A 57671-nucleotide genomic window follows, 5' to 3' on the forward strand; every position below is an offset into this window, starting at 1 on the left:
TGAGCAACGTCAACTTGCTCGATCAGCTCACCTGCCCGATTGGGAATCCAGACATCACGGGCAAATTACCAATGGAAGTGGCGGTCTCAGTATCTGCCCAATTGATGGAACGGTTTAAGCAACATCAAGCTAACAAACAACATAATGAAATGCAGCCCGATGTACAACAACAGAACGAAGAACAATGGCAACAAGCCAATCTCGCACGCAAAAATATCAGGGAAAATCATCAATGAGTACAGTAAACCTTGCCTTGAGCCTAAGTGATGAACAGCTGGAAAGAATTTGCACCAGCCAACGTTGGCAGCAAGAAATGAAAATCCGCATGCCGTTTGACTCAATAGATTCTTTACTTCGTAGCGCAGAGATTGCCTTTACCAAGTTAAAAGAAAACGACTGGCTGGAAGCATTTGCAGGTCACCCGATGATTGGTGATCTCAATAGCCTGAAAAAGAAGTACTCACAAGGCAAAGACCTCAGCGAAAAAGAGCAAAAGAACGTTAAACAGGCTTCTACCGATGTGTTGCAAGAACTGCTTACGCTCAATCGAAAATACCACGACAAATTTGGATTCATTTTTATCGTGTGTGCCACCAACAAGACTGCAGAAGAAATGCTCAACCTACTCAAAGGCCGAATCAATCGTTCGAGGGATGAAGAGCTACATCAAGCAGCACTAGAACAACAGAAAATCAGCAAAATCAGAATGGAAGCCTTGTTATGAAACAACTCAGTTGCCACGTGTTAGATACCGCAAACGGAAAGCCCGCAGCTGGTATTCAAGTTCAGTTATTTAGCCTCAACGACCAAATGTGTCTCGCGGAGGCCACCACCAATCAAGATGGTCGCGCCAAGTTCCCAGAGCTAATCCTGGAAAAACAGGGTTATACGCTGCGCTTTCTTGTCGCACCTTATTGTGATGCACAGTTTGGCAGCGCTTTCTTTCCTCTTATAGACGTAAATTTCAACGTCTATGACGAGGGTAACTACCACATTCCTCTTCTCCTATCCCCATTCTCTTATTCGAGCTACCGAGGAAGTTAGAGGGCAATGCCCCAAAGAGAAGAGATGATTGTTCTTCAGTGAGGCAGTTGGGCAAATCCCCCTCTCAAAGAACAATCTTTAACGAACGCATGTTCAAGGAATCAAAATTTAAAAAGGAATATTACGATGTGGCCGCAACTGTATGAATGGCTGGCGCTGTTTATCAAATGGTTTCATGTGATCTGTGGCGTCGCATGGATTGGAGCAAGCTTTTACTTCACATGGCTGGATAATAACTTAGAGACACCGCCAAAATGGAAAAAAGATAAAGGCATCAAAGGCGACCTATGGGCAGTACATGGTGGTGGATTTTACGAAGTCGCCAAGTATCAGGTAGGTCCGGAAAAAATCCCGGAAAAGCTGCACTGGTTTAAATGGGAAGCCTACGCCACATGGTTAACTGGCTCTGCGTTGATGATTTGGATGTACTACTTCAACGCCCAAGCATATCTGATTGACCCTCGTGTCATGGAGCTAACTTCTCTGCAAGCAGTCGGGGTTGGCGTTGGTGGCATTCTACTGGGCGTGGTGGTTTATGAAGCATTAATGCGTTCACCTTTGAGCCGAAATACAGCCCTGTTCAGTGCAGCACTACTTGCGTTTGGAGCACTGTTTTTCTACGGATTTACCCAACTGTTCAGCGGACGAGGTGCGTTTATTCATATGGGTGCGCTCATTGGCTCGATTATGGTCAATAACGTCTTCCACAAAATCATTCCTGGCCAACGTAAAATGGTGGCGCAAGTTACCGCAGGTGAAACCGTGGACCCCGCTCCAGGCTTAGAAGGAAAGCGCCGCTCTATTCACAACAACTACTTCACTCTGCCAGTAATCTTCTTGATGATCAGCAATCACTATCCAATGATCTATCAACATCCACTGAACTGGCTGATTGGCTTTTTCGTTATGATCATCAGCGCGTATATTCGCCATTACTTTAACCTCAAACATATCGGGCAAAATAGACCAAGCGTTCTGTTAAGTGGAGCCTGTGCCATGATGGTTCTGGCGGTATTGGTAAGTTGGCAGTCTTCTTCTCGCAGCGCATCACAACCTACCGTCGCCAATGCAGACAGCCCGCATGCAGCAATAGCGACTGAAGTTTCATTAACGGAAGAACAGAAGATCGCAAAACAGATCATCAGTGAGCGCTGTAGTCAGTGTCATAGCTCTACACCAACGGATGATGTATTCAAGGTCGCGCCAAGCGGTGCCGTTTTTGATAGCTGGCAAGATATCGAACGCTGGAAAGCAAGAATTCTGGTTCGCTCGGTTGAAAGTGCTGATATGCCATTTTTGAATAAAACCAAGATGACTGACGAAGAGCGACAACGCCTGAAAGAAGTGTTGAATTAACCTCTCTGCTCACTAGTCATTTGAAGCCACCTGAAATCTAGGTGGCTTTTTTTATGGTAAATTTTTTATGGTAATTTCAATCGATTAAGTGTGTGTAAAACAAAAAAGTGACGGGTTGTACATGCACTAAATTGAGCATTATTGCACCAATACGAAACAATATTTTCCGTCAACTCAACACGGTTTTCTCCTAACCCACTGGAATAACTTGACTAACCAGTCAGGAAGTTTGTGGCACAAAGATTGCTCAGATGTATTCATAAAATAGTACACAATAATGAATACAAGGAAGTCAGTATGTCTCAACAGGAAACCCACGACCTCATATATGGGTTAGAAGACAAGCCCAAAGCCGGCGCAGCACTTTACGCAGGGCTACAACATGTACTTGCGAGTTTTGTCGGAATCATTACTCCAACCCTCATCATCGGCGGCGTGCTTGGACTCGGCGAGCACGTTCCTTATCTCATCAGTATGGCGTTAATCGTGTCAGGGATTGGCACCTTTATACAGGCGCGCCGTATCGGCCCAATAGGCGCGGGGTTAGTCTGCGTTCAGGGCACCAGTTTTGCGTTTCTGAGTTCTGTTTTGGCGGCAGGCTTCATCGTTAAATCACAAGGTGGTGGTCCAGAAGATATTCTGGCAATGATCTTCGGGGTGTGTTTTGTCGGTGCCTTCGTCGAAATCATCCTTTCTCAGTTTATCAGCAAACTTAAACGTATTATCACACCTGTCGTGGCGGGTATCGTGGTAACAACGATAGGGATATCTTTGATTAAAGTCGGAATGACCGACCTTGCGGGCGGGTTCAACGCGCCTGATTTTGGTTCGTGGAACAACCTTGTTTTGGGGACAGTGGTTTTAACCACCATCATCGTCTTAAACCGCTCTAAAAACCTAATGGTAAGATTGTCGTCCATCTTGATCGGTATGGTTATTGGCTATGTTCTGGCAGCCTTTATGGGCATGGTCAACTTAGAAGGGGCGTTTAATCAGCCTTTAGTCAGCGTCCCTGTTCCATTCAAATTCGGGTTTGATTTTGATTGGTTTGCATTTGTCCCAATCGCTGTTATTTACGCCATCACTGCCATCGAGTCAGCAGGCGATATTACGGCGAACTGCATTATCACCAAGCAACCAGTATCTGGCCCACAATACCTTAAACGAATTAAAGCTGGGATACTTGGCGATGGCGTAAACTCGCTGATTGCTGCGGTATTTAATACGTTCCCGAACACCACCTTCAGCCAGAACAACAGTGTTATTCATCTGACTGGGATTGCAAGCCGCTATGTGGGCTACTTTATCGCACTTATTTTGGTGGCTCTCGGATTGTTTCCTCTCATCGGTGCCATTCTGACTACCATCCCTAAACCGGTTATCGGCGGCGCAACTTTAGTCATGTTTGGTACCGTTGCAGCAGCAGGTATTAAGATCATTGCGAATGAAGAGTTAGATCGCCGAAACCTAATGATACTCGCCGTTTCATTTGGTATTGGTTTTGGCGTAATGCTTGTTCCTGAAATTCTGGAAGGAATGCCAAAAATCATGCAGAGCGTTTTCGGCTCTCCGGTTACTACCAGCGGTATTGCAGCGATTGTAATGACGTTAGTGTTACCAGAAACATCAAGCGAAGGTGCGCAGCAAGCAAACCAAAAAGAAACGCAAAAGACGCTTTCTAAACCAGCATTAGAAAAGTAACAAGGCTCAAGCCAACCAAAGACTAAACCACAACAGCCACTCCGATGATAACTCACGGGGTGGCTTTTTATGATCTTACTGAGCTGTTTGGCTGTTTGAAACAGAAACCATTACAACATTTCCGCATCAAAACGCGCAGTGCGAGCTTGAGCGATTGTACAATTGGTTTCTGTCATTAGTTCAGCCAGGGTGACGTTAGGGTTCTCCACCACTAAACGAATCAACTTGGCTTCCAGCGGCTCTAATTTATCCTGATGAGCCACGAGTCCGACTTCCATCTTGTTGATCACAAAACACAGCGCCTCTGACTCTTCTGCTTTGAGATGATCAAGAAAGGTTTTCAAATCCAATGCCTCACCAGAAACCTGCCAGTTTCTGGAACGTCGGACACGCTTCAACTCACACCCCTTCTCCATCGCAATCATTTTGGCCCGCTTAGCGTGCTCGCCACCAATACGGTGAATCAGCGAAGGCAATGGGATGGTGAGCTTGTTTGAATGCATAGAAGGCGTCATATCATCAGAAATAGACACACATTTTAAACTTAGCTTGCTGATTTTTCATCTTTTCGCCAGACAGAGAATGAAATGTCGTTAACGCATTGAGTTAATAAAAAGGCCTACCTTGCTAAACAAAGTAGGCCTTGTTGATTTGATGGAATGAATCTATCGGTAATTAAAGCTCTTCGCCGTAGATGTCGAAGGAGAAGTATTTCGCAGCAATCTTGTCGTAAGTACCATTTGCACGAATGGTTTTGATCGCTTGGTTAAACTTCTCAGCCAATTCTTTATCATTCTTACGCAGTGCTAGTGCCGTACCTTCACCAATGTAGGCTTTATCCGTTACAGCTTCGCCAACAAACTCATGACCTTTGCCAATGTCTTTGTCTAAAAACGCCAGCGCAAGTTGGTCTGAGTTACCAAAAGTCGCATCCAAACGGCCATTTGCCATATCCAGATACACTTCGTCCTGACCTGAATAACGTTTGATGGTCGCAACCGAGCCAAATTTATCCGTCACATACATATCGTGAATCGTACCGCTTTGAACGCCAATTACTTTATCTTTTAAACCAGCTTCACTGATCTCAATGTTGTTGTCTGCTTTAGCAACAAAGCGAGCTGGCGTTTGGTAATACTTGTCGGTAAACAGTACGCGTTTTTTACGATCGTCAGTAATACGCATTGAAGCCATGATCACGTCTGATTTTCGCGCAAGCAGGCTCGGGATCAGAGAATCCCATCCTTGTGACACCCAGGTACACTCAAGCTTCGCTTCTGCACACAAGGCGTCTGCGATTTCGATATCAAAACCAACCGGCGTACCACTAGCATCCTTGTAATTGAATGGTGGGTACGTAAAGTCAGAAGCCAGACGAACTTCCTTTGCCATCAAAGAAGTCGATAGTAGTGCGGCGGTGCAAGCTAACGCGCTCAGCATTTTTTTCATGTGTAATGTCCTTATTATATTTCGATTGATGGTGTCACTAGATTGGTGTAGTTACAAATAGTTTCCGCCACTTCCTGCATGCTCTTTTCCGAACCGATCGTGATTCGAACACAGTTTTGCAGACTAGGCTCATGAGTCTGGTTACGCGTTACGATGCCTTGCTCTCGTAAGTATTCAAAAAGATTCACATTCGGCTTAGTGCGAATTAATACAAAGTTAGTCGCTGACGGGTAAATGGTTTCAATCCAGTCAAGACCTTCAATACGTTCAATAAAACGTTGACGAGATTCAATCAGGGTATGGGTATGAGCCGCTACCTTTTCTAATCCTTCAGCACTTAACGCTTGGAGAACGATTTCTGCTGAGCTGTCCGGCATCGGGTACGGGGGAATCAGCTTGTAGACAAAATCCATAACCGACTGCTGAGCGATAATAAACCCGCATCGTACCGCGGCCAAACCGAAAGCTTTAGACAAAGTGCGAATCACAACCAGGTTTGGATAACGGTCAATTAGCTCAACGACACTTTGGTCAAGTTCAAATTCGATATAAGCCTCATCAACAACCACAATGGCGCTTTGCTGTGTCTGCTCTAACACGTCAACAATCTTTTGGGAGCTCAACAACTGACCCGTAGGGTTGTTTGGGGAGCATAAGAATACCAGATTCGCCTTCTCTGCAGCTTGAACCACACTCTCAACGTCGAGATCAAAGTTCGGCAAAAGCAGTGGAGAGTCGATAACATCAATCGCCAAGGATTCAGCACAAAACTCGTACATCGCATAAGTCGGACTGCATATCGCGATGCTGTCTTTACCTGGCTGACAGAAGGTACGAATGAGCAAATCAATTGCTTCGTCCGCACCACGCACTGCCAATGTTGGCTGTGACGTTGAGCAGTAAGCCTGGTATGCAGATGCAATATCATGAGGCAAAAAATCCGGATAGCGATGCAGTGGAGACTGGTGCTCTTTGTACAGCAGCGGCTCTTCCAACTCGTTCGCATTAAGCCACAATCTCCCAGCGCCGCCAATGCGTCTTGCAGACTGATATGGTATTAACTTTTTTATGCTCTCAGGAGCTAACTTCTCAGCTAATGACATTATATTTATTATCCCAATATGAATACATAATCAGTTTTAACCGACTAAATTAAATTTAATTTCTGTATTGGTAATAAATTAGTCAAGAAACGCTTTCGGTTAAATCGAATTAAAGGCATACTAGCCATGCAAAAAAATCATGGATAGATGACATGCAAACTAGACTCCCTTCGACAAAAAACCTGCAAGCGTTTTTAGCCACAGCGCAACATCTGAATTTCACTCACGCTGCAGAAGCGCTTAACATGACTCAAGGCGCGATCAGCCGCCAAATCCAGTCAATCGAGAGTCTGATGGGTGTTGCATTGTTTTATCGTCAGGCACGAGGACTGGCTTTGACTCCAGAAGGCGCGAAGTTTATCCCTCTCGCAGAAGAAATCATTCATCGCTTACAAATGTCGATTCGTGAAGTGGTGGATAGTGCAAACCGAATCAAGTTGAACGCACCAAGCTGTATTACCACATGGCTGTTAGGTCACATCGCCAATTTTCAGCAAGCTTATCCTGATGTGAATGTCGAACTGACCTCAACCACAAAGCATCAGGCGATACCCAACTTCGATAGTTTTGACTTAGTCATCTCGTACGGAAAACCCATCCGCAATAAGACCATTGAACAAGTACTATTGTTCGACGAGCTTCTGGCTCCAGTATGTGCGCCACAGTTGTGGGAAAAGATGGCATTGTCTGTTTCAGAAGAAACAATAGATGAGCTAAACCTGCTCAAACGTTGTACTTGGCTTCATGCGAATACGGAGCAGTCAGACTGGTCGATGTGGCTGGCGTCGCGAGGATATCGCAATGTTCAGGGCAAAGGTAACCAGACTTTTGCCACACTTGATCAGGCGGTAAATGCAGCCCAACAAGGCTTTGGCATGGCGATTGGTGACATTACTCTGGCAGAGCAAGACTTAAAATCAAAGCGCTTAATACAGCCGTTCGACAGCTATGTCGCTTCTGGAAATGGTTATCACCTGCTCAATCCAAAACACGAACGCAATTCGATGGTAGGCAAACTGGTCAGTTGGTTGGCGGAGCAAAGCGAAAGAGATCAAGACTAAACAAAATCAATGACACCAATGCATAAAAGAAGAGAACGTATCACCCGCCTAGAACTCAAATTAAGCCAAATAAGTCCTTGTAGCAATGCTGTCTCTGTAAGCTCTAACGCTGTTTGGGGGCAATTTCATGTTACCCCCATTTATGTTCCGCTGGACATTCTGGGCGGTTACAGAGTGACTTGTTTCTGAATTCCTGACTCAGTGACAAAGTCGTGATCATGGCTAACTAAAACAAAGCCACCACGATAATTGCGTAGAGCCTGAGCAAGCATAACTTTCGAATCAAGGTCGAGGTGGTTGTCAGGCTCATCGAGCAGTAACAGAGGCTGATTTGGTTGATGACTAACGATAAGCATTGCTAACTTCATCTTCTCGCCACCACTAAGCATGCAGCCAAGACGAAATACACTGTCACGACGAAAACCAATACCCGCTAGCAAGGTTCTGGCATCGCTTTCTTTAATGCCATCACACTGCCATATCAAGTTATCCAGCATCGATAACTCTGCTCGAATAACACCAAAATACTGATCAAGATAGTACAATGGCGTATTTAATTTCATCTCCCCTTGTTGAAGCGAAAGCTCACCTAAAAACGTTTTTAATAGTGTTGATTTGCCACATCCGTTTTTACCTGTCAGATGAATCTTATCATTGGCATATACTTGCAGTGAGATTGGCTTATCACTACCAAAAGGCAATACACCTTCAAGAATCGAAACCACTTTACGTAACCGGCTTGGGCTGTCTTCTAGATACAGCTTTTGCCCTTTCAACTGCTCTCTTCTCGACTTTAATGACTGCTCTTTATCTTGTAAGTAAACTTGACGAAGTTGTTCGTTTTTCTTGCGATTTGAGACTCGCGCTGTAGCTTTATCTTTTTTAGAATCGAGCAAGCTTTTTCCATGGCTACCTTCTTTACGTAATTTGTTCCCTTGAGCCGCTCTTTGCTCTGCCTTCTCTCGATTGCGCTGAGCTTGTACTTCCGCCTTTTTTATCAGCTTATCAACGCTCGTGAGTTGCCGCTCTACTGCTTGTAACTCGGTACGTTTCTGTTCAGCATAATCATCGTAGTTACCACCAAATACTTGCAACCCAAGTCCAGATAGCTCCCACATTTCGTCCATTTCACGTAGTAATACTCGATCATGACTGATGAGCAAAATTGCCCCTTTGAATGCTCGCATCGATTCCAACAACCACTGCTTTGCTTGAGTATCTAGATGGTTGGAAGGTTCATCGAGAATAAGTAACTCAACGTCGCGTTCAAACAACTGCCAAAGGTGCAACCGCGCTAATTGTCCACCACTTAGTTGAGCGCAAGGAAAATCTGCTTCTGGTGGTAAACCCAGATCATTGAGTTGCTGACCCAGTTGTACAGACAAATCCCATTGCTCCCCAATCACATCGAACCAATGTTCTGAACTGTTCCCTGATTCAACCTGCTTTAACGCTTCAAGCACGTTTTCTTTACCCAAGAACTGCGCGATGGAAAGTTCAGTAGATAACAAGTGAGATGATTGCTGATGATATACTGCGAACGACTTGGGTGACGTGACAGTGCCGCCTGATGGTTCCATTTTACCACTCAATATCGATGCTAATATCGATTTACCAACACCATTGCGACCGACTAACCCAACACGATTCTTAGTCATTGAACATGATATGTTCTGAAACAGTATCTCGCCGTTATCAAATTGATGACTTATGTCGTAAGCCTTTAATACTGGCATAGTTTGCCTCCTGTATGACAGGGACAACAGCCGTAGCTAGACAGTTATGAAGATGAAATCGATACAAATACTCGCCCTTATCCGAGCGATTAAAATGTCAAATATGTACTTGTAAAGAAATATCGGAGAGTGAGCTACGCCTACTAACCCTGTAAATCCAAAAAATAAAATGAGTTATGGATGACAGGTTCAGTTGTTCATATTGGCGTAATCTCCTAACGAAGTGATTGTTACAGCTTACTTGTTTCTTACTCTTTTAGTCAAGGTAGCCAGTCCCCAAAAAGTATGACGTCAGGCCACTCATCAACGGTTAACCTAATGAATACATAGCCTGACATTCTTGGTCAAGATGAAGTAGAAGTAGAATAAAACAACTTAAAGCAAAGCATAGATTGCTGTTACATCCCGTAGCGAAATGCCTTGCCCAAAGCGACCATATCACGATGAACTGGAGCCAATGCCCGCGCATAACTAGCGAGTAACGTCATTGTATACTGACTACGCTGATGCATAGCTTGGTCGGTACATTGGTAGTCAGTCGTGATCAATTCCTCTACATTGCGAAAGATTAAATGATCCGGTAAAAAGCACGCGTGGTTGTTCTTGTTTCCCGTCATGCGCAGTTCACTGATCGGATACACGCCATTTACACTAGCTGACACGCTGACTAAAAGTACTGGCTTGTGTGCCAATTCTTCATCGGTAGACAACAGCAAAAAATTCTTGAGCGCTGGCGTCGCCATTCCATGCCACTCTGGGGTAATAAGAATCACGGCATCCGAGTGTTTAAGTGTCTCGGAAATGGGTGTCCATTGCTGCCACTCTTCAGTTTGTTGCCAAACACCTTCGTTCCAAAATGGAAGGTTAAGTTGATGCAAATCTAAAATGTCTGCGGTATCGAAATGCTCTAAAGAAAGTGACTTTAAATAGCCTGCAACTTGCAGACTTTGCGCGTTTGCACGTTGGCTACCAGATACAATGGTAATCTTCATATTAATTCCTTTTTAAAGCTTGGAGAAAGTAAGTCATTAGATTTATTAGATGACGCAGCCACGCGAGGAGCCGCCAGAACGATAGCAATTAGGACAAACATCGCCCCTAACAGCTGAAGCCAAGTAAGGGTTTGATCGAGCACGAGATAGCCCAATACACATGCAGATACGCTGCTGAGAAAACCGAGAAAAGAAACCGTAATCGGTGGCAGCTTCTCGATTCCTCGAAACCATAGGGAGTAGCCTAAAATCGCGCCAATCACACTCAGATACAGATACCCAATGTAATTTGGCAAGCTTAAGGATTCAGGTAGCCCTTCAACCCATAAAGCCACTGGCAGCAACATGAATCCACCAAAAAGCAGTTGCCAGCCCGTAAAGCCCAATAAGGTCATGCCTTGGGGTCTTTGCCACTTTTTCGTTAATACAACGCCAGAAGCCATACTTAATGTGCCGACAGAAGCCACCGCCACCCCCGTCAAATTGATCTGTACAGCACTGTTGATGACTAATAAGACAATGCCCAATATTCCGACCGCACTCGCCAACATTTGACGCGATGATAGCTCTGATTCAAGCCACTTCCAGCTAAGTAGGATCACAACCATAGGCTGGATAGACATCACTATCGCCGCCATCCCCCCGGGTAAATAAGTAGCAGCGAAGAATAGACAGTAGAAAAACAAACCGATATTTAAAAAACCAAGTACCGCAAGACGCAGCAGCCATTTGCGATCAGGTAACGTCTTGCTAATCAAGACTAAAAACAGACCTGCCGGCAAAGCTCGAATCGTCGATGCAAGCAATGGGCTTTCCGGTGGCAATAACTCCGTTGTCACAATATAAGTACTTCCCCACACGATCGGTGCTATTGCAGTCAAACCGATTGTCTTAATCTGATGTAATCCTTGCATACTGACGCCTCCAACATTCTTTATAAAAAGTATCTTTTGCAAAAGATACTTTTTATAAAGTAATAGATGTTTAATTTACGATCAAGTATCTTTTTAAAAAGATATTTACACAGGAGATAAAAATGTCATTGGATAGTGTCGATTCTATTCTGGCTCAATGGAAAAGCGTCAGACCAGATCTGGACTGCTCTTCTATGGGGGTTATTGGACGTTTGCGCCGAACCAGTAATGCTTGGAAAAGTAAGATGGATAAGGTGTTCAAAGAACATGGCTTAAGCAGCATCGAGTTCGACATCTTAGCAACGATGCGTCGCAGCGATCCTTCTGGTATCACACCCACAGAGTTATATAAGACACTCATGCTTTCTTCAGGTGCTGTCAGTACACGATTGGAGCAGTTGGTAAAAGAAGGGTTGGTAGAACGTATTTCTAGCGAACAAGACCGACGAAGCTGCAAAGTCACCTTGACCTCAAAAGGTGTTGAGCTGATTGATACTGCATTAGCCGCGCATGTTGAAAACATGGATAACATGCTGAATGCATTAACAAAAAAAGAGCAAGATCAGCTAGCCGGCTTACTACGTAAAGTATTGATTTGTGAAGAAAACGAAAAATGATAGCGAAGTAAAAAACGCTTCGATTGAGAATCTATAAATCATTTTATAGTGACAATTTGGGCTGAATAAAGTCTATAAATGCCGAGATTCGCATAGAAACAGAAGACGACTTGTAATAAACAGCATTAACTTGCTCTCGTCCAATATCAGGAAATCGTTCAGACTCTAAAAGTGGCACGAGTCGTCCTTCTTCAATATCTTTTTTCACCATAAAACCCGATAGACACGCGATACCATTACCCGCTAAGACCAGTTGCCGAACCGTTTCACCATTGCTTGAGGTAAAAGTTGGTTTTAACACGTCAAACCCTTTTAGTGGCCAGTTGTTTAGCGTCTTTGGGATGGAAAAGCCAATAGTATCGTGTTGGGCTAAGTCAGCAGTGAGCTTTGGGATCCCGCGACGAGAAATATAGTCTGGGGAAGCAACAATATAGAGCGAACTCTTTCCCAACGGACGGGCATGTAATGTCGAATCAGTTAGTTTGCCGATACGAATAGCAAGATCAGTTCTTTTCTCGATCAAATCAACAAAACCTTCGTTTGATGTGAGCTCCAGATGGATATCGGGATAGGATTCCTTAAATGCCTGTGCAAGCGGGACCAGCTGGTGAAACACGAATGGGCTAGCTGCATCGACGCGTAAATTACCACTAGGCAATTCTCCACGTGATATGATCTCTTCCTCAGCCTTTTGGAGTTGAGCCAATCCGCCTCGAACTAAAGCCACAAACTGCCGCCCCTCATCGGTGAGTTCTACACGACGAGTGGTACGATTTAATATCGATACTCCGAGTTGCCTTTCTACCTTGCTTACTGCACGAGATACCCTGGCTAATTGGATATCTAAAACTTCTGCCGCTGCCGAAAAGCCACCACTATCAACAACCGCTAATAAAATTTCCAAGTCATCAGAACGTGTCAGCATCACCTTCCCCACACTAGTAAAACACCAAGTAAATTATTGCATATATAACAAATATAATTTGCTTTAAACAATGTTTTTAACAACAAACCATTTACGCATAATCCTGCTCTCTAAACAACAAGATATGACTCAACGAGTAGGGAGATAAATATGCCTTTAGCACTTCTTGCATTGACGCTCAGCGCCTTTGCTATTGGAACGACCGAATTTGTCATTGTTGGGCTTATCCCAACGATGGCCTCAGACTTACAAGTGTCACTGCCCTCTGCAGGACTCTTAGTGAGTTTATATGCCCTTGGTGTTGCCGTTGGCGCACCAGTGTTAACCGCTTTAACAGGTAAGTGGAACAGAAAACATGTTTTGCTCGCCGTCATGTCACTATTTGTCGCAGGCAATGTAATGGCATGGCAAGCGCCGGGTTATAACACTCTTATTTTAGCTCGTATCCTTACAGGGCTCGCTCATGGCGTATTCTTCTCAATCGGTTCTACGATTGCTACAGGACTGGTTTCAAAAGAGAAAGCAGCGAGTGCTATCGCGATCATGTTTACAGGCTTAACAGTCGCGCTGGTAACAGGGGTGCCGCTAGGTACTTACATCGGACAATCTTTTGGTTGGCAGGCGACCTTCTTGATCGTCGCTGTACTAGGTTTGGTTGCGTTAATTGGAAGCGCCCTTTTAGTACCAAGTAACCTCAAACAACCACCTGCAACTAAGCTAACTTCACAACTAAAAGTATTGACACAGCCTCGCTTGCTACTGGTCTATGCAATTACTGCTTTAGGCTATGGTGGCACATTTACCGCCTTTACGTTTTTAGCCCCGATTCTTGAACAAGTATCCGGCTTTGGTTCTAGTGCGATTGGCTTGATTATGCTGGTGTACGGTGTTTCTGTCGCGGTGGGAAACATCTGGGGTGGAAAAATGGCGGATAAAATGGGGCCAATTAAAGCACTCAAAGTCATTTTTTTCGGGCTTGCAACTGTTCTAATCGTGTTTAATTTCAGTGCGGTCAACCCTATCGCGGCCGTTGCCACAATTTTAGTTTGGGGAGCATTTGCGTTCGGTAATGTCCCTGGTTTGCAGGTCTATGTGGTGCAGCTGGCAGAAAAATACACACCTGACGCTGTCGATGTCGCTTCAGGTCTGAACATTGCGGCGTTTAACTTCGGTATCGCACTAGGCTCTTGGGGTGGCGGTTTGATCGTTTCGAACGCTGGCCTAATGCACACGCCATGGATAGGTGCAGTTATCGTGGCCATCGCTTTGGCTCTCACTTGCCTGAGCGGGAGAATCGACAATCAGGAAAAAGAAAAGCCTGATTTCGCGAGTTTAACGTCGAATGTGTAGTGACAACGCAGATACTCTGAAATAGTTTTACGTTACACGAGCAACTGAGCCACACCGACTTTTAGGATTTATTTCTTAGAGTACTTAGCCTCATGGTCATACCATGAGGCTAAAAATGCATGCGATAAAAATAACGACATCACATCGCCAGTCATTTTTTATTTGCACGTAAGTCGAGAGGATCAACCACTCCCGCCACAATCGCCATACCGACTAATTCGGGTAAGTTGTTGGCTTCAAGACGCTTCATAATTCGAGAACGGTATAAATCGACCGTTTTGATGCTAATTTCCAGCTGTTCGGCTATCTCTCGGCTTGTATAGCCTTGAATTAACGGCAAAAAAACATCCTGCTCACGAGGGGTAAGCGAAGCAAGCTTTTCCTCTATCAACTGCTGGGCATTACTTCTGATCACACTCGGCTCGCTTTGAAGTGAATCCTGAACGCTGTCTAGTAATAACTGATCGTTGTAAGGTTTTTCGATGAAATCGACAGCTCCGGATTTAAATGCACGCACAACAATGGGTACATCCGCGTGACCACTAACAAAAATGACGGGCAGTTTAATGCCTCGACGACGCATTTCTTCCTGTATGTGCAGCCCCCCCATCCCGGGCATGCGGATATCCAGTAAAACGCACGCATTGGCCTCGGGATCACATGATGACAAGAAATCTTGTCCGGAAGAAAACGGCACCGCTTTTAGCCCTACCGATTCAAACAGCCAAACCGTTGAATCGAGCATTCCCTGATCATCATCAACCACATATACAATCTGTTCACTCTGCATGTCATACTCCTAACAAGCGTTGCTGCGGGGACCCCTGTTCTCCCCTGATCTATCTTTATTGCTACGCAGTGGCAATGAGCAACAAAACGTTAATCCTCTGCGATCAGAAGGCTCAACATCAAGACTGCCGCCAAAACCTTCCACGATTGTTCGACTCATAGATAACCCAAGCCCAAGTCCATCCGGTTTGCTGGTATAAAACGGTGTAAAAAGCTTGTCACTTTCGTCCGGCTTTAGCCCTGGTCCCTGATCCTTAACACGAATAAGCAACCATTGCGCATTAGTGCTCACGTTAATATCTACCATTGAGTCTTGATTAGGATGCACACTCCAGTTGGCATCAATGGCATTTCGCAGCAGATTAATCAGTACCTGCTCCAACAAAACAGCATCGCCATATACAAGCGGTCGTTTCTCATGTTCTGCATTGCAATAATTGATGGTGACTTTATATCGACTGGCTTCACTCGCACAAAGCCCCACTGCTTCCCACACCACCATATCGATGTCTAACGGTTGAATATTTCGCGGGCTCTTGCGCAAAAAATTTCGTAGACGATTAATGACGGCTGATGCATGGCTAGCCTGACCACAAATCAATTGCAGCCCTTCTGCAACGCGCGCAGCATTTTGAGGAGTTTGAGGAAGGGTTTCTAAATAACGCTGGCTGGCGCTCGCATAGTTGATCACGGCAGCCAGAGGCTGATTCAGCTCATGAGCAATACCGGATGCCAATTCACCCATCGTAACTAAGCGAGCAGTATGCGCTAACTCATCCTGATGACGCCTCTGTTCTGCCTCTCGTAACTCTCTCTCAGTCATGTCCCGTGCAACCAGCGAGGCGTAATACTGCCCTCCTGCACCTTTGTGCGCGAGTAATACTAACGATGCGACAAAACCTGTTTTGTGCTTCAGCGGAGTTAATTTCACTTCGGTGGTCCACGCTCCCTGTCGGATGGCCTCCTCCCAACCTTCCTCTCGAAGCCTGTCAAAATCCTGAGGGCTCAGGAAATCAGCCAGATTCGGCAGTTCACCTTCTTCGCATATCCCCAACGCGGTGCGAGCAGAAGGGTTCATCTTGGTCAATTGCCAGAGCGAATCCGTAAACAGTACTAAATCGGTGTTGGCTCTGACGACTTCCGCCAGTCGTCTATTTTCCTCTTCGGCCCTTACTCTGGCAGTGATATCCCTCGATATGCCGACAATTTCCACCACATCGCCAGTATAAGTTTCCCGAATGCCACGAAACGCAGTTTCGAACCACAAGTAGTGTCCATCACAATGGCGAATACGATAAGTTAAAGTCAGGTAGCCATCTCGCTCCAAGGGTTCAACCATTTGCAAAAGAAGCAAATCTCGGTCGCTAGGGTGGACCATCTCTCTAACTTGCATGCCACGTAACTCTTCAGGCCAATATCCCAGTAGAGTCCAAGAGGCAGCCGAAGCATCCAAAAAACCACCATCGGGACGATGACGAGAGATCAAGTCAGTCGTGTTTTCTGTGATCAGGCGATACAGCCTTGAAGCGGTTTCTGCCTCTCTTTTATTCAGGATTTCTTGCGTTGCGTCTCGACAGCGAACGATGACAGACCCTATTGAAGGCTCAGGGAAAAACTGCCACAGAAAGTAGCGTTCATCTAATTTAGATTCCACTTCTGCTATGACTCTTTCCTGCTTCAGACAAGAGGCAATTAATTGAACGTAGTTAACTGGCAACAGATCTTGTAGAGACAGATCATCTCGACAAGACAGTAGGTTCTGCATGGAAATATTGATCGCCTTGGGCCTGGCTTGCTTATCAAAACGTACCGTGGGTAACGGATCACTTTGCAGTAAGCCTTCAGGTGGTTGCGCCGAGATATTTGCCAGCAGTGTTTTTAGTAAGGTTCCCATGGCGACCAAAGATGAGACATGACTAGGCTGCTCGGTTGAGATAACGAGTATCCCTTCCCCTTCAGCCGCTTCCCCTTCAGATGTTCGCCCCTTTGGCATCAGAGAAATCACCCCGCCATGAGCTAACCCCGCACGACGTAAACGTTCTGCCAGCCAAGAGTCTCCAAGGCGCATATTCTGCAAGGGAACACAAATCTGGCTTTGCAATTGTTCGCGTATTCCATCATCACTGGCATTCAGCGGATTACCGTGTCCAGACGGAAGTGCAGGGCCATCTTCATCATTGGTATAAACCTGCTCAGAGGGTTGCCAAGGGAGCCAAAAGACCTGTTGAACACCCGGCCAAGTCGAGACATAACGACGCAAAGCGGAAGCCTGCTCCGGGGCTGAACCCTGACTCAATAAACTTAGCCATAAATTGAGGTAAAGCTGTGCACGTTCGCTTTCCATGCCGTCTTCCAAAGATGTGGTTATCAAAACATTCTTCCCTTACGCCTTCCACTCTGACACTCAGCATAGATGAATATAGGATAAATACTATAAGACTATAGGCTATTACTATAACTCATACGGGTATGCTATAAATTAGCACATGTTAATAAAACATTAAATTTAAAGAACACACTTGTTAACAAAAAGTATCTGATAACGGAATCACCAATAGCTAAAAAAAGGATCTTAAATGTCAATCTATGATAACGATCTTACGCATTGCGCAGTGAATCACATTGCTCTCACTCCACTGAGTTTTTTGGAGCGCACTGCAACCGTCTACCCTGAGTACCCTGCTGTCATTCATGGCAGTATTCGTCGCAACTGGTCAGAAACCTATCAACGCTGTCGTCAGCTCGCCTCGGCTTTATCCGGCCGTGGTATTGGTAAAGGTGATACCGTATCAGTGATGCTGCCGAATATACCAGCAATGCTAGAAGCGCATTTCGGTGTCCCTATGATAGGGGCGGTTCTCAACACTCTGAACGTGAGACTTGATGCCGAAACCATCGCTTTCATGCTAAAACATAGCGAAGCCAAAGTACTCGTCTGTGACCGCGAATTTCATGCTGTGATTACAGAAGCACTGACTTTAATTGATAATCCGCCACTGATTATTGACGTCAACGATCCAGAATACGGCGGAGAAGAAGCGACCAGCGATCTCGATTATGAAGCCTTTCTGGCTGAAGGCGATCCTAACTATGATTGGCAATGGCCAGAAGACGAATGGCAGGCGATTTCTCTCAACTACACATCAGGAACCACCGGCAACCCGAAAGGCGTGGTTTACCATCATCGTGGGGCTTACCTGAATTCACTCGGCAACCAAATGACCTGGTCAATGGGCCATCACCCTGTCTACCTCTGGACCCTGCCAATGTTCCACTGTAACGGCTGGTGTTACCCATGGACCATTACGGCTTTGGCTGGGGTACATGTGTTCCTTCGCCGAGTTGACCCGCAAAAAGTCCTCACTCTGATTCGCGAGCATAAAGTTAGCCACTTATGTGGAGCTCCGATTGTTCTAAACGCTCTGGTTAATATGCCCGAAGAAGCCAAAGCCGCAATTGACCATCCAGTTAACGCGATGGTTGCTGGCGCAGCGCCACCAGCAAAAGTGATTGGCGATGTGGAAAAAATGGGCATCAACATTACCCATGTTTATGGTTTAACCGAAGTCTACGGGCCAGTCACTGTCTGCGCATGGCACGAGAGCTGGGATGAGTTCAGCCTTGAAGAGCGCGCGACACTAAAATCACGTCAGGGTGTCCGTTATCCAACCCTTGAAGGAGTAATGGTAGCCGATACGCAAACGCTCAAACCAGTCGTCAAAGACGGTAAAACAATCGGTGAGGTTTTCATGCGAGGCAACACCGTAATGAAAGGCTACCTGAAAAATCCAAGCGCTACGGCAGAAGCCTTTGAGGGTGGTTGGTTCCACACCGGCGACTTAGGTGTATGCCACCCTAACGGCTACATAGAGATCAAAGACCGCCTTAAAGACATTATCATCTCTGGTGGAGAAAACATTTCTACCATTGAGCTGGAAGACGTTCTCTACAAACATCCCGATATTCTTGAAGTTTCCGTCGTCGCCAAGCCAGATGAACGCTGGGGCGAGTCGCCATGTGCATTTATCACTCTTAAGCAAAACAGATTCACGAGTGAAAATGAAATTCTCGACTACTGCCGTGAGCACTTAGCTGGCTTTAAAATTCCAAAGACCATTGTCTTCACCAACTTACCCAAAACGTCCACAGGGAAAGTGCAAAAGTACATTCTTCGCGACTGGGCAAAAGAAATCTAAGTAAATAATAAATCTAAATAAGTAATTAGATCGGGAGGCATTGCTTCCCCATCTTTTACTGCAACACAGCAAAGTAATACTCCCCCGATAACGTCAACAAGGAAGACGCCATGCAAGTTTATAAACGACAGCAGGGAACCGAACAACCATACTGGCCACTGGGTCCTTTTAAAATTCGACTGCCTTTCATTCACTACCGCTGGGAATTTGCGGAAATGCTGCAAGCGTTAATTATGTTTGTAGTGAGCTTAGCGATGATCCCCCTTTTAGAGAAATATCTCGGACTACCTTATGACATCGCTCTGGCCTACGTAGTGGTATGCGGAATTGGCTTTATGATTCCAGCAATGTTAGGTGTGCCGTTTGTGCCAGGCTGGATCACTCCGGGTATTCCGGTGGTTTTACTCTTTCTTGGCGACTTCAAGCCGGGGCCAGAAGCGATACAAGCGCTGTTCGCTCTTCAACTACTGGTATTTATCATCTTCTTAGTCCTGGGCGTGACTCGTTTGGGCTCCGCGATGGTTAAATTGGTACCGAACTCGCTCAAAGCAGGGATCATCATCGGTGCCGGGATCGCGGCAATAATGGGCGAGATCTCCAGCGGTGGACGCCTGGCTGCCACTCCAATCTCTCTGAGCATTGGCAGTTTGGTCTGCTTGTATTTGATGTTCTCAGTTTCTTTCAAAGGATTGATAGATAGAGTGCCACTGGCGAAAAAAATCGTTAATTACGGTATGGTTCCTGGCATGCTTATCGCCATTTCAGTGGGCATTTTGGTCGGTGAATACCCAATGCCTGATATCCAATGGGGAATTACTCAACCAGACTTTGTCGGAATGTGGCAGTACTTACCATTTAATATTGGTTTCCCGGATTTAGATGTATTTCTGATGGCCATTCCAACCGCTGTTATTGCTTACATTATTGCCTTCGGGGACATCATTGTAGGTCAATCATTGATGCAACGAGCGGATGAACTGCGTACCGATGAAGTCATTGAAAACAATATCGACCGTGTTCATTTAGTCACCGCGATTCGTAACGCCTTACACGCTTTCTTCGCACCATACCCAGGCCTAGCCGGACCATTATGGACCGCAGTTGCTGCAACAATGGCAGAGCGTTACAAGCATGGGCGCGAAGCAATGGACTCTATCTACAGCGGCGCGGGTACGTTTTGGATCACCGGTTTTATTGCTCTGTTCGCGCTTCCACTGGTTAGTTTCTTCCAACCTGTGCTGCCGATAGCGCTGTCGTTAACTCTGCTATTAACGGGTTACATCTGCCTGATGGTAGGACTAGAGCAGCTAAACAATAACACTGAGCGTGGTATTGCCGGGATGATGGGCGTGGTTCTTGCTGTCTATGGCGCAAGCTGGGGGCTAGTAACTGGGGTTGTCCTTTATGTTCTGATTGAGCGTACTCACATACTGCGTTTTCAGGTCAATAAGAAAGACAGCGAAACCGTCAGCGATAGCTGATAGCTGAATTAACTCAATAAACGCAACAGGCTGTTTTCACCTGTTGCGTTCTAAATCTGCGTTTCTAACATCACCTTCACAGTCATGTTTAACGTCCCCTTCCAACCCCGTTCAACTTACCACTGACACATTCTCTCCAACCCAAGTCAGCAATTGCTTGGCCGCTTTGGATAACACCTGATTCTGGCGAACGATGTAACCAAAGTCTGTGTTGGGGAAGCTTGGCAATGGTATCACCTCTCTGGTTAACTTCAGCCTTGGGTCAATCGAAAAGTCCGGAACAATCGCGGTGCCAAAACCGGCTTCAGCCCAATCGATTTGCGCTTCCACACTGCCTACTTCCATCACTCTATGCTTTGGCAGCTTCAGCTCCGGCAAAGAAGCATCGATCAGTTCACGGGTCCGTGTATCGTGCCCAAGCAAAATCAGTGTCTGGCTTTCCTTTTTGTTTTCCTGCCACTCAAAGATATTGTCGCCAAAAGCACACCAGTGAATTTGCGTTAGAGGAGTAAAGTGAAGCGGTTGACTCTCTTTCTGAGCGATAACAAAACCGATGTCTGCTCGGGCACGTTTCACTAAGTCCACCGCTTGAGATGAAGTGGTGTTGAAGAGTGCTAAATCGATGCCCGGATACTCGTTTTTGAATTTTTGAAATGGTTTGATAAGTAACAAGCGCGAGACAATATCGCTGGCAGCAATCGAAAGCGTTCCCTGAGTAAGATCATTAATCGCATTAAGATCCGACTGACAGATCTGCAGCTCGTTCAGCATGTGCTGCGCAGTATTCAACAAGCGCTTTCCAGCCTGAGTCAGTTGCACAGGATTTCGTTCAATCAATTTCGTCCGTGTTGCTTGCTCAAGCTGCTTAATGTGCAAGCTGACATTCGGCTGAGTCATATGCAGCTCCGTAGCCGTTTTGCCGAAATGTTTCACTTCAGCCAACGTGACAAATGTCCTCAGCCAATTCAAATCCAACATTGCCCACTCCGATATGAATTTCTTATCAAGCTTATGAGTATAATTAATTTCTCTTATTAAGGCGAACAACATAAGATTTTTCGGTCTGTTATTGGAGTACAAATTATGTCGTCTATCGTTGTTGTGGGTGCAAACTGGGGTGATGAAGGCAAAGGCCGCATCGTTGACTTTTTGGCAGAGCAAGCTTCTGCGAGTATTCGTTTCCAAGGTGGTAACAACGCGGGTCACACCGTGGTTAACGACCTGGGCACGTTTAAGCTACACCAGCTTCCAAGTGGCGTATTCAACCCAGACTGTTTGGCAGTTTTAGGTCCGGGTATGGTTATCAGCCCTGCGTTGCTGTCTCAGGAGATTACGGAAGTTGAAGAAGCGGGCGTCAAAGTGAATATGCGCATTTCTGATCGCGCAACACTGTGTCTACCTCTACATGCACTTGAAGATACGCTAGAAGAACAGCGTTTAGGCGACAAAGCATATGGTTCTACTCGTCAAGGTATTGCACCTGCGTACGGTGACCGTGTGATGAAAAAAGGCATTCTTGTTGGTTGGTTAAAGCAACCTGAAGTACTAGTTGAACGTCTTCAATTTATGATGGATTGGAAACTACCTCAACTACGTGCGCTTTACCCTACATTTGAGTTTGAACAGACGGCAGAAGAGTTAGCGAACTGGTTACTAGAAGTATCGGCACCTTGGCGTGATGCTATCTGTAACGTAACGCTTCCTCTTAAAGAGCTGCAAGCAGAAGACAAGACCCTGCTATTCGAAGCGCAACTTGGTGCTGGTCGTGACCTGGTTTACGGTGAATACCCATGGACAACGTCTTCAAATGTTGTCTCTATGTATGCAGGTATCGGTAGTGGCCTACCAGCTCTTCGTCCAGAGCGTGTAATTGCTGTGGCGAAAGCATTCAGTTCATCAGTAGGTACAGGCACGCTGATCACTGCAATGGAAGAGCAAGATGCATTCCGTGAACTTGCAGGTGAGTTCGGCGCAACAACAGGCCGTCCACGCGACATGGGTTACTTTGATGCAGTAGCAACCAAAAACGGGGTTGAGCTACAAGCAGCGACAGAAATCGCACTAACCAAAGTAGACTGTCTGACGGGTCTTAACGATCTTAAAATCTGTGTTGGCTACGAAGGCGATCACAGCGAAAACCCAATCTGGCCTCAAACAGCAGCACTAGCACCAATCTACGAGAAAATGGAAAGCTGGAGCGAAGACATCACAGGATGTCGTCAGTTTGAAGAGCTACCAGTAGCGGCACAGAAATACGTACTACGTATTGAAGAACTTATGGGCGTACCAGTAAAAATGGTTTCTGTGGGTCCTGGTCGTGAACAAATGATTATGCGTTAAGGTGTGATGGATACCAACCAACGTTGGTAAACCACATCTTTTGGCAGCGGCTTCCATCTGTTCCGGGGTGAAGCCGCTTTTTTTTATTTTTGAAACCTGACTGAACGCCGTTTCGGTCTAGAACGGTTTCCCGTTAAAACAATCTACGCTTCATTCCCGCCTTTTCCAAAATTCGAGTCGAAATTTCCTCAACAGAAAGCGACGAGGTATTGATATAAGGAATCGCTTCTCTTCGGAACAGCGCTTCAACCGTATTCAACTCCAATTTACATTGTTCTTCACTGGCGTAATCACTGCCCGATAAACGATTCTCGCGAATTTCATTCAATCGTTCAGGGGTAATGGTCAATCCAAACAACTTATGACGATGTATCTCAAACTCAGGCAACAAGCGCAGCATCTTTACGTCTTCCGCAATAAACGGGTAGTTCACCACGCGCAGACCAAACTGCATTGCCATATATAAGCTGGTTGGGGTTTTTCCACTGCGCGATACACCCAGAAGAATGATATCTGCCTGCTCCAAGCCTTTTAGCGTAATGCCATCATCATGGGCGAGTGTATATTCGATTGCAGCAATGCGGTCAAAGTAAGTATCGGAGTCTTTACCCACACTTCGGGAGCGCTGCAACTTTGGCGTGGGTGCCATCTGAATGTCGTCCTGAACTTTTTGCACAATGCTTTCAAGCACATCGTAGCTGAAAGCTGGAGCCGCAAGCAGCATTTCCCGCACTTCTGGCACAACTATAGAGAAAAACACCAGAGGCTTAACACCATTTCGGCGGTAGGAAGCTTCTATTTCTTTGACGACATCCAATCCTTTGTCTGGAGTTTCCACAAAAGGAAAGGTTTTTTCATTAGGAATGAATGAAAATTGACCTAGAACAACATGGGCTAATGTCTCACATGTTATCGCCGTACCGTCAGAAACATAGAATACATCACGACTTTGGGTATTTGTTTGCATTTTTGTTTAATATTTCAAAATCTTTTGAGTAGGATGGTCAACATAATATTAATAAATCAGTTTGGCTTTCAGTTAGGTTCCCCACAGCTTTGAAAATTCGTTGAGTTTTTTTTAGCTAGAACGTAATCGATTGCCTTTGATATCAACCTGAACAAGTGAATGGTCGAAAATTGTTCAGAAAAAGTCGCTCATAGTGATTTATAAATTTCAGTAGCTTATTACTCTGGTTACACAATTTATAAAAACACCCTCTGTGATTTTAACTGACAATAACGAGTAAGCATTTGTTTAGATTGACTTAAGTCCCCCTACAAAAGCTGCAATGTTTCTGGAGAAAGACATGCAAAAGAACACCCTCTGGTTCAATGGCCTATCCATGAATGATGTCGACAAAGTCGGCGGTAAGAACGCTTCGCTTGGTGAAATGGTTTCTAACCTAGCTAACGTTGGCGTTTCTGTTCCAAATGGTTTTGCGACAACCTCATATGCGTTCAATAAATTCCTTGACCATGAAGGTTTGGATGATCGTATTCACCAACTACTCGATGAACTGGATGTTGAGGATGTAGACGCTCTGCGTAAGACAGGCGCGACCATCCGTCAATGGGTTTTAGACGCCCCTTTCCCAGCAGATCTTGAACAAGATATCCGTGAAAACTATCAAGAACTGGTTGAAGGTAACCCTGAACTTTCAGTTGCAGTTCGCTCTTCTGCAACAGCGGAAGACTTACCTGATGCATCTTTTGCTGGTCAGCAAGAGACCTTCCTAAACGTCAAAGGTATTGACGCTGTAATGGAAGCGACGAAGCACGTTTACGCTTCTCTATTTAACGACCGCGCTATCTCTTACCGTGTACACCAGGGTTTTGACCACCGTGGTATCTCACTGTCAGCAGGTATCCAGCGCATGGTGCGTTCTGACAAAGCTTCTTCAGGCGTAATGTTTACTCTGGACACAGAATCAGGCTTCGACCAAGTGGTATTCATCACTTCGTCTTGGGGTCTGGGTGAAATGGTGGTTCAGGGCGCAGTAAACCCGGATGAGTTTTACGTTCACAAGCCAATGTTGGAAGCGGGTGCTCACCCAATCGTGAAGAAAACATTCGGTTCTAAACAGATCAAAATGATCTACTCAAACAGCCAAGAAATCGGCAAACAAGTAGACATCATTGATACGTCGGATGAAGAGCGCAACACTTTCTCTCTAAACGACGACGAAATTAAAGAGCTTGCAAAACAAGCGATGATCATCGAGAAGCACTACCAGCGTCCAATGGACATTGAGTGGGCGAAAGACGGTATCGACGGTAAGCTTTACATCGTTCAGGCTCGCCCAGAGACCGTATGTTCTCAAAGCGAAAAGAACGTTATCGAGCGTTACGAGCTAAACAACAAAGCAGACGTTTTAGTTGAAGGTCGTGCAATCGGTCAACGTATCGGTAAAGGTGCGGTACGTTTAGTTGATTCACTAGACCAAATGTCACTGGTTCAAGACGGCGACGTACTGGTAACTGACATGACTGACCCAGATTGGGAACCAGTAATGAAGAAAGCGTCAGCTATCGTAACCAACCGTGGCGGCCGTACTTGTCACGCAGCGATCATCGCTCGTGAACTTGGTATCCCAGCTATCGTTGGTTGTGGTGATGCAACCAGCAAACTGTCTGACGGTATCGAAGTGACGGTATCTTGTGCAGAAGGCGAAACAGGTTACGTTTACCAAGGCGATCTTGATTTTGAAGTAAAGCGTTCTTCTGTCGATGAGCTACCATTGCTACCGACTAAAGTAATGATGAACGTGGGTAACCCGGATCGCGCATTCGACTTCGCTCAAATTCCAAACGAAGGTGTTGGTCTTGCGCGTCTTGAATTCATCATCAACAAGATGATCGGTATTCACCCGAAAGCGCTACTGAACTTTGATGCTCAAAGCGATGAGCTAAAAGCAGAAATCACGCAGCGTATCCGTGGTTACAAAGATCCTATCGACTTCTACGTAAGTAAGCTAACAGAAGGCATCGCGACTATCGCTTCTGCATTCTGGCCAAAACGCGTTATCGTTCGTATGTCTGACTTTAAGTCTAACGAATACAGCAACCTGGTAGGTGGTAAATCTTACGAGCCGCATGAAGAAAACCCAATGCTGGGCTTCCGTGGTGCATCTCGTTACATTTCACCAGTGTTTGAAGACTGTTTCGAACTAGAAACTCAAGCAATCAAACGCGTTCGTAACGAAATGGGCTTGAAGAACATCGAGATCATGATCCCGTTCGTTCGTACTCCAAGCGAAGCAGCGTCGGTTATCGACCTGTTGGCTAAGTTCGACCTACGCCGTGGTGACCAGGGTCTGAAAGTTATCATGATGTGTGAACTGCCTTCAAACGCAGTACTGGCAGATGAGTTCTTGAAGTACTTCGACGGCTTCTCTATCGGTTCAAACGATATGACTCAGCTAACACTTGGTCTGGACCGTGACTCTGGCGACGTCGCTCACCTATTTGATGAGCGTAACGCTGCGGTTAAAGTCATGCTGAAAATGGCAATCGACGCAGCAACGAAAGCTGGTAAATACGTAGGTATTTGTGGCCAAGGCCCTTCTGACCATGAAGATTTAGCGGAATGGTTGATGGAGCAAGGCATCAGCTCTGTATCACTTAACCCAGATACGGTTATCGATACTTGGTTGCAGCTAGGTAAAGTTAGCAAGTAATTCGCGTTAGAATTCTCTAATCTAAAGCCCTCAAACTTCGGTTTGGGGGCTTTTTGCATTCTGTAGCAAGACCTTATGTCAATATTGCGTGAGTTCGTGACAATATTCGCAGCCTAGCGTCATGCGTAATTTTCCCTCTGCAGATTTTCACCTAGAATGAAAGAAACCCATTTCGCAAGAGATTGAAGTCGATGAAAAAACCGATCGTTATCTTAACAACGCTAATGTTACTTGCCTCTCCGGCCCATGCAGACTGGGATAAAATTTCCGAAAAGATGTCTGAGCTGGGTGATGCGGTTGCGGAAGGTGCACAAGAGGCATGGGACAGTACGAAAACGTATTCCAAACAAGCTTGGCAAGATTTTATGAACTGGTCAGAAGAAGCGATGAACACGGCTGGTGAATGGACAGATGCGAGCATTGAAAAAAGCAAAGAGTGGATTGATATCGCGGATAAAAAGATTGATGAGCTGATGGAAGGCGATACGCCAGAAGAAGCACGACAAGCGGTCGATTTGATGGCTGATAGCACCATGTTCAAACTCTTCAATGAAAAACCGGAAGCGAAGGCACTCTACGACCAAGCATATGGCTACGCGGTATTTGACTCTCGCAAGTTATCTTTACTGTTCCACACCAACTCTGGCTCTGGCGTTGCGGTAAATAAAGAGACAGAAAAACGCACTTACATGAACATGTTCGGAATGGGCTTGGCACTCGGCGCTGGCGGCAAGTTTTATCAACAAGTGGTGCTGTTTGAAAACCAAAAAGATTTCGACACTTTCGTTAATGAAGGCTGGGAAGCGTCCAGCGAGGCAACGGCTCTTGCAGGCGATGAAGGAGAGGAACTCAGCACACACTTTAACAGTGGTGTCGCGGTGTACCAGTTGAACTCAAAAGGTCTGTTAGTCGATGTCAATGTGTCTGGTTCTAAATACTGGGTCAACGAGGAGCTAACCAACTCTCAGTAAGTGAAAGACTCAAGAACAAATAGAAGCCAAGGGGAGAACCGCCGAAGCAAAAGGTGACGCTCCCCTTTCTCGTTGAGTCGGTTTTGGTTATGCTTACATGAAACAACTTCAATTCAACTTCGCATGTCTGACACTCACTTTAATACGCTCCTCGCAGAGGCCATCTCTGCCTTAAATACGCCTAATTTCACGCCGAAATTGATGCGGGTGATCAGCGCTTTATTCGATTTTGATTGCGCGGTGATACTGGGATATCGTGAAAACAAACACCCTATTTATCTTTATGATTCGATTCAAAATGAGCGTGATTTGCTCTTTCAACGCTATCTCACCAATTCGTTTCAAAATGATCCCTTTTTCCAGCAGTTAAACGACTACAAGCAACAAGGGATTTTTACGCTAAAAGATGTGGTTCGTAAGGGAGTGGATTACCAAGCCTATTGCGACCAATTTTATCGTCAGACCGGCTGGAAAGATGAACTCAGTATGCTGATCCAAGTCGAAGCACATTCCTGGGTAATGTTCTATTTCGGCTATCTGGAAGAAGGCAAACGCTTCTCAAAGCAGCAAATAAACCGATTACAACCTTACTTTTCGATACTTCAATCGCTGTGCCAGCAACACTGGAAACAAGCTGAGTTTTCAATGTCTGAGCCCGTTTTTAATCCCGAGACATATTCTGGCAATCTGAGAGAAGTTATCGAACACGCTTTGACAACATTTGGCACCGATACATTAACCCGACGAGAGCAGGAAGTCGCCCAGCTGCTCGTACAAGGGTTTGATACCAAAGAAATTGCGACTCGACTGGAACTGGTGCAAGGCACGGTCAAAAATCATCGCAAACGGATATACTCACAGTTGAAAGTCTCTTCACTTGGCGAGCTATTTCAGCTGTTTTTAAATCATCTGATTACCCGCGTGAGATAACAAACTGTCCCTTTAGGGATATGTCGGTCAGCACTGTCGCGCTTTAGTCTGAATGAAACAATAACTCAGGCAGATAAGACAATGACATTGATTGATGATTTACAAGCGCGAGGACTCATCGCGCAAGCCAGTGATTTAGAGCTGATTCAAACGCTTTTATCGGAGCCACAAACCGTCTACTGCGGATTCGATCCAACCGCAGGCAGCCTGCATATCGGACACCTCGTGCCTTTAATTATGCTTAAGCGCTTTCAGGATGCGGGGCATCAAGCCATCGCTCTGATTGGCGGAGCAACAGGTATGATTGGCGACCCAAGTTTTAAAGCTACCGAGCGCAACCTTAATTCGCAAGAAACGGTGGCTGGCTGGGTGAATGATCTGTCCAAACAAATCCAGCAACTGATGAACCCTCAACTGGCGACGCCAATGCAGCTGGTTAACAATGCCGACTGGATGCAGAAAATCAATGTGATCGATTTTTTCCGCGATGTCGGTAAGCACTTTTCGATCAACACTATGATCAACCGCGAATCGGTGAAACAGCGCTTGCAACGACCTGATCAAGGGAGCTCCTTTACCGAATTTAGCTACGCGCTTTTACAGTCCTACGATTTTGCCGAACTCAACCGTCAGTACGGCTGTAGATTGCAGATCGGCGGGAATGATCAATGGGGTAACATTGTCAGTGGGATAGACTTAACACGCCGTCAAAATAGTGAGCAAGTGTTTGGCTTAACATTGCCGCTTATTACCAAGTCCGATGGCACCAAATTTGGTAAAACGGAAGGCGGTGCAGTTTGGCTAGATCCAACCAAAACCTCACCTTACGCGTTTTACCAGTTTTGGCTGGCAGCAGAAGACGCCGATGTATACCACTTCTTGCGGTACTACACGTTCTTGAGTTGTGAAGAGATTACAGCAATCGAAACACAAGATGTTTCAAGCAAAGGAAAGCCACAGGCGCAGCGTATTCTTGCTGAAGAAATGACACGCTTCGTTCACGGTGAAGCGGGCTTAGCGAGTGCCGAGCGCATCACTCAGGCGCTGTTCAGTGGTGATGTTCAACAATTGAGCTTAAGTGAATTAAAGCAGCTCGAATTGGATGGCTTGCCTTGCATTCACAGTACTCAACAAGACTTAGTAACGCTGCTTATTGAATCTGGTTTAGCAAGTTCAAAACGCATTGCCAGAGAGCTGATTGATAACAATGCCATTAGTGTTAATGGCGAAAAAGTCTCCAGCGAAAAGCCGAGTCTGAGCTTCCCACTTTTCGACCAATACTGGCTACTTCAGCGCGGCAAGAAGCATTTCTGTTTGGTGACGCGAGCAGTTTAGCCGATAAAAAAAGACCCCTCATCACATCAATGATGAGGGGTGTTCAGAGTCTTGAACTAAGTTATTTCAAGTTAGCGCTATCGCGCCTGTTATCGTTATTGAGTTCTTAAGTTCTGCCAATATTTCTCATAAATCGCTAAAGTTTCAGCGCCAACATCGTTAATGAACTCGCCTTTTTCCAAGTCGTCTTCCGCAGGGAAAATGGTCGCATTATTTTTCAGTTCATCCGGCAACAGATTACGTCCAGCATTCGTTGCAGAGGCGTAGCCTAGGCTATTAACGATTTCTGCTTGGTTTTGCGGCTGGTACATAAAATTAATGAATTTATGAGCCAACACTTTATTTTCGCTGCCTGATGGGATGGTGAAATTATCCATCCACAACACCGCGCCTTCTGCTGGCATCACGAACTTCAGCTCTGGCATTTCTACCTGACCCTGGTAAGCGTTACCATTCCATTGCATACCAACCGAGGTTTCTCCCGACACATACGGAACCTGTGGTGCATCTGAGTTATAAAGCAGCACATTGTTTTTCAACGCCACCAGCGATTCGTAAGCTTGTTTGATTTCCGCTTCATTTTTACTGTTCACACTGTGGCCGTTCATTTTTAAAGCCATACCGAACACGTCGCGAATGTCATCAATCAACATCACTTGTTGCTCATAATGCGCATCCCATAAGTCTGCCCATTTTGTCACAGGTTGTTCTACCATCGATTCGTTGTAACTGATCCCAGTAACGCCCCAAATATACGGCAGCGAGTAGTCATTGTTAGGATCGTGCGCTTGTCCTAGCAAACCTTGCATTGTGTCTTGCATGTTTGGTACCTGCTCATGGTCGATCTTGGCTAACAGCCCTTCTCTTCCCATTTTTTCAATGAAATACGCAGAAGCAAACACAACGTCATAACCTGTGCCTTTGAGTAATTTCAGCTTGGTATACATTGACTCATTATTCTCAAAGGTCGAATAGTTAACCGTCACACCTTCTTGTTTTTCAAATGCTTTTAGTGACGCTTCTGGCAAATAGCCGCCCCACGCATAAACGTTCAGTGTTTTCGTTTCTGCATGAGCAAACATACTGAGAACAAGTGCGCTCAGCCCCAATCCTTTGATAATAAGTTTCATGGTATGCAATCCAACCAGTCCAGCGACGCGCTGGGATTCGGGTGCATAATTAGTTAATAATTAACCAATTAAAAGAAAAATAAATTAATCTTTAAAAGCAAAAATATTTATTGATTATCCTCACTTTGGAAACGCCCAAACGACGGGCATCTTGAAGTCGTTTGGATATAAATGTTTAAATTGACGTTTAAAAAACTGGAGTACTCTGATGAGAGTTGATGATTTAAAACTGTTCACGAAAGTGGTTGAACTCGGTAGCTTTACAGCTGCTGCACATGCTCTCGATCTTCCACGCGCCAATGTCAGTCGACGCATTGGCGAACTTGAACGCCATCTTGGTACTCAACTGTTTCACCGCACCACGCGAAGCTTGTCACTCACTAACAAAGGAGATGTGTATTATCAGGATCTGCAAAAAGCACTGACATTACTCGACTCCGCCAATGAACAAGCCACTAGTGAAAGCGTAGAAGTACGAGGTAAGGTGAAACTAGGCCTGTTGCCAGAAACCTACGAGTTGATTCAACCCATATTGTTTGATTTTCAGGATCAATATCCGCAAGTCGAGTTGGATGTGCGCAACATTACTAATGGCTTTATCGATATGTTCCAACAGGGGCTGGACATTGCTGTTCATGGTGGCGCTTTGTTTGATTCTGATATCGTCGCGCGTAAAATTTTGACCTTAGATCGCTGTGTGGTTGCGTCGCCGAAATACCTCGAAAAACATGGCACGCCAACAACTCTGGAAGAGCTAAGTGAACACCAATCGATTTGTTTTCGTTGGCCAAGCGGCGCTGTAGATAATAATTGGCACTTCCAAGAACAGAATATTATGGTTAGTCCCAAGCTTATCTCCAACAATATTGGCTTCATTAAAAGCTCTACACTTCTTGATCGAGGCATCAGCTACATCGCCAAGGTATTGGTCGAAAAAGAGCTCGAATCAGGGGATTTAGTACAAGTATTGTCTCACTACTCTGTCACTAAAGAGACCGGCTGGCTTCTTTACCCTCAGCCTAAGACATTGAATCAGGCGAGCCGATTACTTATCGAGCATTTGTGCAATAAAATACCAAAACATCTGTAGCACGCTTTTATTGTCACGATTTTCGTGACATTGATTCATGCTCACACGTGATTATCTAACCACCTTTCACCGATAAGATAGCGCCGAACTTATGGAGCTATCTTATGAATCACGTAATCAAAACAGCAGCACTGAGTAGTGTTGCTCTTGCTTTGTTTGGCTGTAACCAAACTCAACAACCTCTTCAGGAATCCTTTTCATCAAGACCAATCCAGGTGATTGAGGTATCTGGCGACAATGCAACGCTGGAAAAATCATTCAGTGGGATTGTCGAAGCCAAAGAAATAGCGGCGCTTTCTTTCCGTGTGCCGGGCACGCTATCAAGCGTATTGGTAAAAAAAGGCGATCATGTCGAGAAAGGACAAGTGATCGCTCGCCTTGACCCTCATGATTACCAAGTGTCGCTGGATGAACTTGAAGCACGTATGTTAGAAGCAAAATCAGCTCATAAGTTAGCGAAAGCAGAGTTAAAGCGTGTTAGACAAGCTACATCAGAAGATGCCATTGCAAGCGTAAATCTTGACCGTGCGGTCAGCAGTTATGAACGCAGTGTGTCATCGGTGAAAGTGGTTGAGAAGAACATTCAACGTGCCAAAGACGCGCTAGATTACACCGAATTGCGCGCTCCGTTCTCTGGCATCATTGGCGAAGTCAACGTGGAGCAATTTGAGCAAACCAGCCCGGGATTATCCGTTGTGACGCTACAACAAGATGGAAACTGGGAAGTCGATATCGATGTGCCAGAGAACATGATTCAAGATTTCTCCTTGGGTCAGGATGCTGAGTTAACCTGGTATGACACAGAGCAATCCTATCGCGCCGTTGTCAGTGAAATTGCCCCTAAGAAGCACATGCTGAAACAAACTTATACTGTGACGTTAGATGTCGACTCGGCATCTAACGACTTGTTTAACGGCAAAGCGGTGACGGTAAATACTCACTTCACCCAACAGGCATCCAGCCACTGCTTCCCTTACTCTGCCGTATTGGGAGAAAAAGCCAGCCTGCACGTTAATATCGTGCGCGACCAAGTTGTACACGAAGAACCCGTAAATCTGGAATCAATCGATGCCTATCAGGCATGTGTCACTGGCAATTTTGCCCAAGGTGACTACGTCGTCATTAGCGGCAGCCACTACCTGAGCGAGGGTGACGTCACCCCAACCCTAACCATCAAGACTCTATAGGTACGAATCCATGATCAATTTAGCTGAATTCGCTATTCGTCAGCGCAAATTCGTACTCTTTTTCATCGTATTAAGTGTGATTGCGGGCATCTATTCCTATTTTGACTTAGGCAAGTTGGAAGATCCGAGCTTTACCGTAAAAACAGCCGTTGTTGTCACGCTCTATCCGGGTGCTTCAGCAGAAGAAGTTGAGCAACAAGTCACTGATACCATCGAAACCAAATTGCAGGAAATGGCTGAGCTCGATAAGTTACGTTCTCTCTCACGTCCGGGCCTTTCGATGGTATTTGTCGATCTCAACGAGAGCCTCAATTCCAAAGCACTCCCTCAGCAGTGGGATTTGCTAAGACGGAAAGTCGAGGACGTGAAACTCCAACTGCCATCTTCAGCGCAAATTAGCATTGTGCAAGATGAGTTCTCGGAAGTGTATGGCATGCTTTTCTCTATCCACAGTAAAGATGCTGCTCCAGAAGAGCTACGCCGTTACGCGGAAGAGTTACAACGTCAAATCAAAGCCGTTGACGGGATCAAGAAAATCGAACTGCATGGCGTACAGCCGCGTGTAGTTAACATTGATATGCCTGACGAACGTCTGGCGCAGTACGGCCTGTCTATTGCTCAGGTTTGGAATCAACTTAACTCGCAAAACACCACCTTTGAAGCGGGCAAATTTGATGCGGGCACTGAACGTATTCGCATCGCGCAAACCAGCGAGTTTCAGTCTCTGGAAGACATTCGCAATTTGGTGATCAATGGCGGCACCGGTGACCTTGGCTCTGGCTTAATCCGATTAGGCGATATCGCCGATGTTACCATGGGCTACCAAACTCCTGCCTTGTCAGAGAATCGCTACAACGGTGAACCAGCCGTGACACTGGCAGTTAGTCCCGTTGAGGGCATCAACGTGGTCTCTCTTGGCGATACGATTCAAAACATCATTGCGAATTACCAAGCTTCACTTCCACTGGGAGTCGATATTTCAACGGTCGCCTATCAGCCAGAAGAAGTACAAAAATCAATTGATGACTTCGTGGGTAATTTACTTGAAAGTGTACTGATTGTTTTTGTGGTACTGCTCGTCTTTATGGGCTTTAAAAGTGCAACCATTGTTGGCGCGAGCTTACTACTGACAATTTTGCTGACGTTGAGCTACATGAACATTGCAGGCATTGACTTGCACCGAGTTTCGCTGGGTACGTTTATTCTTGCGCTGGGTATGCTGGTTGATAACGCCATTGTTATCACCGATATGATGATCGTGAAACTCAACAAAGGCATTGAACGCACTCGCGCAGCCATTGACTCAGTCAAAGAAACCGCGATACCACTATTAGGCGCAACGGTGATTGCGATAATGGGCGCAAGTCCGGTTCTATTCTCAAAGACAGATTCTGCGGAATTCGCCAGCTCGGTATTTTACATCATGGCGTCTTCACTGCTGCTTTCATGGATTGTGGCGATGACCTTCACCGTGCTGATGGTTTGGATGTTCGTGAAACCAAAAGCGGCAAAAGAAGAATCGAAACCAAGCCGTTACAAGCAACTGGTCTTTTGGACAGTCGACAACCCAGTAAAAGCGTTATCAGCGTTAGTTCCACTGATCATTGCGACGGCATTAGCGGTCCCTTATGTAGCAGTGAACTTCATTCCGCAATCCGATCGCTCAATTGTATTCTTAGATTACTGGTTGCCAAATGGTGCGAAGATCGAACAAACCTCGGCAGATATGCGCAAGGTCGAGAAGTGGCTGGTCGAACAGCCAGAAGTCGAAAGTATCTCAAGCTATATCGGAACAAGTGCTCCACGTTTCTCTGTAACGGTAGAGCCAGAGCCACTTGACCCTGCATACGGTCAGGTACTGATTAACACCAAAGACTACCCAAGCATCAGCCGCTTAGTTGCTCGCGGTGATGAATGGCTTAAAAATGAGTTTCCGGATGCAGAACCTCGTTTCCGCGCCCTTAAACTCGCAACAAAAGACAAGTTTGCTGTAGAAGCCCGCTTTTCTGGCCCTGATGAGAACGTATTGCATCAATTAGCCGCAAAAGCGAAGACCATTTTTGCCTCTCACCCAGATGCAAAATACATCCGCGACGATTGGCGACAAGAGAGCAAAGTGCTCAAGCCAATCCTAAATCAGGACAAGACGCGTCATGCTGGCATCAATCGTACAGACGTAGCATTCGCATTGAAACGCGCTTCGGACGGTATGCCATTGGGTCAGATGAACCTTAACGACGAGCTTATCCCAATCCAATTGCGTGGTACTTCGCAGACGATGGCTTCGCTAGAAACGTTGCCAGTACGTTCTCTGATTGGGTTCAACAGCGTTCCACTTGGTCAGATTGTCGATGGTTTTGAGCTCGTTACCGAAGAGAGCATGATCTGGCGTCGCGATCGCGTGAAAACCATAACGGTTCAGGCCGGTGTTAGCCGAGAGTCAACACCAGCCAACGTTAGAAACTCGATTAAAGATCAAATTGAAGCAATTGAACTGCCTTCTGGCTACAGCATGGAATGGGGCGGCGAATATTATGATGAAAACAAATCCGTCACGGACATCATGAAGCAGCAACCGAAAGCCATGCTGATCATGGTGATCATTCTGGTGGCAATGTTTAACGGCTTCAAACAGCCAATCATCATCTTGGCGACTCTGCCATTAGCAGCGTCCGGGGCGGCTTTTGCTCTGCTCGGTTTTGATAAACCATTTGGTTTTATGGCGATCATCGGCGCGATTACGCTGACGGGGATGATCATTAAAAACGGCATTGTATTAATGGATCAAATTGAACTGGAACGAGCAAACGGTATGAACCTGTCAGACGCGATTAAAGAAGCGACCGTGAACCGAACCATGGCGATCTCGATGGGCGCACTAACAACGGCGCTAGGCATGATTCCGCTACTTTCGGATCTGCTGTTTGACCAAATGGCGGCAACCATCATCGGTGGTTTAGCAGCGGCAACGGTCTTGTCTTTGTTCGTAATGCCCGCTCTTTATCGCCTTGCGTACAAGGACAAAGAGCCAATAACCCAAACCAACACTAAGCCACAGGAGGCGTCATCATGAAAAAATTCATCCTTGCGCCAATTGTTCTGGCACTGAGTTTGACCGGTTGTGCGGTGGGTCCCGATTATCAGGGGCCAACCACCAGCATTGCAGAGACTTACCTTAACAGCCAAGACTCGGGGCTAAGCACCGAGTCACAAACTAATGAGTTTTGGTGGACGGAGTTTAATGACCCAATCTTAAATCAACTGGTTCAAGATATGCAGAGTCAAAGTATTCCGCTTAAAGTCGCCGCAGAGCGTGTGAAAATGGCCAACAGCTATAAGACGATGGTGGAATCGTTTAAGGTGCCAACCATCAGTCTCAGCGCGGGCTATATGAATTATCAGTTCAGTAAGAATGACTCGTCACTGGGCCCGATTTTAAACCCGTTAAGTGATTCGGTATCCGGCTTACCGCCACAAGTTGGCAATGTCACCTTGATGGATAATCAACACGATGGTGTCTTTGCCGGAGCGAATATCTCATGGGAGATGGATTTATTTGGACGAATTGACCGTCAAGCGAATGCAGCGCAAATTCGTCTGGAGCAAGCTGAAATTTATCAAAGCGGCTTAACCACGGTGATTACGGCGGATTTAATTCATAACTACCTTCAGTACCAAGGTGCGAGCGAACGCCTTGACCTGGCGAAGTCAAACCTGGACGATCAGAAACGCACCATGAACCTGGTCGAGAAAGTGGTGCAAAGCGGCTATGGCTCTGACCTTGATTTAGCACAAGCGAAAGCAACGCTCGCGGCTATGAAAGCGATTGTTCCTCAGCTAGAAATTGCTCAACAAACGCATAAACATCGGATTGCGGTGCTCCTTGGAGAACCTCTGACAAAGGTTGAAACCCGTTTAGCACAAAGCCACGGTGTGCCGAGCATGCAGAATATGATACCCGTTGGTTTACCCTCGGATTTATTGAAGCGCCGTACCGATATTCGTCTGGCTGAGCGCGAAATGGCAGCATTGAATGAAGAACTCGCGGCAAGTATTGCCGATCAATACCCTAAGTTTTTCTTAACGGGCGCTCCGGTCTTGTCCGCATCGAGCTTTGATGATCTGTTCAGTAGTGACTCTTTCGGCTGGATGGGTGCTGCAGGCGTAAGTTGGAACTTGTTTGATGGTGGGCGCGGGGAGGCAATTGAAGCCATGAACCAAGCACGATTTGATTCGGCGACATTGTCTTATCAGCATACGGTGGATGCAGCATTAGCAGAAACGGAATCGACTCTATTTGCTTATGGCAGAAGTCAGGAGAACCAGCGTCGAGTCAATGACGCCCTAAAAGCGACGGATAACGCAGTGAGCAAAGCGAAGTCACTTTACCGCGCTGGTCTGATTGACCATTTATCGGTGTTAGATGCTCAGCGTCAGCAACGAATGATGCAAGACCAACGTGTCGCGGCAAAACTGCAAACAGCGCAAGCAACGATTGCACTTTACAAATCACTTGGCGGGGACTGGACACTCAATCCGCCAAACAACTCAGGAAGTTGATTATCTACCAACCTTGATTCTTGGTATTAACTGGAATCATACTCCATTCGTTCATAAAGAGGCTGCTTCGGTGGCCTCTTTGTCTATCCCTACAAATTTATGTTCTCTCAGATAACTAGCCAAATAACCACGCATCTTGAGGTCATTTGGGTATATAATACTTTCCCTGAAATATTTTGTTACGTTACTTAGGTAACACTTGAGAATAAACATGAACAACAGCAGATGGTTCGGCTTATTGGGCGGCGTGCTCTTTTTAATCAGCACTATGCTGCTTTTTGGGTCCTCGGTCCATGGTGCTTGGTATAACTTTCCTGCGGAAGCGGTCAACGGCATAGCGTTTACCTTTGCTTTTGGCATCGGACTTAATCGAGCTCTCGCCTATAGCGCAGCGTTAATTACACTCGCGGCCCTGTTCTACATCGGTTATGTGGTAGGCTATCGCGTTCATCAAAAGCTAAGAGAATCCTGTTAACTTCAGCTTCTTCCGCTCCCAAAAATCAGTGCCTTGGCTGATGCTCCAACAATGAACTTAAATCTACGGTTAAATTCATAATCTCGACGCGCTAGTATTTGCGGCTTTTTGAAGTCCCTCACACTTTTCATCGACTGGATGTGAGGGGAAATACACGGCTTCCAAGCCCAAAAAAGCGAAGTACTTATGTCAAATATGACGAATACCGCCTCCCACGCTCCTGTTCAGGAAGCAGACTATGCCGCGATCCACCCTCCTTCCCTAGTTAAGCGACTCGAACTCACTAACCCTGTATTTTGGTTAAGTGGTAGCTTTCTTACTCTGTTCGTTCTGCTCGCTCTGACGAATACTGACTCTCTAACCGCAATGGTTAACAGTGGCTTTGGCTTTGCCACAAAATATTTCGGAGCTTACTGGCAAGTATTGCTTCTTCTCAATTTCTTAATTGGTTTGGCTCTCGCTTTTGGACGCACAGGTGATGTACGTTTAGGAAGTTTAGCGGAACCAGAAATCGATAATTTCAAATGGCTATCGATTGTACTCTGCACCCTACTCGCTGGTGGCGGTGTTTTTTGGGCAGCGGCAGAGCCTATCGCCCATTTCGTTACTGCTCCACCACTCTATGGTGATGCCTCTCCCAAAAGTGCCGCAATCAATGCGTTATCTCAGTCCTTTATGCATTGGGGTTTCTTAGCCTGGGCAATCCTTGGTGGCCTTTCCTCTATTGTTTTGATGCATCTCCACTACGACAAGGGTCTACCACTAAAACCTCGTACTCTGCTGTACCCGGTTTTAGGTGATAAAGCCATCAACGGCTGGATTGGTAACCTAGCGGATGCGTGCAGTATTATCGCGGTAGCCGCTGGCACGATTGGTCCTATTGGTTTTCTTGGCCTGCAAATCAGTTACGCACTGAATTCTCTGTTTGGATTGCCAGATACTTTTTTTACGCAAAGCATGGTGATCATTGCTGCCATTCTGATGTACACCCTTTCCGCGCTAAGTGGCGTTAGTAAAGGCATTCAAATTGTTAGTCGTTACAACATCATCTTATCCGTTATTTTAATTGGGTATATTTTGTTCGTTGGTCCAACAACGTTTATTGTCGACGGCTATGTTCAAGGTATGGGCCGTTTGGTAGATAACTTCTTTCCAATGGCACTCTACCGTGGTGACGCAGACTGGTTAAGCTGGTGGACTGTTTTCTTCTGGGGCTGGTTTATTGGTTATGGCCCAATGATGGCGATCTTTATTGCGCGTATCTCTCGCGGTCGCACAATCCGTCAGTTGATCATGGCAATTAGCATTGCTGCACCGCTCATTACCTGCTTCTGGTTCGGCATTGTTGGTGGTAGTGGTCTGGCATTTGAGCTAGACAATCCAGGTGTAATTTCATCTGCTTTCGAAGGTTTCAATCTTCCCGCAGTATTGCTGGCAATTACATCAGAACTGCCATTCCCGATGCTCATTTCGGTGCTGTTCCTAATTTTAACCACGACCTTCATTGTGACCACTGGTGACTCAATGACGTACACCATCAGCGTTGTAATGACTGGCTCAACAGAACCAAATGCCGTGATTCGTTCATTCTGGGGCTTGATCATGGGCCTGGTGGCGATTGCTCTGATCTCGATGGGGTCAGGTGGAATCTCCGCGTTGCAATCTTTCATTGTGATTACAGCGGTACCAGTCTCTTTCATTCTGTTGCCAAGCATCTGGAAATCGCCAGGTATTGCGAAGCAGATGGCGAAAGAGCAAGGTTTGGTTTAGTCGCTTTAAGTTATGATTCCCGCTAATGGTGTGAAAGTTATCGGGAATCTCTCACTTATCCCACACTATCAATGCGAATCCTGACTGCATCCGGGCGCCAGTACTCCAGTTCACAGTCCATCAACTCCCCATATTGGTTGTAGTTTACCCGACAGATCTTAAGAACAGGCTGCCCTTCAGCCAGATTCAGTGGTTTTGCAACATGAGCAGGGGCTGAAGTCGGAATCACATCAAATCGAGAGCGTTTCGTTTCGAACCCATACTTTTCTCGATAGATACCCGTCAGTGACATGGTCAGGTTTTCCGATAAGATTCCCTCAAACAATTCCGCTTTCAGGACATTTTCTACAAACAGCACCGCGCGGCCATCAATATGACGTAATCGCTCGATAATATAAGTCGGCGTGATCTGCTCGACTTCTAATACCTTGGCATACTCACCAGATGCCATCTCACTCCGGACGTTAATTAATTTAGTTTCAGCAATCCGATTCTGTTCACGAACCATTTGATGAAAGTGAGAGCGAGATAAGGGGTTATAACAGACTCTTGGTGGAGAAACATACCATCCTCTACGCTCCTCCCGGTAGATGATTCCCTCAGTTTCTAACGAAACTAAAACATCCTTAATGGTGATTCTAGTCGTCGAAAAAAGCTCACTCAACTCTCGTTCCGACGGTAACTTTTGCCCTTGTACGATAACGCCTGAATGAATTTGTTCACGAAGCGTCGCTTTGATTTTTCCCAGTTGCGTACCTGACTGTTTCCCCGAGTAAGCGGAGCCCAAAATGTTCATTCTCTGATCTAGTCCATAGATTGTTTGATGAACAAGATAGGTCAGTTGGATAACAGAAATATGACAACTAACAACTGGTTAACTTGTGTTCAGATGAAATATAACTGCCATAGAAATTCAGCATAACTGTCAAATTATCTGCGCGAAAACGTCACATTCCATCCATAGGATAACAATCGAACTTACTGACCTAGTCCAGAAGGATGGAGACAATGAAAACTTTGCTTAGCCGTTCCGCTGTAGCATCAGCCACTCTGATTGCAGCAACACTATCTACCTCTGCGTTTTCCGCAACACAAGAAAAAGACGCCAACCTAGACACATTGGTAAAAGCTGCTCAAAAAGAAGGCGCAGTTTACAGTGTGGGTATGCCTGGTAGTTGGGCAAACTGGAAAGACACATGGACGGACTTGCAATCAAACTACGGTTTGAAGCACCAGGATACGGACATGAGCTCTGCTCAGGAGATCGCTAAATTCGAAGCTGAGAAGAAAAATGCGACCGCAGACATTGGTGATGTGGGTTTTGCCTTTGCGCGAGTAGCAGTGAAAAAAGGGGTAACGCAGCCATATAAGCCAACCACTTGGAACGACATCCCTGATTGGGCAAAAGACAAAGATGGTCACTGGGCACTGGCTTACACAGGCACAATTTCTTTCATCTCAAACAATAATCTGGTGAAAAACGCGCCAAAAACTTGGGATGACCTGCTAAAAGGCGACTACAAAGTAACGGTAGGCGATGTCGGTGTGGCAGCTCAAGCTAACAATGCGATACTTGCGGCAGCCTTTGCGCATGGTGGTGACGAGTCAAACTTAACACCAGCTATCGAGTATTTTGCAAAATTAGCTAAACAAGGTCGTTTGTCGTTTACGGATCCAAGCATCGCAAACCTTGAAAAAGGTGAAGTCGAAGTGGCTATCCTGTGGGATTTCAACGCACTTAACTACCGTGACCAAATTGACCGCGAGCAATTTAGTGTCAACATTCCTCAAGACGGCTCTGTGATTTCGGGCTACACAACCATCATCAACAAATACGCGAAAAACCCAAATGCAGCGAAGCTAGCACGTGAATACATCTTTAGTGACCAAGGCCAGATCAACCTTGCAGAAGGTTATGCACGTCCGATTCGCAGCAACATCACTCTACCAAAATCCATTCAGGACAAGTTGATCTCGAACGACCAGTACACGAATGCTAAACCGGTTACGGACTTCTCTGCGTGGGAAAAATCAGCACGTAAGCTACCGCGCCAATGGCAAGAGAACGTACTGATTCATCAGCAGTAATACTAAGCAATACCCTCTCCTAAGAAGTAACGAGAAAATATCATGAGCAATAAGGTTATCCTTGTTGTTCTAGATGGACTGAACTATCAGGTAGCCCGTGATTGTATGGGCTACCTAAACGGTCTTTTAGAACAACAACGTGCAACACTGTATCCGGTTCAATGTGAACTGCCTTCGATGTCCCGCCCACTTTATGAGTGCATCCTAACCGGTGTCCGTCCGGTTGATAGCGGCATCGTCAACAACAATATCGTTCGTTTGTCGAATCAGGATTCAATCTTCAGTCTGGCAAAATCTCAGGGAAAAGTGACAGCAGCAGCGGCATATCACTGGGTGAGCGAGCTTTATAATCGCGCCCCGTATAACGCTGTGCGCGACCGCTTCACCAATGATGAAACACTGAATATCCAACATGGCTATTTTTATCACTGGGACCAGTACCCTGATGAAGCACTGTTTCTGGATGCCGAGCATTTACGCCGTGCGCATCAGCCGGATTTCTTGCTGATTCACCCAATGAACATTGATGATTTAGGCCATAAATTCGGCTTAGATTCTCGTCAATACCGCAATTGTGCGCGTGGCGCAGACATCATTCTTTCCAACTACATCGATCAGTGGCTTGCTGATGGTTACCAGATCATTGTGACCAGCGATCATGGCATGAACAACGATTTATCTCATGGCGGCATCCTGCCAGAAGAAAGAGAAGTTCCACTGTTTGTGATTGGCGATATGTTCACCCACCAAGAATGCCACGTGAAACAAACTGAGATTTGTGGCTCGGTTTGCCAGCTTCTCAACCTTGATCACTCAAAACCTTACACTCAGGAATTGTTAGCACTATGAGCAGTTCTGCCATCTCATCAACATCAAACAACGTAAGCGCGAAACAGCGTCGCATAAGTTGTTGGTTAAAAAGGAGTAAGCCTGCATTGTGGCTTGCCCCTTTCGCTCTGTTTTTCTACCTGTTTCAGCTTGCACCAATTGTTTGGGTGCTGATTAACAGCTTTATTTACGACGAAGAGTTCGCGTTCGACAACTATCTGGAAGTGTTTGGTTCAACTTTCATGATGCAAGCCTTCGGCAATAGCTTGTGGCTCTCATTTTGGTCGAGTATTGCTGGTTTACTGGTTGCAACCGTACTGGTTTCTTCGTTACGTCGTGTCGATTCAAAAATCCGCGACGGTGTGATTGCCTTCACCAACATGAGCAGCAACTTTGCAGGCGTCCCTCTGGCGTTCGCGTTCATCATCATTTTGGGCACTAACGGTGCGGTCACGTTATTGCTTAAGCAATACGGTCTGCTCGGCGATTTTGACCTTTATGGAAAATGGGGATTGATGGCAATTTACATCTACTTCCAGATCCCGTTGGCAGTACTGTTGCTCTACCCTGCATTCGATGCCTTAAGTGACGATTGGCAAGCGGCCGCCGCACTACTTGGGGCAAAGACATCACAATACTGGATACGCATCGCCTTACCCGTGCTTTCTCCTGCTCTGTTGGGCACGTTTATCATCCTGATCGCAAATGCCATTGGCGCTTATGCCAGTGTGTATGCGTTAACTTCCGGTAACTACAACCTCATCACCATTCGCATTGCGAGCTTAGTCTCGGGCGATTTGTTCCTTGAGCCCAATCTCGCCGCCGCAATCTCGGTTATTTTGATGGCGATGCTGGCCTTTATCACTGTGATTAACCAATGGCTGATTACTAAGAGCTACGCAGGTAGAAGCTAATGCAAAACATTAATACGCGCTTCCACAAAACGGTGGTGTACTCCATTGTTGGTATTATGTTGGTCCCAATCATTGCGACCTTCGTTTATTCGCTCTCGTCCCGCTGGGGAGCGACCATTCTACCGGACGGATTTACGCTGGATTGGTACATCAAACTGTTGACCGACCCGCGCTTCCTGCAAGCTTTTGGTCGTTCTCTGTTTATTTGTATTTCTGCTCTGGTATTGAGCGTTGTTCTGATTCTGCCTGCGATTTTTGTGGTGTTTTACTACTTCCCAAAACTCGACAAGCTGATGAACATTCTAATCTTGCTTCCGTTTGCTGTACCGCCGGTGGTGTCGTCGGTTGGCCTGCTGCAACTTTATGCCAACAGCGATATTTCCTTAATTGGCACTCCGTGGATTCTGATTGGCACTTATTTCACGATCGCTTTACCTTTCATGTATCGAGCGATTTCAAACAGCTTTGAGGCAATCAATTTGCATGACTTGATGGACGCAGCGCATTTACTTGGCGCAAGCACAACCAAAGCGTTTTTGCTGATCATTTTGCCAAACTTGAAGAAAGGCTTAATGGCGTCGCTGTTTCTCTCTTTCTCCTTTCTGCTCGGTGAATTTGTATTTGCCAATATTCTTGTTGGCACACGCTATGAAACCCTGCAAATCTATTTGTACAACATGCGTCAGACAAGCGGACACTTTACGTCTGCACTGGTCATGACCTATTTCCTGTTTATTTTCTTACTGACTTGGCTAGCAAGTCGTTTCAGTCGAGGCGCTAAATCATGAGCTACGTAACCGCAAAAAACCTGACCAAACGTTTTGGTGACAATACGGTCTTTGAAGACATCCAATTCAGCATTGAACAGGGCGAGTTTATTACTCTGCTTGGCCCTAGTGGTTGTGGTAAATCCACTCTTCTTCGCAGCCTGGCAGGGCTTAACCCTGTTGATGGTGGCACCATTTCGGTTAACGGAGAGGACATCACCCACCAAGTACCGCAGGAGCGTGGCATTGGCATGGTGTTTCAGTCTTATGCTCTGTTTCCCAATATGACGGTGGAGGGCAACATTGCGTTTGGCCTGAAAATGAAAAGACTAGACGCTGACTTCATTCAGCGTGAAGTGGCGAAAGTGATTGAGCTGGTTGACCTGAAAGGCAAAGAAAAACAGTACCCGCATCAACTTTCCGGCGGGCAACGTCAGCGTGTCGCATTGGCACGCGCCTTAGTGGTGAAGCCGCGAATTTTACTCCTCGACGAACCTTTGTCAGCTCTCGATGCCAAAATCCGTAAGCACCTTCGTCAGCAAATTCGCGACATCCAGAAAGAAATGAACCTGACCACGATCTTCGTTACTCATGATCAGGAAGAAGCCATGATCATGTCTGATCGTATCTTCCTGATGAATAAAGGGGAAATCGTTCAGGCTGGTACACCCGAAGAGATTTACACGCAACCAGCCAACGAGTTTGTTGCCGGTTTTATGGGACACTACAACCTGGTGGAAGCCGACCACGCCAAACAGCTTTTTAATATCGATACGCAAAGCAAAGTGGCTATTCGCCCTGAATCTATATATGTCAGAGAGCAAGGCCGTCAGTATGGTAACCACATTTCCGCACCACAAAACGGTATCATCAAAAATCACCAGTTGCTGGGTAATGTAATTCGCTATCAGGTGGAGGTTAACGAGTGCGAACTCACCGTTGATTTACTCAACCGTTCATCTGAGCGACTATTAGCAAATGGCAGACAGTTAGAACTACTCTTTAATCTAAACGAAATTCAACCAGTGAGAGCTTAATATGTCCAAACCTTTGTATGTTTTTGATATGGACGAAACCTTAATCAACGCAGACTGTGCAATGATTTGGAACGCATTTTTGGTCGAGAAAGGCATTGCGACAGAGCCTAACTTTATCGAAGAAGATCAACGCCTCATGAAGCTCTACGCTGAGGGAAAAATGGACATGGAAGACTACCTTGAGTTTTGCATGGCACCACTTTCCGACATGCCTATTGAACAAGTAAAAATGTTAGTTGCAGAGTGCGTGGACAAACAGATTCTACCCAAGCAGTTTAAGCAGTCCAAAACCTTGATCGAACAGCTTTCCCGAGATGGCATTGATATGGTGATCATTTCCGCGAGCGTGACTTTCTTAGTCGAAGCGGTAGGCCAACGTTTGGGAATCCCAACGTCATTGGGAATAGACTTGATTGAACAAAAAGGCACTTACAGCGCTGAAATTTCGGGCATACCTAGCTATCGAGAAGGTAAAGTCACCAGACTGCAGCAATGGCTAGAAGCACAGCCAGAATTGTTCTCAGAAATTCATTTTTATACGGATTCAATCAACGACTTACCGCTTTGTCAGCACGCTGACTATGCCTATTTAGTCAACCCATGCCCTCGCCTGCGAGAGCATGCGAATCAGCCAAACTGGACGGTATTAAGTTGGGATTAGTGAACGGTATTGGGATAACCTTTGACCTTTAATCCGATCAAAAAAAGAGCAGTACGGAAAGCTGCTCTTTGAGTTAAGGGGGAGTGGTGAAACTATTTAAAAATTATGAGACACATTGAACAACATGAGACAACCTGTCAGACTCAAATTTCCCTTTTTGAGCCATTGCCGAAATATCATTTGGTTCATAAACCGTGCTGTCATACACAGCGACCATACTGACGTCTCCTCGCTCAAGAAAGTGTTCTTCCCCGTATGCGGTATAACGAGTTGCGCCAATCGCGACGAGGATCTGATTTGGAAAGTTTGCTTGCCCTAACAATGCATGGATATTTTCCATTGGACCTAAATCGGTCTGGTGGTTCATTTGGTCACGAATCCAATCTAAAAGTTGGCAATAAAAATAAGTGTATTCGCTTACCGAACAATCCTCTCCATAGGCAAATACTTCCCCGTTTCTTTTGTGGAAGCTTGCAATTCTGAAACGGTCAATCTCACTTCCAGGCACCAAGCTACCCAGCGGCAGTAAATTCTCAGCGATGCCCTTTGACTCCTCTCCCCAGTTTTTCTTTTCACTGATTTTCTTTGCATTTGGTCGCCTAATTGAGCAATCATTAAAAGCACCAAAATGAGTCGGCGTGACTTTTGACACTTTACCCTCGTGATAACTCACATCACAAAGTAAAACGACCTCTGGTTCAATTTGTAAATTATTTATGTCATTAGGCAGTTTAGTCACACTATGACTAAGAGGGTACGTCGCCAGATACGAGTGGTTAATCGACGGCACATAAATCGGGAACAGAGCTTGTGGCTTGTTAATATCCCCGTCACCGTGTGCAGCAAAATCGTCTGCTTCTCCAGCTTGTTGTAAATGCCCTGCGAAGTTACCTGCGACACCTAAAACCATCACATTTTCAAAGTCTTGCATTGTTTCAATTTTTCCTATTATTTTTTGTTGTTAGAAACGCTGTATTTTGTCAGCTCATCAATCTCGGCAAGTAGCCAAGTTATCGCCAAAAGATCCGCACTGCCTCCTGGGCTTAAGTGACGAGCAATGAGATCTCGGTCAAATTGGAGTAACTTTTCTTCCAGGTAGTTATCATGCCAACCGCCTTGTTTGAGTAACTTTGACGCATAATTCTGTACATAGCGTAACCCGTGCATGCCACCGCGAGAGACGACATTAGTATCTTCGTTATTTGCCATTAAAGTGAGCAGCGATTGCCACAGTGCTTGCTCCGCGGACGCACCTTTCAGCAAAGCACTTTGATAAGCGGGTAAGCTATGGGTCAAAACAGTTTGATATCCAGATGCTGCTTCCCCCCTCGCACCAGTCAATCCGAACTCACGGTATAATCTTTCTCCGTGCGTTTCTGTTTCTGTATTCTTGGTTTTGAGTTCACGCGAAACTAACAAAGCACTACAGCGTTTAATCACTTGGCTAATATGAATTGAGTCAATGGCTATTCCTTTCCCCTTCAACCAACCTACAGCCCCGCACACCAACCCTAGCGCGAAAATCATACCTTTATGAGTGTTCACGCCATTGGTTGCTTCAAACATCGCTTTTTCTGCTGCAATACCTATTGGACGAAGTGAATCGAGGAGTGTGTCTGCTGAAAACTCGGAGTGTTTTAAACCAGCCTTAAGAAAGTCGAACAGATAAGGTCGAATTGCGCTCGCACTCCCTTCAAACAATGAAACATCCATATCAGCATGCGCTCCATTGTTAATCAGATCGACAAGTCCTGGCTTCGGCGACAGGTGCACTTCCACCAACATTGCGTGGTAAGCAAGCTCTGCAACTAAAGAGAATAGATTGATTCGAATTGCGGTTTGATTCGGATAACTAGGAATACTGCCAATTTCATTATCAAGGAGCAATTTGAGAGCAACATTAGTCATGGCGCACCATCGCCTCTATATGAGTTACTAACTGGTTAAGATCATGCTTTCGAGTTCGAGAACACACTGCTGCGTATTCATCGCAAATGAAGCACTTTCTCCAATTCATACCCTGTGATTTTCGGGATATTGACTGGCCATTAATATCAATGACATCCAAGTCCATAATTCTTCCCAGGTGATGCTGTTTTTCAATATCGATCATTACGCGTTTTAACGACATCGCACTGGGAGCTTTGACAGCAAAAATAGCTTCTGGGCCAGTCGGTTGAAGTAATACTTGTCGGCCCTCAATAGCCCAACCATTTTTAATGCAGACTTCGCTAACCGCTTGGACGCCTTGATCAAATATATTCTTCGTGCATTCCGTCATTTTATGTGGGCCGGGCATATTAACGGAGAACGACACCAGAGGAAGGGAGTGGCGTTTAAGCCACTCTCCTTGTCGTGTTACACGAGCTTCTTTGTTGGCCAAAACTTCTGAAAGACCAACGCTCAGCCCATCGCAGATGCTCATTCAGATTTAACCTTGCGAATGACATCAATGACAGACCCATCTCTATAACGAATGTAACCAACGATTTGTTCGTCATACTCAATTGGTTCAGCTTTACCCGTTAGCGATTCCGCTCTTGATACCAGCGTTTCAATATCCATTACAGGAAGACCAGCTTCCAATAAACGCTCTCGAATCTCTGGTCTGCGAGGGTTAACCGCAATGCCGTGATCTGTCACCAACACATCAATAGATTGTCCTGGAGTCACAACATTGAGCACTTGATTAACAACGGTAGGAATACGACCTCGAACCAAAGGGGCAACAATGACAGAAAGGCTAGCGCCTGCTGCGGCATCACAGTGACCACCTGACGCTCCTCGTACAACACCGTCTGAACCAGTAATGACGTTCACGTTAAAATTAACATCGATTTCTAACGCGCTAAGAATCACAACATCTAATCGGTCAACGACCGCCCCCTTAGAAGACGGGTTTGCATATTCGTTGGCTGAAATCTCAATGTGGTTCGGGTTTCGAGAGAGTGAATCAGCAGCGCCTGCATCAAAACACTGAACGTCCAGTAAGTTTCGGATTAGACCCTTCTCATGCATTGCCACCATCGTCGACGTAATGCCACCCAAACCAAACTCCGCGGTAATACCATTTTTTTCCATGCTATTTTCTAGGAAGCGAGTCACCGCTAAAGACGCACCACCAGAGCCTGTCTGCAAAGTGAAGTTTTGCTTAAAATAGCCAGAATTGATGATCACATCCGCAGCACGTTTCGCAATCAAGAGTTCGCGTGGGTTACTGGTTAAACGTGTTTCTCCCCCGCCAATTTTGCTCGCGTCACCGACCTCTTCAACCTGCACGACTGCATCAACGCTATCTTGGGAAATTGATGCCGGATGATTTGGGTAACCAACCAAAGATTCGGTCAGCATGATTACTTTGTTTGCGTGTTGCGCGTCAATTTTTGCGTATCCAAGCGAGCCACAGCGCGACTTACCATGCATACCATTCGCATTACCAAACTCATCACTACAAGGTACGCCAATAAATGCGACATCAATCTTCAGCTCACCACTTTTAACCAGATGAACACGTCCGCCATGAGAGTGAATGTGAACAGGTTCTTTTAGCAATCCATTTGAAATGGCTTCACCGAGTTCTCCTCGAATACCAGACGTATAAATCTTGGTCACCACACCATTCTTAATGTGCCCAACGATCGGAGAATGGATGCCCGTAAGAGAGCTAGACGCTAAGGTAAGGTTCTTGAAGCCCATCGATGCGATCATATCCAAAACTAAATTGACGACCTTGTCTCCGCCTCGGAAAGCATGATGGAAGGAAATCGTCATTCCGTCTTTCAGGCCAGAATCGAGTATCGCTTGCTTTAAATTTGGTTTAAGTTTACGAGACAATTTTGACTCAATATCATTCAGGTGCGGGGTTAGCGTGTTCGCGTCTGTAAACAGACGCATTGCTTCTGGCAACAGTGTTGTTGCGTTTGATTCCATATCTTTCATTGTCTCGCCCTACTCTTTAATACCAGATTGTGCTTTTTGTAATGTCCAACGAGCACGCTCGATAATTGGCCCATCCACCATTTTGCCGTTTAGAGAAACCACGCCAAGTCCTTGCTCTTGAGCTTCTTCGGCGGCCTCAATCACTTGAATCGCATAATCGACTTCTTTTTGGGTAGGAGCGAAAACATTGTGCAGTAGCTCAATTTGACGAGGGTTAATCAGTGATTTGCCATCAAAACCAAGCTCTTTGATATGCTCAGCTTCACGTAGGAATCCTTCCTCATTATTTGCATCAGAATAGACAGTATCAAACGCCATGATGCCTGCCGCACGTGCCGCTTGAAGAATGGAACAACGAGCAAAAAGAAGCTCCGTTCCGTGAGGAGTTCTCTGAGTTTTTAGATCTCTGACATAATCTTCGGCACCTAGTGCGATGCCTATTAAACGTGATGAAGATTGAGCGATTTCAACCGCATTATTCACCCCTTTAGCGCTCTCGATCGCCGCCATCATTTTCGTGCTGCCGACTTCTCGGCCACATACGCGCTCAATGTCTTTAATGCAGTTCTCCATTTCTAAGACATCTTCAGCACTGTCTGTTTTTGGTAAACGAACAACATCAACACCAGCACGCACAACGGCATGAAGGTCTTTAAGGCCAAACTCCGAGTCCAACGGGTTAACGCGTACCACTTTCTCAATATCTTGATACAAAGGATGTTGTAAGGCGTTGAAAACAAGCATACGAGCCGTATCTTTCTCTCGCAGTGCTACCGAATCTTCCAGGTCAAACATGATCGTATCTGGCTGGTAAATAAAGGTGTTACTCAACATAGCTGCATTAGCACCTGGCACAAACAACATGCTACGACGTAATTTACTCATGATAATTTGCCCCATTCAATTCTATCGCTTTCAGTTGCACGAAGTATCGCTGCTTGTACGCGAGCTTTAATTACACAATCCAGTGCGCCTTTATCTTCGATCTCTACAATGGCAGAAGACACTCCGAAGGAGTTAAGTACGTCACGAACTAGCAGCTCTATGGCCTTGCCAAACTGCTTGTACACGGTGCTATCAATCACAATATCGAGATCACCTTCAGGGTTGGGGGAGATACGAACCTGCAAGTCACTTGATTCAAGTGTTCCTGCAAAAGCGGGAGTTGTTATTTTCATCTATAGACCTTTAACACGTTGGTTAAAAATTAAACTGACTGCTACGCAGCCGCAATTTCTTCAATACGACACGTCTTTAACGAAGTATTTTGTTTTAAGTAATCTACTGAAGTTTGGGGTAAGAATTTTGTTAGTAAGTTATATTCCCCCTGAGCTAGTAAAGCTCGTACTGTTGAGGCGGAAATAGGAATCCCTGACAAGCATTTACGTTCAATTTCTATAACCTCCACTCTCGGAGTATTTAAATCATCCGTAGTTAACCAATGTTTCATCTGTTGGTTATAGTAATTCGTCACAAGACAATCAGGCTCTGTCCCGACAAATCGATGAGTAACACCTAATGCAGGAGCAATATATTTTCGGAAAATATTCAAATCGATTGCAGTATGGCAAAAATCAATCACCCCTTCATCTTTGATAAAATAAGTAGGGAATGTTGCTTTAGAGATGATATATTTTGAACCTGGGTGAATAGTAATATTAGGAATATGCTTAGTCCCATTAGAAATCATATTTACCCGGTCATTATAGGAAAAATCATTACCTTCTTCGCCAACAACAAAAAGGTGTAGCCAGTCACAATTTAAAGCGGCAGTCTCAATTAAGTATTGATGCCCAAGAGTGAAAGGATTTGCGTTCATAACAATACTTCCTATCTTATTGCCTTCTTTTTTACGTCTCTTTAACCTTCTTGTATAATTTCTTAAATTAGATTGACCATTTTCCATCAATACTAATTTATCTTCTGCAGTAGCGATTGGGAAAAATCCAGAATCTCGGAATAACTTTGCATTTTCTGGCTTGGTAAATAGAAATAGATCAAATCTGCCCATTTCATAAGCCATCGCCGTCAATTCGGTCATTAAATTAAGTGAGAAACCCGTTCCATGTAATGCAGGATCAATAGCAATCGATTTCAAGATTGAGCCAGCAAGTCCACCACAAGCAATAATTTGTTCATTAGACTTTGCTACAACAAAGCGTTCAACATCGGAGTCAACATCCAGTTCGAAACGAGTCAAAAATTCAGTTACCGCAATGAATTTTTCATGATGGTTTCTATTAACTCGACTAAATGAATAAGTGTCAAACATTGTCATAATCCTCTTTCGTGATGGGTTCATATTGCACCACATTAGATTTAAAAATAATGACCGACTTCGCTTATTTCATTCCCTTAAAAGTAATTTATGAATTTAATGAACTTAATTGAACAAGTTATTGATATGTAATGACTTTTAATAATTAAAAACATTAAAATCATAAGTTAACTATACTCCACAAATTTAAACGATCACTATCACAGTTAAAATAAGTAATATAATTTTAAAATATCCACGTTAAATTAACATGGAATAATAAAGATGAACTCAAAAACTATCTCTATATCTACAACTAAAAGTCCAGGAGATAACTTGTTATCACAAGTTAGAATATTTGGATTACCGTTACCTTTATACGCACTTACTCTTGCGATAATTCTAATTGCACATTTAACCGACACTATCCCAAATAATATTGTAGGTGGTTTCGCTTTCATGTTTGTAGTCGGTGCGCTTTTTGGTGAAATTGGCAAACGATTACCAATATTCAATAAATATATCGGTGGCGCACCAGTAATGATTTTCTTGGTCGCTGCATGGTTTGTCCATGTTGGGTTATTAACACAAAATGAGATTGATACCGTTACTTCAGTAATGAAAGATACTGACTTTTTAGATCTCTTCATTGCGGTATTAATTACTGGCTCGATTTTAGCGGTAAACCGTAAATTACTGCTCAAGTCTTTAGTTGGTTATATTCCAACCATTCTTGCGGCTGTTGCTGGTGCTTCTGTCCTGGGCGTTGTAGGCGGTCTATTGTTTGGTATCCCAGTTGACCAAATTATGATGCTTTATGTATTGCCAATCATGGGCGGTGGTAACGGCGCTGGTGCTATCCCACTATCAGAAATCTACGAGTCTGTAACAGGTGGCTCAAAAGAACAGTACTACTCTATCGCGATTGCAATTCTAACAATCGCTAACATCGTCGCTATCGTTGCGGCGGCAGTACTTAACAACGTTGGTGAGAAGTTCCCTTCTCTAACTGGTAATGGTGAGCTACTGAGAAAAGCGACTTTTGATGTCGAAGAACTAGAGACACCAAAAATCACGCCTCGTGAAATTGCTATCGGCCTAATGCTAGCGGCGTGTGTTTACACATTCTCAAATGCGCTTTCAAAAGACATTCTACCGGGCTTTGGTGATGTAAAAATCCACACCTTTGCTTACATGGTGATCATCGTTGCCATCATAAATGCTAGTGGTGTCTGTTCTGAAGAAATTAAAGAAGGCGCGAAACGCTTGTCTACCTTCTTCTCTAAGCAGTTGCTTTGGGTGCTTATGGTTGGTGTGGGTATTGCCTACACGGATCTTGGTGAAATCATCAATGCACTGACTTTCACTAACGTCATCATTGCAAGCCTGGTTGTTCTGGGTGCTGTTTTTGGTGGTGCAATTGGTGGTTGGTTTATGGGCTTTTACCCAATTGAATCATCTATCACTGCAGGTCTATGTATGGCTAACCGTGGCGGTTCTGGCGACCTGGAAGTTATGGCTGCTTGTAACCGTATGAGCCTACTATCTTACGCACAGATTTCATCTCGTCTAGGTGGCGGCATCGTACTGGTTATCGCAAGTGTTGTATTCGGCATGCTAGGTGCGTAGGTACGTTTTCACTTTAAAGAGCAAAGGTTGTCTTTGCTCTTTATTTTTTATTGAGAGACTTTAATGGAAGTAAATTTATTTACAGAAGGCTTGAACTTAATGACCTTGGGTATGGGTTTTGTCTTCACTTTTCTCGTTTTTTTGGTTTTTGCCGTTAAAGCAATGTCCAATTTTTTGGTTCGATTTGAAACCACAACCAGTCCCCAACCCAAAAACGTAGCACCAACTCCCAAAACGGATCATCATCTTGTTGCCGTTATTGCCGCTGCTATTCATCACAAAAAAGTTCAACAACGCTCTTTGTAAGAGGAAAATCAATGTCTGATTCAACCAAACGTATTGGTATTACTGACGTAGTATTACGCGACGCTCACCAATCTCTATTTGCAACTCGACTACGCCTCGATGACATGTTACCCGTGGCAGAGCAGTTAGATAACGTTGGCTACTGGTCCCTAGAATGTTGGGGTGGTGCAACTTTTGATAGCTGTATTAGATTTTTGGGTGAGGACCCATGGGAGCGATTACGAGAACTTAAAAGCGCCATGCCGAAAACGCCTCTACAAATGCTATTGAGAGGACAGAACCTCCTTGGTTATCGTCATTATGCCGATGACGTCGTTGATAAGTTTATCGAGCGTTCTGTAGTAAATGGTATGGATGTATTCCGTGTGTTTGACGCGATGAACGATCCTCGAAATATGCAACAAGCCATCGCCGCAGTCAAAAAACAAGGTGCGCATGCACAAGGTACGCTCTGCTATACCGAGAGCCCTGTTCACAACATGCAAACTTGGGTTGATATCGCCCAGGAGCTCACCGAATTAGGCGTCGACTCCATTGCAATCAAAGATATGGCAGGTATTTTAACGCCATTTCAAGCTGAGGAATTAGTGTCAACACTGAAGAAACAAGTCGATGTGGACTTACATCTTCATTGCCACGCCACAGCAGGTATGGCCGACATGACGCTATTAAAAGCCATTGAGGCTGGCGTTGACCGAATCGATACTGCGATCTCTTCCATGAGTGGCACATACGGACATCCCGCTACCGAATCGATTGTAGCAACGCTACAAAATACCGGATATGACACCGGGCTCGATATCTCAGCTTTAGAGAACATTGCCGCCTACTTCAGAGAAGTCCGTAAAAAATACGCATCATTTGAAGGCCAATTAAAAGGCTCAGACTCGCGCATCATTGTCGCCCAAGTACCAGGCGGCATGCTGACCAATATGGAAAGCCAACTTAAGCAGCAAAATGCGGCAGACAAGTTCGACGAGGTGCTAAAAGAGATCCCAATCGTAAGAAAAGAGCTAGGGTATATTCCTCTTGTTACGCCTACCTCACAAATTGTCGGCACTCAGGCGGTGATTAACGTTCTGATGGGTGAGCGCTACAAAAGCATTACGAAAGAAACCGCAGGCGTGCTAAAGGGCGAATACGGAAGAACACCAGCACCGGTCGATACAGATTTACAAAAACGCGTCCTTGAAGATAGCCTTCCAATTACATGTCGACCTGCAGACAAACTAGAGCCGGAAATGGAGCAACTTGAAAGTGAGGTACTCACACAGGCTAAAGCAAAAGATATCAAGCTTAGTGACAATGCGATTGATGATGTATTGACCATCGCCCTCTTCCCACAAGTCGGTTGGAAGTATCTAGAAAATAGACACAACCCAGACGCATTCGAACCTGCACCAAATCAAGACGCAACCATCTCAAACAAACAAGAGAAGAAAAAGATGACATCCCCTCAAGAAAGCTGCGTGTACACCATTACTGTGAATCAGCAAAGTTATGTTGTTCAAGTCGACGAAGGCGGCGAAGTTCAAACGCTAACTGCAGCGCCAGCAGCCCAACCTGTAAAAGAAGTCAGCAACCAAGCGACGGAATCTATGGATGCTCCTCTGGCAGGTAATATTTGGAAAATTCATGCTAAGCCAGGTGACGCCGTAGAAGAAGGGCAAGTGGTGCTTATTTTAGAAGCAATGAAAATGGAAACGGAAGTTCGCGCTCCCCGCGCTGGTACGATTTCTAGCATCGAAGTATCCGAAGGAGATGCCGTCGACGTAGGCGTACCTCTACTTTACTTAGCGTAAAGGAGCTGCAACTAAATGGAAAATGTTTTAGCGTTAATCAATGATTTCGGCTTGCTTCACCTCCAATGGGGTCAAGCAGTTATGCTTATCATCGGGCTAATCTTGCTCTACTTGGCAATCGTCAAACAATTTGAGCCATTACTACTTGTTCCCATTGGGTTTGGTGGCATTCTTGCTAACCTTCCCGATGCAGGATTGGCACTTTCCGCTGTAGAAAATGCTCTGCATGCAGCGAAGCCAGAAGTGATGCATGCCTTGGGTTCTATTTTAAACATCACGACCGATTCTGCATCGGAAATCAAAACAGCTTTACTAAGTGCTACCCCCACTCAGTTAGCACATATCAGTTCGATCGCTCAAGACTATCAGTATTCTGATGGTATGTTGTACGTGTTCTATAGCATCGTTATCGCTTCTGGTGTCGGCCCACTGATCATTTTTATGGGCGTAGGTGCAATGACGGATTTTGGTCCGTTACTCGCAAACCCAAAAATGTTGTTACTTGGTGCAGCTGCACAGTTCGGTATTTTTGCCACCGTTTTAGGTGCACTAGGCTTGAGCTCTTTAGGTCTAATGGACTTCAGCGTCGCACAAGCAGCCGCGATAGGTATTATTGGGGGAGCTGATGGCCCAACGGCTATCTACGTATCCAGTATGCTAGCACCTGAATTACTCGGAGCTATTGCCGTTGCAGCATACTCATACATGGCGTTAGTTCCACTCGTACAACCACCAATTATGCGTGCGCTTACCACCGAGTCTGAACGTCAGATTACGATGCAACAATTAAGAAAGATCGGCAAATTAGAGAAGATTTGCTTCCCGCTACTTTTGCTCATTCTTATTGCGATGCTTCTACCTTCAGCTACCCCTCTGCTTGGTATGTTCTGTTTCGGTAACTTAATGCGCGAATGTGGTGTTGTAGAGCGACTATCAGACACAGCACAGAACGCTCTGATCAATATCGTCACCATCTTTTTGGGGCTCTCTGTTGGTTCTAAACTCGTCGCAGATAAGTTCCTGCAGCCACAAACCATTGGCATTCTCGCACTTGGTATTGTTGCTTTCTGTATTGGCACCATCGCAGGCGTACTTATGGCAAAACTGATGAATAAATTTGTGACTCAGAAAGTTAACCCATTGATCGGTTCCGCTGGCGTTTCAGCAGTGCCGATGGCCGCTAGGGTATCGAATAAAGTGGGACTTGAAGCGAATCCACAGAACTTCCTACTGATGCACGCCATGGGTCCTAACGTAGCGGGTG

At 45.4% G+C, this 57671-nt stretch carries 50 protein-coding genes and 1 pseudogene (2 of these 51 cut by a window edge); 31 read left to right on the plus strand and 20 right to left on the minus strand.

Going from position 1 to position 57671, the window contains the following annotated elements; genetic code table 11:
• The 5 genes from xdhC to L9Q40_RS15610 all read left to right on the plus strand — a co-directional run.
• Window positions 1–236, plus strand: the 3' portion of a protein-coding gene (gene xdhC / locus L9Q40_RS15590; protein WP_498793859.1) for a xanthine dehydrogenase accessory protein XdhC. The gene continues 676 nt to the left of window position 1, outside the view; only the last 236 of its 912 coding nucleotides appear in the window; the start codon falls outside the window, past its left edge; the stop codon is at window positions 234–236.
• Entirely contained in the window at window positions 233–724 is a 492-nt protein-coding gene (locus L9Q40_RS15595; protein WP_065297844.1) for a 2-oxo-4-hydroxy-4-carboxy-5-ureidoimidazoline decarboxylase, read from the plus strand. Before xdhC ends, L9Q40_RS15595 begins: the two co-directional genes overlap by 4 nt.
• On the plus strand, window positions 721–1044 hold the full coding sequence (gene uraH / locus L9Q40_RS15600) for a hydroxyisourate hydrolase (protein WP_498793860.1): 324 nt from the start codon (window positions 721–723) through the stop codon (window positions 1042–1044). The genes L9Q40_RS15595 and uraH overlap by 4 nt, the downstream gene beginning before the upstream one ends.
• Window positions 1045–1170: 126 nt before the next feature.
• Window positions 1171–2400, plus strand: a complete 1230-nt coding sequence (locus tag L9Q40_RS15605) for a urate hydroxylase PuuD (protein ID WP_498793861.1) — start codon at window positions 1171–1173, stop codon at window positions 2398–2400.
• A 297-nt stretch (window positions 2401–2697) separates the two neighbouring features.
• On the plus strand, window positions 2698–4101 hold the full coding sequence (locus L9Q40_RS15610) for a uracil-xanthine permease family protein (protein ID WP_498793862.1): 1404 nt from the start codon (window positions 2698–2700) through the stop codon (window positions 4099–4101).
• A 110-nt stretch (window positions 4102–4211) separates the two neighbouring features.
• Here the strand turns inward: L9Q40_RS15610 and L9Q40_RS15615 are convergent, their stop codons facing one another.
• From L9Q40_RS15615 to hisC, 3 genes are all read right to left on the minus strand, one after another.
• Window positions 4212–4604 carry a ribosome recycling factor family protein gene (locus L9Q40_RS15615; protein WP_498793949.1) on the minus strand — a complete coding sequence of 131 codons (393 nt, stop codon included), beginning with the start codon at window positions 4602–4604 and terminating at the stop codon, window positions 4212–4214.
• Window positions 4605–4776: 172 nt separating this feature from the next.
• The gene (locus L9Q40_RS15620) at window positions 4777–5550 is read right to left on the minus strand and encodes an ABC transporter substrate-binding protein (protein WP_498793863.1); all 774 of its coding nucleotides are present in this window, start codon (window positions 5548–5550) and stop codon (window positions 4777–4779) included.
• A 14-nt stretch (window positions 5551–5564) separates the two neighbouring features.
• Complete coding sequence (gene hisC, locus L9Q40_RS15625; RefSeq protein ID WP_498793950.1) at window positions 5565–6656, minus strand: histidinol-phosphate transaminase; 1092 nt, start codon at window positions 6654–6656, stop codon at window positions 5565–5567.
• A gap of 149 nt (window positions 6657–6805) precedes the next feature.
• Between hisC and L9Q40_RS15630 the strand changes: the two genes are divergently transcribed.
• Window positions 6806–7714: a LysR family transcriptional regulator gene (locus L9Q40_RS15630; RefSeq protein WP_420660109.1), complete on the plus strand. Its 909-nt coding sequence runs from the start codon at window positions 6806–6808 to the stop codon at window positions 7712–7714.
• 167 nt (window positions 7715–7881) lie between these two features.
• On the opposite strand, the gene L9Q40_RS15635 is transcribed toward L9Q40_RS15630, so the two are convergent.
• The 3 genes from L9Q40_RS15635 to L9Q40_RS15645 form a co-directional block, all read right to left on the minus strand.
• Window positions 7882–9450, minus strand: coding sequence for an ABC-F family ATP-binding cassette domain-containing protein (locus tag L9Q40_RS15635; protein ID WP_498793864.1), 1569 nt, complete (start codon window positions 9448–9450; stop codon window positions 7882–7884).
• 398 nt (window positions 9451–9848) lie between these two features.
• Entirely contained in the window at window positions 9849–10442 is a 594-nt protein-coding gene (locus L9Q40_RS15640; RefSeq protein WP_498793865.1) for an NADPH-dependent FMN reductase, read from the minus strand.
• Window positions 10439–11356, minus strand: coding sequence for a DMT family transporter (locus tag L9Q40_RS15645; protein WP_420660106.1), 918 nt, complete (start codon window positions 11354–11356; stop codon window positions 10439–10441). Before L9Q40_RS15645 ends, L9Q40_RS15640 begins: the two co-directional genes overlap by 4 nt.
• A 122-nt stretch (window positions 11357–11478) precedes the next feature.
• Between L9Q40_RS15645 and L9Q40_RS15650 the strand changes: the two genes are divergently transcribed.
• On the plus strand, window positions 11479–11973 hold the full coding sequence (locus tag L9Q40_RS15650; protein WP_498793867.1) for a MarR family winged helix-turn-helix transcriptional regulator: 495 nt from the start codon (window positions 11479–11481) through the stop codon (window positions 11971–11973).
• A gap of 43 nt (window positions 11974–12016) precedes the next feature.
• Here L9Q40_RS15650 and L9Q40_RS15655 read toward each other — a convergent pair whose 3' ends face one another.
• Window positions 12017–12898, minus strand: a complete 882-nt coding sequence (locus L9Q40_RS15655; protein ID WP_498793868.1) for a LysR substrate-binding domain-containing protein — start codon at window positions 12896–12898, stop codon at window positions 12017–12019.
• Between the two features lie 150 nt (window positions 12899–13048).
• On the opposite strand from L9Q40_RS15655, the gene L9Q40_RS15660 reads away from it, so the two are divergent.
• Complete coding sequence (locus L9Q40_RS15660) at window positions 13049–14248, plus strand: MFS transporter (RefSeq protein WP_498793869.1); 1200 nt, start codon at window positions 13049–13051, stop codon at window positions 14246–14248.
• Between the two features lie 151 nt (window positions 14249–14399).
• Here L9Q40_RS15660 and L9Q40_RS15665 read toward each other — a convergent pair whose 3' ends face one another.
• Entirely contained in the window at window positions 14400–15038 is a 639-nt protein-coding gene (locus L9Q40_RS15665) for a response regulator transcription factor (RefSeq protein ID WP_014233661.1), read from the minus strand.
• 9 nt (window positions 15039–15047) lie between these two features.
• The gene (locus L9Q40_RS15670; protein ID WP_498793870.1) at window positions 15048–17408 is read right to left on the minus strand and encodes a PAS domain-containing sensor histidine kinase; all 2361 of its coding nucleotides are present in this window, start codon (window positions 17406–17408) and stop codon (window positions 15048–15050) included.
• Window positions 17409–17613: 205 nt separating this feature from the next.
• On the opposite strand from L9Q40_RS15670, the gene L9Q40_RS15675 reads away from it, so the two are divergent.
• A complete protein-coding gene (locus tag L9Q40_RS15675) occupies window positions 17614–19233 on the plus strand; it encodes an acyl-CoA synthetase (protein ID WP_498793871.1) in 1620 nt (539 codons plus the stop codon).
• 110 nt (window positions 19234–19343) lie between these two features.
• Window positions 19344–20714: a hypothetical protein gene (locus L9Q40_RS15680; protein ID WP_014233658.1), complete on the plus strand. Its 1371-nt coding sequence runs from the start codon at window positions 19344–19346 to the stop codon at window positions 20712–20714.
• A 111-nt stretch (window positions 20715–20825) separates the two neighbouring features.
• Here the strand turns inward: L9Q40_RS15680 and L9Q40_RS15685 are convergent, their stop codons facing one another.
• Window positions 20826–21692, minus strand: a complete 867-nt coding sequence (locus L9Q40_RS15685; RefSeq protein WP_020334440.1) for a LysR family transcriptional regulator — start codon at window positions 21690–21692, stop codon at window positions 20826–20828.
• A gap of 105 nt (window positions 21693–21797) precedes the next feature.
• On the opposite strand from L9Q40_RS15685, the gene L9Q40_RS15690 reads away from it, so the two are divergent.
• Entirely contained in the window at window positions 21798–23054 is a 1257-nt protein-coding gene (locus L9Q40_RS15690; RefSeq protein ID WP_498793873.1) for an adenylosuccinate synthase, read from the plus strand.
• 133 nt (window positions 23055–23187) lie between these two features.
• Here the strand turns inward: L9Q40_RS15690 and ppsR are convergent, their stop codons facing one another.
• A complete protein-coding gene (gene ppsR / locus L9Q40_RS15695) occupies window positions 23188–24021 on the minus strand; it encodes a posphoenolpyruvate synthetase regulatory kinase/phosphorylase PpsR (protein WP_014233655.1) in 834 nt (277 codons plus the stop codon).
• A 340-nt stretch (window positions 24022–24361) separates the two neighbouring features.
• On the opposite strand from ppsR, the gene ppsA reads away from it, so the two are divergent.
• The 4 genes from ppsA (at window position 24362) to tyrS (ending at window position 29967) form a co-directional block, all read left to right on the plus strand.
• The gene (ppsA, locus tag L9Q40_RS15700) at window positions 24362–26731 is read left to right on the plus strand and encodes a phosphoenolpyruvate synthase (protein ID WP_014233654.1); all 2370 of its coding nucleotides are present in this window, start codon (window positions 24362–24364) and stop codon (window positions 26729–26731) included.
• A 191-nt stretch (window positions 26732–26922) separates the two neighbouring features.
• On the plus strand, window positions 26923–27702 hold the full coding sequence (locus L9Q40_RS15705) for a YSC84-related protein (protein ID WP_014233653.1): 780 nt from the start codon (window positions 26923–26925) through the stop codon (window positions 27700–27702).
• A gap of 123 nt (window positions 27703–27825) precedes the next feature.
• Window positions 27826–28632: a LuxR C-terminal-related transcriptional regulator gene (locus tag L9Q40_RS15710; protein WP_498793874.1), complete on the plus strand. Its 807-nt coding sequence runs from the start codon at window positions 27826–27828 to the stop codon at window positions 28630–28632.
• An 81-nt stretch (window positions 28633–28713) separates the two neighbouring features.
• Window positions 28714–29967, plus strand: coding sequence for a tyrosine--tRNA ligase (gene tyrS / locus L9Q40_RS15715; RefSeq protein WP_498793875.1), 1254 nt, complete (start codon window positions 28714–28716; stop codon window positions 29965–29967).
• 95 nt (window positions 29968–30062) lie between these two features.
• Here tyrS and L9Q40_RS15720 read toward each other — a convergent pair whose 3' ends face one another.
• A complete protein-coding gene (locus L9Q40_RS15720; protein WP_014233650.1) occupies window positions 30063–31097 on the minus strand; it encodes an ABC transporter substrate-binding protein in 1035 nt (344 codons plus the stop codon).
• A 208-nt stretch (window positions 31098–31305) separates the two neighbouring features.
• Here L9Q40_RS15720 and L9Q40_RS15725 point away from each other — a divergent pair, with 208 nt between their 5' ends.
• From L9Q40_RS15725 to L9Q40_RS15750, 6 genes are all read left to right on the plus strand, one after another.
• Entirely contained in the window at window positions 31306–32187 is an 882-nt protein-coding gene (locus L9Q40_RS15725) for a LysR family transcriptional regulator (RefSeq protein ID WP_014233649.1), read from the plus strand.
• A 104-nt stretch (window positions 32188–32291) separates the two neighbouring features.
• Complete coding sequence (locus tag L9Q40_RS15730; protein ID WP_498793876.1) at window positions 32292–33374, plus strand: efflux RND transporter periplasmic adaptor subunit; 1083 nt, start codon at window positions 32292–32294, stop codon at window positions 33372–33374.
• 10 nt (window positions 33375–33384) lie between these two features.
• The gene (locus L9Q40_RS15735; RefSeq protein WP_498793877.1) at window positions 33385–36447 is read left to right on the plus strand and encodes an efflux RND transporter permease subunit; all 3063 of its coding nucleotides are present in this window, start codon (window positions 33385–33387) and stop codon (window positions 36445–36447) included.
• Entirely contained in the window at window positions 36444–37934 is a 1491-nt protein-coding gene (locus L9Q40_RS15740) for an efflux transporter outer membrane subunit (protein WP_498793878.1), read from the plus strand. Before L9Q40_RS15735 ends, L9Q40_RS15740 begins: the two co-directional genes overlap by 4 nt.
• A gap of 211 nt (window positions 37935–38145) precedes the next feature.
• Entirely contained in the window at window positions 38146–38409 is a 264-nt protein-coding gene (locus L9Q40_RS15745; protein WP_076633450.1) for a hypothetical protein, read from the plus strand.
• A gap of 186 nt (window positions 38410–38595) precedes the next feature.
• On the plus strand, window positions 38596–40179 hold the full coding sequence (locus L9Q40_RS15750; RefSeq protein ID WP_498793879.1) for a BCCT family transporter: 1584 nt from the start codon (window positions 38596–38598) through the stop codon (window positions 40177–40179).
• 55 nt (window positions 40180–40234) lie between these two features.
• Here L9Q40_RS15750 and L9Q40_RS15755 read toward each other — a convergent pair whose 3' ends face one another.
• A complete protein-coding gene (locus tag L9Q40_RS15755) occupies window positions 40235–40975 on the minus strand; it encodes a UTRA domain-containing protein (protein ID WP_498793880.1) in 741 nt (246 codons plus the stop codon).
• Between the two features lie 212 nt (window positions 40976–41187).
• Between L9Q40_RS15755 and L9Q40_RS15760 the strand changes: the two genes are divergently transcribed.
• The 6 genes from L9Q40_RS15760 to L9Q40_RS15785 are packed head-to-tail and all read left to right on the plus strand — an operon-like array spanning window position 41188 to window position 46474.
• Window positions 41188–42267, plus strand: a complete 1080-nt coding sequence (locus tag L9Q40_RS15760; RefSeq protein ID WP_014233641.1) for an ABC transporter substrate-binding protein — start codon at window positions 41188–41190, stop codon at window positions 42265–42267.
• Window positions 42268–42309: 42 nt separating this feature from the next.
• Window positions 42310–43116, plus strand: coding sequence for an alkaline phosphatase family protein (locus L9Q40_RS15765; protein ID WP_498793881.1), 807 nt, complete (start codon window positions 42310–42312; stop codon window positions 43114–43116).
• The gene (locus L9Q40_RS15770; RefSeq protein ID WP_498793882.1) at window positions 43113–44009 is read left to right on the plus strand and encodes an ABC transporter permease; all 897 of its coding nucleotides are present in this window, start codon (window positions 43113–43115) and stop codon (window positions 44007–44009) included. Before L9Q40_RS15765 ends, L9Q40_RS15770 begins: the two co-directional genes overlap by 4 nt.
• Entirely contained in the window at window positions 44009–44797 is a 789-nt protein-coding gene (locus L9Q40_RS15775; RefSeq protein ID WP_330470783.1) for an ABC transporter permease, read from the plus strand. The genes L9Q40_RS15770 and L9Q40_RS15775 overlap by 1 nt, the downstream gene beginning before the upstream one ends.
• Entirely contained in the window at window positions 44794–45813 is a 1020-nt protein-coding gene (locus L9Q40_RS15780; protein WP_498793883.1) for an ABC transporter ATP-binding protein, read from the plus strand. The genes L9Q40_RS15775 and L9Q40_RS15780 overlap by 4 nt, the downstream gene beginning before the upstream one ends.
• 1 nt (window position 45814) lies before the next feature.
• A complete protein-coding gene (locus L9Q40_RS15785) occupies window positions 45815–46474 on the plus strand; it encodes an HAD family hydrolase (protein WP_498793884.1) in 660 nt (219 codons plus the stop codon).
• A 103-nt stretch (window positions 46475–46577) separates the two neighbouring features.
• Here the strand turns inward: L9Q40_RS15785 and L9Q40_RS15790 are convergent, their stop codons facing one another.
• The 7 genes from L9Q40_RS15790 to citC are packed head-to-tail and all read right to left on the minus strand — an operon-like array spanning window position 46578 to window position 52685.
• Window positions 46578–47405 carry a DUF5718 family protein gene (locus tag L9Q40_RS15790; protein WP_498793885.1) on the minus strand — a complete coding sequence of 276 codons (828 nt, stop codon included), beginning with the start codon at window positions 47403–47405 and terminating at the stop codon, window positions 46578–46580.
• 17 nt (window positions 47406–47422) lie between these two features.
• Window positions 47423–48382 carry a triphosphoribosyl-dephospho-CoA synthase CitG gene (gene citG, locus L9Q40_RS15795; RefSeq protein WP_498793886.1) on the minus strand — a complete coding sequence of 320 codons (960 nt, stop codon included), beginning with the start codon at window positions 48380–48382 and terminating at the stop codon, window positions 47423–47425.
• A complete protein-coding gene (gene citX / locus L9Q40_RS15800) occupies window positions 48375–48899 on the minus strand; it encodes a citrate lyase holo-[acyl-carrier protein] synthase (protein ID WP_498793887.1) in 525 nt (174 codons plus the stop codon). Before citX ends, citG begins: the two co-directional genes overlap by 8 nt.
• Entirely contained in the window at window positions 48896–50368 is a 1473-nt protein-coding gene (citF, locus tag L9Q40_RS15805; RefSeq protein ID WP_498793951.1) for a citrate lyase subunit alpha, read from the minus strand. The genes citX and citF overlap by 4 nt, the downstream gene beginning before the upstream one ends.
• Window positions 50369–50422: 54 nt before the next feature.
• On the minus strand, window positions 50423–51298 hold the full coding sequence (gene citE / locus L9Q40_RS15810; protein ID WP_498793888.1) for a citrate (pro-3S)-lyase subunit beta: 876 nt from the start codon (window positions 51296–51298) through the stop codon (window positions 50423–50425).
• A complete protein-coding gene (gene citD / locus L9Q40_RS15815) occupies window positions 51295–51591 on the minus strand; it encodes a citrate lyase acyl carrier protein (RefSeq protein WP_498793890.1) in 297 nt (98 codons plus the stop codon). The genes citE and citD overlap by 4 nt, the downstream gene beginning before the upstream one ends.
• Before the next feature lie 41 nt (window positions 51592–51632).
• On the minus strand, window positions 51633–52685 hold the full coding sequence (gene citC / locus L9Q40_RS15820; protein ID WP_498793892.1) for a [citrate (pro-3S)-lyase] ligase: 1053 nt from the start codon (window positions 52683–52685) through the stop codon (window positions 51633–51635).
• Window positions 52686–52955: 270 nt separating this feature from the next.
• On the opposite strand from citC, the gene citS reads away from it, so the two are divergent.
• From citS to L9Q40_RS15840, 4 genes and pseudogenes are all read left to right on the plus strand, one after another.
• Window positions 52956–54299 (plus strand): citrate/sodium symporter CitS, encoded by a 1344-nt coding sequence (gene citS / locus L9Q40_RS15825; protein ID WP_498793893.1) that lies wholly within the window; start codon window positions 52956–52958, stop codon window positions 54297–54299.
• Window positions 54300–54374: 75 nt separating this feature from the next.
• Window positions 54375–54605, plus strand: a pseudogene (locus L9Q40_RS15830) (OadG family protein); the annotation flags it as partial.
• 11 nt (window positions 54606–54616) lie between these two features.
• The gene (gene oadA / locus L9Q40_RS15835; protein WP_498793894.1) at window positions 54617–56407 is read left to right on the plus strand and encodes a sodium-extruding oxaloacetate decarboxylase subunit alpha; all 1791 of its coding nucleotides are present in this window, start codon (window positions 54617–54619) and stop codon (window positions 56405–56407) included.
• Between the two features lie 15 nt (window positions 56408–56422).
• Window positions 56423–57671, plus strand: the 5' portion of a protein-coding gene (locus L9Q40_RS15840; protein ID WP_498793895.1) for a sodium ion-translocating decarboxylase subunit beta. The gene runs 53 nt beyond the window's last position; the window shows 1249 of its 1302 coding nt (coding positions 1–1249); the start codon lies at window positions 56423–56425; its stop codon lies off the right edge, out of view.

The sequence above is a fragment of the Allocatenococcus thiocycli genome (genome assembly GCF_921292965.1).
Taxonomy (GTDB): Bacteria; Pseudomonadota; Gammaproteobacteria; order Enterobacterales; family Vibrionaceae; genus Vibrio; species Vibrio natriegens.

Excerpts from the sequence above, each read along its gene's own strand:
- L9Q40_RS15760 (WP_014233641.1), top strand. The coding sequence starts at position 41,188 with ATGAAAACTTTGCTTAGCCGTTCCGCTGTAGCATCAGCCACTCTGATT.
- L9Q40_RS15640 (WP_498793865.1), bottom strand. The coding sequence starts at position 10,442 with ATGAAGATTACCATTGTATCTGGTAGCCAACGTGCAAACGCGCAAAGT.
- L9Q40_RS15775 (WP_330470783.1), top strand. The coding sequence starts at position 44,009 with ATGCAAAACATTAATACGCGCTTCCACAAAACGGTGGTGTACTCCATT.
- ppsA (WP_014233654.1), top strand. The coding sequence starts at position 24,362 with ATGCAAAAGAACACCCTCTGGTTCAATGGCCTATCCATGAATGATGTC.
- L9Q40_RS15785 (WP_498793884.1), top strand. The coding sequence starts at position 45,815 with ATGTCCAAACCTTTGTATGTTTTTGATATGGACGAAACCTTAATCAAC.
- citE (WP_498793888.1), bottom strand. The coding sequence starts at position 51,298 with ATGAGTAAATTACGTCGTAGCATGTTGTTTGTGCCAGGTGCTAATGCA.
- L9Q40_RS15620 (WP_498793863.1), bottom strand. The coding sequence starts at position 5,550 with ATGAAAAAAATGCTGAGCGCGTTAGCTTGCACCGCCGCACTACTATCG.
- L9Q40_RS15615 (WP_498793949.1), bottom strand. The coding sequence starts at position 4,604 with ATGCATTCAAACAAGCTCACCATCCCATTGCCTTCGCTGATTCACCGT.
- L9Q40_RS15660 (WP_498793869.1), top strand. The coding sequence starts at position 13,049 with ATGCCTTTAGCACTTCTTGCATTGACGCTCAGCGCCTTTGCTATTGGA.
- citG (WP_498793886.1), bottom strand. The coding sequence starts at position 48,382 with ATGACTAATGTTGCTCTCAAATTGCTCCTTGATAATGAAATTGGCAGT.
- L9Q40_RS15790 (WP_498793885.1), bottom strand. The coding sequence starts at position 47,405 with ATGCAAGACTTTGAAAATGTGATGGTTTTAGGTGTCGCAGGTAACTTC.
- L9Q40_RS15755 (WP_498793880.1), bottom strand. The coding sequence starts at position 40,975 with ATGAACATTTTGGGCTCCGCTTACTCGGGGAAACAGTCAGGTACGCAA.
- L9Q40_RS15630 (WP_420660109.1), top strand. The coding sequence starts at position 6,806 with ATGCAAACTAGACTCCCTTCGACAAAAAACCTGCAAGCGTTTTTAGCC.
- L9Q40_RS15610 (WP_498793862.1), top strand. The coding sequence starts at position 2,698 with ATGTCTCAACAGGAAACCCACGACCTCATATATGGGTTAGAAGACAAG.
- L9Q40_RS15650 (WP_498793867.1), top strand. The coding sequence starts at position 11,479 with ATGTCATTGGATAGTGTCGATTCTATTCTGGCTCAATGGAAAAGCGTC.
- L9Q40_RS15735 (WP_498793877.1), top strand. The coding sequence starts at position 33,385 with ATGATCAATTTAGCTGAATTCGCTATTCGTCAGCGCAAATTCGTACTC.
- oadA (WP_498793894.1), top strand. The coding sequence starts at position 54,617 with ATGTCTGATTCAACCAAACGTATTGGTATTACTGACGTAGTATTACGC.
- L9Q40_RS15720 (WP_014233650.1), bottom strand. The coding sequence starts at position 31,097 with ATGAAACTTATTATCAAAGGATTGGGGCTGAGCGCACTTGTTCTCAGT.
- L9Q40_RS15740 (WP_498793878.1), top strand. The coding sequence starts at position 36,444 with ATGAAAAAATTCATCCTTGCGCCAATTGTTCTGGCACTGAGTTTGACC.
- tyrS (WP_498793875.1), top strand. The coding sequence starts at position 28,714 with ATGACATTGATTGATGATTTACAAGCGCGAGGACTCATCGCGCAAGCC.
- L9Q40_RS15765 (WP_498793881.1), top strand. The coding sequence starts at position 42,310 with ATGAGCAATAAGGTTATCCTTGTTGTTCTAGATGGACTGAACTATCAG.
- L9Q40_RS15665 (WP_014233661.1), bottom strand. The coding sequence starts at position 15,038 with ATGCAGAGTGAACAGATTGTATATGTGGTTGATGATGATCAGGGAATG.
- L9Q40_RS15770 (WP_498793882.1), top strand. The coding sequence starts at position 43,113 with ATGAGCAGTTCTGCCATCTCATCAACATCAAACAACGTAAGCGCGAAA.
- L9Q40_RS15690 (WP_498793873.1), top strand. The coding sequence starts at position 21,798 with ATGTCGTCTATCGTTGTTGTGGGTGCAAACTGGGGTGATGAAGGCAAA.
- uraH (WP_498793860.1), top strand. The coding sequence starts at position 721 with ATGAAACAACTCAGTTGCCACGTGTTAGATACCGCAAACGGAAAGCCC.
- citS (WP_498793893.1), top strand. The coding sequence starts at position 52,956 with ATGAACTCAAAAACTATCTCTATATCTACAACTAAAAGTCCAGGAGAT.
- L9Q40_RS15645 (WP_420660106.1), bottom strand. The coding sequence starts at position 11,356 with ATGCAAGGATTACATCAGATTAAGACAATCGGTTTGACTGCAATAGCA.
- citD (WP_498793890.1), bottom strand. The coding sequence starts at position 51,591 with ATGAAAATAACAACTCCCGCTTTTGCAGGAACACTTGAATCAAGTGAC.
- L9Q40_RS15595 (WP_065297844.1), top strand. The coding sequence starts at position 233 with ATGAGTACAGTAAACCTTGCCTTGAGCCTAAGTGATGAACAGCTGGAA.
- L9Q40_RS15745 (WP_076633450.1), top strand. The coding sequence starts at position 38,146 with ATGAACAACAGCAGATGGTTCGGCTTATTGGGCGGCGTGCTCTTTTTA.
- L9Q40_RS15725 (WP_014233649.1), top strand. The coding sequence starts at position 31,306 with ATGAGAGTTGATGATTTAAAACTGTTCACGAAAGTGGTTGAACTCGGT.
- L9Q40_RS15655 (WP_498793868.1), bottom strand. The coding sequence starts at position 12,898 with ATGCTGACACGTTCTGATGACTTGGAAATTTTATTAGCGGTTGTTGAT.
- L9Q40_RS15680 (WP_014233658.1), top strand. The coding sequence starts at position 19,344 with ATGCAAGTTTATAAACGACAGCAGGGAACCGAACAACCATACTGGCCA.
- citF (WP_498793951.1), bottom strand. The coding sequence starts at position 50,368 with ATGCGTCTGTTTACAGACGCGAACACGCTAACCCCGCACCTGAATGAT.
- L9Q40_RS15685 (WP_020334440.1), bottom strand. The coding sequence starts at position 21,692 with ATGTTGGATTTGAATTGGCTGAGGACATTTGTCACGTTGGCTGAAGTG.
- citX (WP_498793887.1), bottom strand. The coding sequence starts at position 48,899 with ATGAGCATCTGCGATGGGCTGAGCGTTGGTCTTTCAGAAGTTTTGGCC.
- L9Q40_RS15710 (WP_498793874.1), top strand. The coding sequence starts at position 27,826 with ATGTCTGACACTCACTTTAATACGCTCCTCGCAGAGGCCATCTCTGCC.
- citC (WP_498793892.1), bottom strand. The coding sequence starts at position 52,685 with ATGTTTGACACTTATTCATTTAGTCGAGTTAATAGAAACCATCATGAA.
- L9Q40_RS15730 (WP_498793876.1), top strand. The coding sequence starts at position 32,292 with ATGAATCACGTAATCAAAACAGCAGCACTGAGTAGTGTTGCTCTTGCT.
- L9Q40_RS15750 (WP_498793879.1), top strand. The coding sequence starts at position 38,596 with ATGTCAAATATGACGAATACCGCCTCCCACGCTCCTGTTCAGGAAGCA.
- L9Q40_RS15635 (WP_498793864.1), bottom strand. The coding sequence starts at position 9,450 with ATGCCAGTATTAAAGGCTTACGACATAAGTCATCAATTTGATAACGGC.
- ppsR (WP_014233655.1), bottom strand. The coding sequence starts at position 24,021 with ATGCAAACAAATACCCAAAGTCGTGATGTATTCTATGTTTCTGACGGT.
- L9Q40_RS15605 (WP_498793861.1), top strand. The coding sequence starts at position 1,171 with ATGTGGCCGCAACTGTATGAATGGCTGGCGCTGTTTATCAAATGGTTT.
- L9Q40_RS15675 (WP_498793871.1), top strand. The coding sequence starts at position 17,614 with ATGTCAATCTATGATAACGATCTTACGCATTGCGCAGTGAATCACATT.
- L9Q40_RS15780 (WP_498793883.1), top strand. The coding sequence starts at position 44,794 with ATGAGCTACGTAACCGCAAAAAACCTGACCAAACGTTTTGGTGACAAT.
- L9Q40_RS15705 (WP_014233653.1), top strand. The coding sequence starts at position 26,923 with ATGAAAAAACCGATCGTTATCTTAACAACGCTAATGTTACTTGCCTCT.